Genomic DNA, 42954 nt, shown 5'->3' with positions numbered 1-42954 from the left:
GTTGAAAAGTTAAACTTTAAAGTGTAAGTTTGGAAAATATTGTTGTTGGCTTAAGGATAGCGTATTTATATCACACTAACCATAGTATGCTTTTAAAATAGATTGTTGCAAATATATGCAACTACAAATGATATTTACCTTTGTATTTCACACTACATAAAGTAGAAGTTTATGTAAGATACTGCATTGACAGACTAAGAATCTAGGGATACAAACTCTGTTCATGTTGTAAGATTCTAATAACTCTAGAATCTTGCATATATGTATCCCATAAGGCTTTACGCTCAATTGAGAGATTTTCGCAATGTTTTTTATCTGGGGCTAGGGCATTTTTTGCTACTCTCTTTTCTGCTTGGGTGAGTTCTGGGATATACCTATAAAATCTCGCACAAGCACAACTTTTTGCTACAAAATCAACAAGCTGTGTGGGATATGAAAATACGCTTAATCGCTCTTCTTGTGGTCTCACTCTCACACCATTGGAATCTTGTATAAAAATCGTCCTATATGTGTAAATATAGGGTTTGCATATTTCTTCTTTTGGGGTTAATGCAATCTCTAAAGATTGTGTATCCCATGTAAATTTCAATGTTTGAAATGGGGTTATTTTATCATATTGGGCTTGTAAGTCGATACTTGTCGTCTGCATGTCTTTTAATACATAGCTATAATCTTTGATAATGTCAAAATGTGTGAAAATCTCTGTCTTTTTATCCGCTATTATCGCAAAAAAGGCTTCTTGTATATTCATATCTGGGTAGAAATAAGTATCTTTTATCTTTGTCGCACTGCAATCTGGCAATATGCACGAAAAAGATTCTAGAATCTGCATGATATCTTTATCATTTTTATATGTATGTCTTAGTCTTACAAAGGTTTTATCTATAATCTTTGCTTCTTTTATGCTGCTTTTTTTACCCTTATTTTGCCTTGTCAAATAGGCATTATAAAGGGCTGTATAATCATTTACTTCTTTTGGAATCTCTTTTAAAGTTAGCGAATTAGAATCTAGCTTTTCGGTAGTATATGCTAAATTACTGCTAGTCTGCATAAATATATTTGAATCTTTTTTATCATCACAACCCAAAATGAGAAAAGATAGGATAAAAAGACATATGAGATGAATATATAACATTATAAAGATTCTATTCTTATCATATAAGGCTTTTTGCTGACTTCTTTTAGGTTTTCTAATGATTCTAAAGCTTTTTTTATCTGCACTTCAGCGCATGTATGTGTGGCAAGTAAAAGCAGGGCTGAATGTGTGTCAAGGTCTTTTGGCTTTCTTTGGATAAGCGATTGTATAGAAATATTATGTGTGGCTAAGACTTCTGCAATATGTGCCAATACGCCGGGCTTATCATCGACTTGCAATCGCACATAATAGCGGCTTATAATCTTATCTTTTGGTAGTAGCACCATGTTTTGCTCTAAGCTATGCTGAAAGTCTGCGACATAGCCTAGCATAGGTGCGGTTTTACTACGCACAATCTCTATAATATCACTCACAACAGAGCTTGCCGTCTCACTCCCACCAGCACCCGCACCATAATACACGCTTTCACCGACTTTATCGCCTATTACACTGATTGCATTCATTGCACCATCAGTTTTTGCAAGCATAGAATCTTTTGGTATCATACATAAATGCACGCGTAATTCAAGCGCATTTTCCTGCTTTTTAGCAATGCCTAGCAGCTTTACGCTATAATCATGCTCGCATGCAAAGCGGATATCCTCAAGACTAATATCTTCAATCCCCTCAACGATAATATCCTCCATCTTCGCATGGATACCATAGGCAAGTGAAGCAAGTATTAATAGCTTGTGTGCGCTATCACTGCCATTAATATCAAGCGTGGGATCGGCTTCTGCATAGCCTAGATTCTGTGCTTGTTTCAAAGCAGTAGCAAAATCTGTGTTGTTATTACTCATTTGCGTTAGGATATAGTTGCTTGTGCCATTCATAATGCCGCGGATACTTAAGATATGATTCGCGCATAAGCCATCACGCAAAGCCTTGATAATGGGTATGCCACCGCACACACTCGCTTCAAAACCAATGGAAGATTCACTCCCTTTTAGCTCTAGCTCATGCCTATGATATGCAAGCATGGCTTTATTTGCAGTAACAAAGCCTTTTTTATTTGCTAAGGCTTTAAGGGCGATTTTATAAGGCAGCTCCACACCGCCCATAAGCTCGACGATAATATCAATCTCTGGATCATTTAGCGCGTCATCGATATTTGTGCTTAGGGGGATATTGACATTTTTATTGTGAATATTTCTTGCGATACCAATCTTTGGGATAATAAAAGCCCCTGTTCTTGCCTGTATGATATCTCTATTTTGCTGCAAAATCTCAATAACGCTACTCCCCACAACCCCAACGCCAATAATTGCTACATTTATAGTTTTCATAATATACCTTGAATGCTTTTCTTTTCAGTGCGATATTATAACAGCAAAATGATGATTTGGGAAAATTAGGTAAAATGAGATAGGATGAGTTTCCAAAATAGATTCTATGCTAATAGTTTTACTATGGGTCCGTAAAATCACATTCCACAAGCATTACTCATCTGGTGCAAAGAAGTCTTTGATTGTCTCATCTGTCATCTCAACCCCACGCATATATGTGTCATAATCCTTAATAGTGTGCCCTATGTCCAATACCCTAAAGCCTTTTAAAAACATTTCATAAGCAAGTACTTTTCCTGCCGGACCAAGTGCAAACAATAATACCTCATCCCCACTCACTTTATCATTAAGTTCTTTCCTTAGCCTATCAATATCTCCATATGCGTGTTTTGTGGGACCATAAATGTATTCAACTTGAGACCCTTCTAAAATATTGAATTTTATATCTACAAGGATTTTATCACCACAAACGAGCATTATTTTCTTATTACTAAAGATTTGTTTAAACATGTCGTAATGTTTCTGTGTCTCTTCCTTGCGGTTTGAGTCCCAAGCATATACTTGTGAAATACCACCACATGCATACTCTTTTCCGGGTATCGTGCGTTTCATAATAAGATTGTAATTTTCAACTACCCAAGAGTAATCGTATTCTAGCGCAATGTTGTTCGCATCTGGTGAGGGCGAATGAAAATGTCCGCCACTAAGCCCTATTAGCAAATTCTCATAATCAGATAAAATAATCTCCGATAACTTATCAGCTAATTCTTTATTGTATTCTTGGAAAGGAATGCCCCCCCCCCCCATGATAATATACTCACCATCCCCAAAACGAATAATACTTTTATTCGTATTTACCAATTCTTTCATGGTGTCAGCAGCGCTTTTTACTCGCGGTGGTTTCAATATATCAAAGTCATTTTTTATCTCATTTCGAAGTTTGGCTGCAAAGTTAATCCTATGTTTCATATATACCAAAGAATTATTATTGATATCCTTTAAATTATACCTTGCAAGATAAATGATATTTTGTAAAAATCGTTTTAATGAGTATTTCATTATTATCCTTTATTTTGAAGAAATTTTTATCCAATCATCACAGATAATATTGTCATTGTCTAAAAGCCATGGAGTTGGGGCTATGACGATATTATTTGCATCATTATTTAAGTATGCACTCCAAAAACTATACGAGCTATTCGCCAGTATAGCATGTTTGCAATAACACATGAGAAACATGTCTTCATGCTGATTGTCTTGAGTAATTGTTTTTTCACTAAGATTTGCCGAATTGTTTTCATTTAATCCAAGATTTTTTTGAAATTGCTCAGTAAATGACATGTCGGTTGCACCAAATATAAAAAATTTTGGTTCTTCCACACGATCCATAATATATTGTATTGCTCTTTTGTAATAGTCCATACCGAGTTCCCAACCTATTTTGCAATAATCGCCTCTGCGAATATGGATAAAAATGCTATTTTTTGCCTGCAATATTAACTCCAATCGTTGCTTACCAAAATTACTAAAGTTATTAGAATCATAATAAAAAATACTTTTTAATTCTTGCTCAAGTCCCTTTAAATATTTTGCGTTTTGAAAAAATCCACTGAAATATGTAAAATCATTTGGCAAAAGATACTCATCATGAAAATCAAAAGATTGACTATATGCAATATTATGTTTTTTCAAACCAAACATCTTTCTTAAAAGACCGGGTAGCTTCGAAACTCTAGCTTTTGCCTTTTCTATCTGTGTGTTTGTGGCATATTCTAAATCAACATTAAAAATATCTAAGCTAAATTGTGTGGAATTATCTTGTGTATCATACCAAGTTTTATCAAGCAAAACTGGCACTTGTAGGTGTTTTTGCAATGCTTTTGCAAAGGCGTATTGAAACATTTGATTGCCTAATCCACAGGTAAGCTCTACAATCTTATAATCACCCATTAATACCTCTAATTTTGTATATTGACAACTTTTAAACCAAATAATATTGCAATGCCATGTATTTGAAATTGTGGTATTATCATAGCATAAAAATTTATGCAAAAGTATAAGAAAGGTGCGAAATAGTAAGTCATTCTTAGATTGTCATCACTCTAGCAAAGGCAATGGCGTTTTTGTGTCGCTTATATTGTGTTTTTGTAGTAATAAGTCAAGCTCGTTTATATAAAGCATTTCATAATCATTTAATAATATTTCTTTATATTCTTTTAAGACTTGATAGGTTGCTTGCTTTGGGTGTCCTATCGCGATGACATAGCCTTGTTTATCTGCTATTCTTAATGCTGTATTCAGTTGTTTAGTAATGGAGGCAATATTTGTTTCATTATCTAAAAACACATTGCGTGCGATATGGATTTTATGTTGTTCTTTTAAAAGTTTTCCAGCAACACTTTTTGAAGTCGTTAGGGAATCTACAAAGCTAATTTTATGTCTAGCAAGGACTTGCAATAATTTCTGCATATCTTCCCTGCTTTCTGTGTAGCGGCTGCCTGTATGATTATTAATATAGGCTAATTTTGGAAAATCTTTTTTAATTTGTGCGATGTGAGATTCTATTGTTTGGAGGCTATCGCCTATGCGTAAATTTATAACGCCTTGTTGCTCAAAATTATGTGCTTCAAGTGGCAAATGTATCATGTAAAATTCAAGTGTTTTTGCAATATCTGGGTTATTTTTGCTGAAGAATTGCTTTGGAAAAAGCGATAGCGTTAGCTTTAAATGTAATGATTGAAAGTTTTTTATATCTTTTTTGTTTGCTAGGTCATCAATGATTATTACAACCTTTGGCTTTTTGTAGAATCTTTGTGGGTTTTTGGTATATGTTGTGGTTGTTTTGTCGCTATTTTTTATGGAGTTTGGAAACTTATCATTTCTGCAAGGGTGGGTAATATATTCTTTATTGCTAGTAACAGGTGAAATATCGTTTTTAGAATTTGTGTTAGATTGTTTGCTATACTCAAAATGGCAATTATTAGAATCTATTTGTGCTGATATGTGGTTACTCTCATTATTAAAGCTTGCTGAATCTAGCTGTTTTGAATCTTTAGGGTTTTTGCTTGCTGTTGTAGATTCTATATGTGTTTGGATATGTATGGGTGGGGCTTCGTTTATTTGTAAGTGTTGCATAGTTTGCGAGTCTAGAGACAAAGGATTAATATCTTTGTTTTTAGAATCTTTTTCAATGTAATACCATGAAAAGACACTGAGTATAAAGGCTGTGATAATAAACACGAGATATATGATAATAGATTTTTTCTTATGTGATTGCATATCGTTCATAAATTAAGACTTGTTGGGCTGTAACACATGGTTATAGCTATTGTGGTTTTTTATCATCTTTTTGTTTGGTTAGTCTTAACTCTGTTACACCCCTTTTATACATAAGAATAATGCGTGCAAAAAAGGCAATGAGTAAAGTGGCAAGCAATAATTTTAGTATAAGCTCACTTTGATTTAAAAAAGATTCTGAATCTGGACTTGCCATAACTTTTGGCTCTTCATTGAAAATCTTTGCAATGTTTGGTGCATAAAATAAACCAAATAAAAACATAAGGATAGCATTTAGCACATTGCACGCCCATACAAAAAAGGTGCTTTTTTGGAATCTATAGCTCATCGTTTCGTAAAATAGCATAAAAATAGCCGCAAACACAAGCATATATCCAACCTGCAAAAGTATGGGCGCAAGAATAATGCCTTGATCATATTTTGTGATAAGCGTGGTGCTAAAATCATTATTTCTAAACACTATATCTATACTCATGATAATAGATTCTGAAATATTTGTAACAATAATGCCACCTATGCAAACCCCAACAAGAAGCAGATAAAACCCAGCTAAAATCTTTGCAATCATATAAATCCTAAACTAAATCACCATAATAATGCCATGCTGTTTTGTCAAACCATCAAAATACGCAAGCCTCTCAGAATCATCTTTTACTTCAATCGAGCAATTAAGTGCGACATATTTACCATGACTTGAGATATGCTCCACAGGGGCAATATCTGCCTTACCCATAAAGACTTTTTCAATCGCTTCTAGCACAATTTCTTTACTAAAACCTATCACACGATAACGCCATATACATGGATAATCAATCTGTGGTTTTATGTCAATATTTATTGGGCTATGTTGATGATTCATATTATTCCTTTTGTAATCTTCAAGTTATAAAGTTATTCTTTAATATCGACTTAAAATGCATACTAAACCAAGCTTTAGTTCCTAAAGATTCTATACTAACTTATTCTGGCTCTATAGAATCTAAAACCCTATCATATTGAGTGCGTAAGCATGAAATATCTTTTTTAGATTCTGTGTTAGTGCCTACTTACGCTCAACATGACGATTATTAGAATCTAGGATTTTATCATTTATCAAGCTCATAAGCTGCATGGAGTGTTCTCACACTTAATTCCGCATATTTTAAGTCAATTAGCATTGAGATTTTAATCTCACTTGTGCTAATCATGCGGATATTGATATTATCATTTGCCATTGCTTCAAATGCCTTTGCTGCGACACCGCTATGGCTTTTCATACCAACACCTACAATTGATACAATGGCTACTTCATGGTCATAGTCGATTAAATCCGCATTGACTTTAAAGGCTTCTAGTGTCAATTTTGCTTTATCAAGCTCATTTTTTGGCACTGTGAAATCAAGATTAGTTTTACTATCTCTACCTATGGTTTGGACTATCATATCTACATTTACATTTGCTGAAGCAAGTTTGCTAAAAAGCTCTGCGGCAATGCCGGGCTTATCTTTAATGCCAATTAAACTCACTCGTGCTTGATTCTTATCTAGTGCTATACCGCTAACAATAGGTTTTTCCATAATGTTTTCCTCCGTTGTAATAAGTGTGCCTTTATCATCGCTAAAACTACTTTTTGCATAAAGTGGGACACTCCACTTTTTTGCAAGCTCTACTGAACGATTAAGCAAGACTTTCGCTCCCATACTAGCAAGCTCTAGCATTTCATCATAGCTTATTCGCTCAATCTTTTTTGCTTTTTCTTCTATGCGTGGATCTGTCGTATAGATTCCATCTACATCGCTATAAATCTCGCATAAATCCGCATGTAACGCACCAGCAAGGGCTACGGCGGATAAATCGCTACCACCACGACCAAGTGTAGTAATCTCGCCTTTATCACTTAATCCTTGAAAGCCCGTTACAACAACGATATATCCATCTTGTAAATGCTGTTTAATATTTGCAGTATTAATATCTTTAATGCGTGCTTTTGTGTGATTAGAATCTGTGATGATTCCAGCCTGTCTGCCATTAAATGCGATTGATTTATAACCCATAGCATTTAAGGCAATGCTAAGCAGAGCAGCACTGATTTGCTCACCACTGCTTAAAGCCATATCCAAATCTCTCTCATTTGGTATCGGGCTAAAAGATTTACCATAGCCTAGTATCTCATCTGTTACACCACTCATAGCAGACACGACTACAACAAGATTATTGCCTTCTGCGCTTTTGCTTACGCGGTTTGCTACATTTTGTATCCGCTCTGTGCTGCCCATGCTTGTGCCGCCATATTTTTGAACTATTAGCATTAAATATAACCTTCCTTTTTAAAATAGTCTAGCACTTGCGTATAAATATGCTTTTTAAACTTTGTAACCTTTTGTAGCAATGAAGCTAAATCCATAAACGCATATTGTGAAAACTCTGGCTCTTGTGTCTGCAAATTAATCTCTGCAAAGGGCTTTAATTTCACAAGAAAATATTTTTGCTTCTGTCCTGCATAGGGTTTCATTTTTTCTATAACCATAGGTGGAAAGTCATAGGTTAGCCATGTGGGATACTCTGCTAATACTTCTATATCATCTGTGCCTATCTCTTCTTTTAATTCCCTAAATAACGCATCTTTTGGACTTTCGCCCAAATCTATGCCACCTTGTGGAAACTGCCATACATTCTTTAAATCACTTCTTTCAGCGACAAAAAACTCACAAATGCGTGGATATTGCGATGACACAATGATAGCGGCGACATTTAGTCTGTATTGTTTATTTGTATCTGCCCTATCCATTCTAGCTTTTCCCTTTTCTATATAAATCATGCAATATTTAATATTAAAAATGTGAATCTAAGTGTCCATTCTGCTTAAAATCAAATAATTATGTATCAAAAATCCCTATAATGATAGCATTTTCAAAACAAATATTGGTAATTATTAGCATACATGTTGTAGAATTTCGCTTTATTTTTTGAAAATGAAATCTCTAAGGAATTATTTTTGCATTGACTTTACACTCTCAAAGTATTAATTTACACTCTAAACTAAACATTTAAAGGAATATATGTGATGAAAAAGTTTATTCTTGCTTGTAGTATTTCCATTTCTACAATGCAGGTTTTTACAGCACAAATGTTTGCAGATACTCTTAGTAGCATTGACTTTTTAGAATATAGTATGCACACACCAAATACAAATAAGTATTTTAATCGCTTTGATACGACTACAATCAATGCTTTTAATATATCTATCGAATACATTGCGACTTTAGAATCTGAAGGGCAACTCATCGATGTAGATACAACAAAGTGGAAATATCTTACGCGTCAGTTTGACAATGGCTACGAGTTTATCCCTATCTTGCGTAAAATGTTAGCTGATGCAGATGTGCCACAGGAATTTTTATTTCTTGCTATGGCAGAATCTGAGTTTAAATCACAAGCCCTAAGCTCCAAAAAAGCCGCTGGTATATGGCAGCTTATGCCAGCCACAGCAAAAGAGCTAGGACTAATCATAGATGAATATATAGATGAAAGGCAAGATCCTATAAAAAGCACACAAGCAGCTATTAAATACTTACAATATCTTCATAAAGCAACGGGCAAATGGTATCTTGCTGCAATGGCATATAATTGCGGTTTAGGGCGATTAAATCGTGCGATAAGAGAAGCAGAAAGCGATAGTATAGAAGTGTTACTTGATGAAGAAAAGCAATATCTACCACTTGAAACACGCAATTATTTGCGTAAAATTATGTCTATGTCTCTTACATTCTCAAACGCACATGAGTTAAAACAAGCTGATAAAGAATATATGCTTAATCGCGGAGCGGGTGATTCTCTTGTGATTGTGAATGTAAAAGCTGGAAATTCACTTGCAAATATCGCAAAGGGTGCAAATATGAAAGTTGATGATTTATGGTATTATAATCGCCATTTTAAATATGATTTTGTGCCATTTTCACAAAAGGAATATCAAGTATATTTGCCTTATGAAAAATTAAGCTATTTTAAACAGCATTTTAAAAATGCACTTGATACGCGACCGCGTTTTATAACGTATAAGGTGAAAAAAGGCGATAATCTCTCAAGTATTGCAAGGAAACATAATACAAGCGTTGATAGAATAAGACAATTAAATGGATTAAAATCAAATGCACTCATGGTGAATCAAATGCTAAAACTTCCCGCACTAAACACACAACAAAGCATTCAAAAGGGAAGCACGACAGCAGTAAATACCAAGCAGATGAAAACCAAAAAAATCACTAGGAGCTAAATTGCATTTTTTACACAAACATATTTGTATAGCAACGACATTGGGCAGTATTGTTTTATTCAACGCATGTGCCCCAGAGAGTAAGTATAATGGTGGCAATGGTGCATTGCGTAGTTATGAATCAATGGATGCTTATGGCAATAACACCATTAAATATAGGCAAGACTACACACAGCCTACACAATCAAGCTTTAGTAGCACCCTTGTAGCAAACGATAGAGACAATATTAGACAAACACCGCAAAATAATAGAGCCACACAGCAGCACACCACAAGCAAAAAAGGCACAAAATCCACACAAACAAATCAAGCAAATACACATTATGAACCGCCCGTAAAAGGCGATGGGAGCTTTACGCCTACACAATCGCTTTTAGGTGGAATGCGAGATAGTGAAGCAATACAAAGGGCTACTATGCGACCCTACACCGTGCGGGGTAAGACTTACCGCCCACACCCTGTAAAAGTCGGTGATACATTTGATGGTATAGCAAGTTGGTATGGACCAGATTTTCACGCTAAGGCTACTTCAAATGGCGAAACCTACAACATGCACGCACACACCGCAGCCCATAAAACTTTCCCTATGAATACAATCGTTAAAGTCTATAATAAAGACAATGGCAAAACCACTGTGGTGAGAATAAATGATAGGGGACCATTTGTTGAAGGACGCATTATTGACTTATCAAATGTCGCAGCACATGATATTGCTATGGTTGGCAAAGGTATTGCGAATGTGCGAGTTGAGGTAGTAGGCTTTGGTGGAGATTTAGTCCATAATACACCACCAAAAGATTCCAAACCGCAAACAGCACCTAAACAGACCACGCGACAACAAGTAAAACATACAGAATCTAGCCCACAGCCACCAAAAGAACAATACACTGCACCACAACAGCAAAATACAATCTTAAAGCCAAGACAAAATACGCAAGTAACACATACAGAATCTATACCGCAAGAACCAACCACGCACGCAAAATCTACAAGCACAAACCAAACAAACAATACCACACAAACCCATAATAACACCCAAAGCACAGATACTTACACTATGCCTACACAAGATTCTAAAACACAAAGCATAAACTCACAAAATACACCCGCAAATACGCCACAAATAGAATCAAGCTATACAAATCAAACAAGCAGTGTAGCAAATAGTCCAAAAGTAGAAAACAAAGAAATAGATTCCACGCCCTTTGAAATCAGTGAAGAAGAATTACCAGAATTTGAAGATACAACACAAAGTAAAACTAAAGAAGCAAAACATGAAACAAAGCCAAAGCCACAACCAACAAAAGATGAAACTCTAGATTCTGCTTTTGTCGGCATTACCCCAAAACATATTGATAATACAGAATCTATAAAAGACATAGATGAAGCTATGCAAAGGCTAAAAGATTCCACAGAGAATCTTGCTAAAAAAGCACAAAATGAGATAAAAAACCAAGCAAAAGAAAACACGCAAAACACACAACAAACATCACAAAATAAAACAGATTCTAAAGTGGAAAATACAGAATCTAAACAGCCTAGCCACACAGATTCTAAACAATTAGATTCCAATAATACTGCAACAAATGATATTAATAAAGGCAATTTTATGATTTCACTCAATGTTTTTAGTGATGAAAATAGAGCTAAATCATTCAAAGATGATAATCAAAGCATAGTAAAAGACACGAATTATTCAATCGATATTGTGCCAACTGATAAGGGCTATCGTGTCGCTTTGCGTGGATTTAAAACCTATGATGAAGCAAAAGCCTTTATCGCAAAGTATGATATCAAAGGTTATGTTGCACAAGAGAGTAAATAAGATTCTAAAACAAATAAAAAAGGATTCTAGTGAATAATGCTTATTACAATATGCTAATCATATCTGGACCATCTGGGGCTGGAAAAAGCACATTAACAAAGGTTTTGCAGGCAGAAATACCAAACTTCTATTTCTCTATATCCACTACCACAAGGAAGCCAAGGGAAAATGAGATACACGGCAGAGAGTATTACTTCAGCACAAAGGAAGCCTTTAAAGAAGGTATTAGTAAGGGTGAGTTTTTAGAATATGAAGAGGTGCATGATAACTTCTATGGCACAAGCATAAAACCGATAGAAAAAGCCATAAAAGAAGACAAATTTATTCTCTTTGATGTCGATGTAAGGGGGCATAATAGCATTAAAAAATACTATCCACTTGCAAAATCTGTATTTATCACGCCCAAAAATCTACATGTTTTACAAGATAGGCTTTGCAAAAGGGGGACTGATAGCGATGAAGTGATACAAAAACGACTTTTTAATGCGAAAGAAGAGTTAAAATACGCAAATACTTTTGACTATTTGCTAATTAATGATAATATGACAAATTCTAAAAAGGCTATTTTACATATCGCAAAGAGTCTTATGTTTGCAAACCATGAGACAAAGATACAAGCCTTATTAGCACAATATGCTTTATAGCTAAAGCAATAGTAAAAGGTTGAAGACATAAAGGAGAAATAATGGGAAGCATGAGTATATGGCATTGGCTTGTAGTGTTGCTTGTAATTGTTTTATTATTTGGTGCGAAGAAGATTCCAGAACTAGCAAAAGGGCTTGGCAGCGGTATCAAAACCTTTAAAAAAGAAATGGAAGACGATGATGACAAAAAGGTAGAACAAACTAGTAGCGAAGCTAAACCGCAACAAAAGAGTGAAAAAAAGCCAGAGGTTATAGAAGCCCAAGTTATAGAATCTAGTCCAACTATCCAGCAAAAGCAAACCGAGAAAATATAAACGGAAAGCTATAATGTATTACAAGGTAAAAGAATTTCTAACAGAAGCTACGAAAGCCTATCTCTCATCAATAGATCGCACAGATATCGTAGTCCAGCAAGGCACAAACAACGCCTTAAATCAAAGAAAAACTTCATCAAAGCATAATGCAAATATCAGTCAAGATTCCATGATAGAATCTAAAACAGAATCTAAGAAAGATTCTAACAGCTCACAAGAAAAAATAAATCTAATCATCGCATTAGAACACCCAAAAGATAAACGACACGGACACTTTGCAACACCGCTTTGCTTTACACTCACAAAGATTTTACGCACAAATCCAAAAGTATTAGCACAGAGTTTGCAAGACTTTTTTATGCAATATGATTTAGATTCTAATAGCACTAAACCTTTTAAGAAAATGTTTTCATCTATAGAGGCTCTAAATGGCTATTTGAATCTCACTCTCACGCATAGTTTCCTTACATATATGTTAGAAGTAGCATTACAATCACCAAAAGACTTTGCAAAAGGTGAGTGCAAAAATACAAAGATTCTACTTGAATATGTAAGTGCAAATCCAACAGGACCACTTCACATAGGACATGCACGCGGGGCGATCTTTGGGAGTGTCCTGCAACGCATAGGAAAGCGACTAGGCTATGATATAAAGGGTGAATATTATGTCAATGATGCAGGTAGTCAAATCGATATGTTAGCCCTATCTGTCTATAATAGTGCGGCAAAGATTCTAAACTTAGAATCTCTTAGCGGTGAAGTGTATAAGGGAGAATATATTGATTCTGTCGCACAGGACGCGATTAAGCATTTTGGAGAGAGTTTTTTTCGCACAGCAGATTCACAAAAAACAGATATTTTACAAAAGATAGGACTATACGCAAAAGACATGATGCTAGAAGTAATTAAAGAGAATCTAGCTTCTTTATCCATTGACTTTGATTATTTTGTGAGTGAAAAAGAGCTATACACAAGATTTGATGACACGATGAAAACCCTAGAAACACATAATGCCCTTTTACACCAAGATGGTGCAATATGGCTACAATCAACACTCAAGGGCGATGAAAAAGACAGGGTTTTAGTCCGCGATAATGGTATGCCAACCTACATGGCAGGGGATATAATCTATCATAAAGACAAGTTTGATAGAGATTATAATCACTACATTAACATTTGGGGTGCTGACCATCATGGCTATATAGCACGCATTAAAGCAAGTATTGATTTTTTAGGATTTGATTCTAAGAATCTAGAAGTATTACTCGCACAAATGGTAAGCCTTTTAAAAGATGGGCAACCTTATAAAATGAGTAAAAGAGCGGGAAATTTCATTCTCATTCAAGATGTGGTAAATGATATTGGGGCTGATAGCTTAAAGTTTGTATTTTTGAGTAAGAGCCTTGATACGCATTTGGAGTTTGATGTGCAGGATTTAAGTAAAGAAGATTCTTCAAATCCCGTGTTTTATATCAATTATGCAAATGCTAGAATCCATACTTTACTAGAAAAATCTAGCCTATCGCTTGAAGACATAAACAAAACAGACTTAAGCACTTTATTAGATAGTAATGATTCCTTAGGGCAAGATAGCATGCAGCTAATACTGCAAAGTTTAGGGCTTTTTTATGTGCTAAATCAAAGTTATGAAGAGAGAGCATTACAGAAATTATGTGAATATCTAAAGAATCTCGCAAAATCTTTTCACACATTCTACAACGCACATAGAATCTTACAAACCGAGCATGAAGCAGGGATTCTAAAAATATTCTTACTTGTATCTTTAAGCCTTACAACAGGCTTTAATATGCTAGGCATTAATATTAAGACTAAGATGTAAGAAGCAATCATGTCTTGCCATACTTTATGGCATATATCTTATCCGCAATGTTGCGATATACTTTTTTTGTTAGAGCATGTATCATAACTACACGCTTTGTGTGCTGTGTGCTTGTGGCAATAGATTATAAAAACCAAAATATTACCCCCTTTATATCTTAAAAATCACGATTTTTAGTTATACTTTAGATTCCAAATGATAATAGGTGAGGAATATATGAAAAAGGTTAGTGTTAATATCTTTGCTTTCTTAATGGCATTGCTTTTAATCGCTTGTGCCGGGCAGTCTAGCGTAGATAAAGACGATGATAAAGAAGGTGTAGTAGAAGAAATTGCCGCTTTACATGCAGAGATGAATAAACTACATGGTAAAACTTCAGGCTATTATGCGAATGTTGCCATAGCAGACGAAGAGTATGATAAGGCTTATGGACTTCATTATAAGGAATGCAAACTTGGCTCAGTCATTGAATGCTTAAATGCCTATTATATTGGGGAAGAAAGGGCATTAAGTAACTATGATAGTGCGGAGTTTGCAGAAGATCTTACAAAAAGCATTGTAAAGAATGGAAAAGCGTGTAAAAAAGGTGAGAGTTTAGGCTGTGTGAATCTCTTTTTTGCATTTGAAGCCTTAGATGATAACAACGAGTTTTTAAAGCAAATTATCGCACCATCTCTAAAACATTATAATGATGAAATGATCGCAGATAAAGCATTAAATCTTACAAAAAAAGAGTGTGAGAGAGATGATGCGACCTCATGCTTTTTTCATGCGCGCATGTTGCGTATAATAGACCATTATGCTGATGTTGATTATTTTGTAACAAAGGGGCTTGACTTAGGCTATGCCATTGCGCCTTTTGTGAGACTACCTATGCAATCACCCCAAACTATCGATTATTTTAAACGCTCTTGTGCGTTAAATGAAGCTATGTCATGTCGCTATGTTGCATACTGGTTTGATAAATATGAAAATAATAAAAACTTAGCAAAAAGCTTCTATCAAAAATCATGCAAGCTAGGCTTACAAGTCGCTTGTGATGAAATGGGTAAAACTTCTAAGGCAGCACAGCAAGTAGATGAAGTCGGTGCTCCTGTTATCAAACGCAGATAATTACTAGGGAATAAATTCTTAGCCAAATGGTTGAGTGCAGGCTTACGGGGTGCAGAAAATGGAATTAAAATCTTGTCATTTTGATTTATAGGCAAAATATCTTTTTAGATTTCATACTAGGTGTTTCGCCCAAGGTCTAAACATGACAGCGGTTGTTTTAGATTTTAAATCTATAAAGTCAAGGAATAGTTATGCGTTTTATCTTTGTTGCCACTTTATTTTTTTGTCATATTGTAATGCTAGGTTGTGTGAAAAATACCACACTAGATTCTCAAGAAACTACAAGTAAAACAGAAAAAGATTCTAAAGCTGACCCAAACACAGAAGATTCCAAAAGCAATGTAAATAAAGATAAAAAACAAGATACAAAAACACAAGATACAAGCCTAGAATCTAATCTAAAAGACACAGAAAAAAAGCTAGATTCTAAACTCGATTCTAAACAAAAAGCCACAAAGCCAAAAACTACAAAAAAACTTCACGCACCGCAGACAAAAAACGAGCTAAAAGCCCTTGTGGATAACAACGCCATAAAGCTAGGCGACATTGATACAAGTGCGATTAAGGATATGAGTGCGTTGTTTAAAAACTCAATGCGGAAGGATTTTAGCGGTATAGAATCTTGGAATGTCAAAAATGTTACCAATATGTATGCAATGTTTGATCATGCAAAGTATTTCAACCATGATATTTCTAAATGGAATGTAGCAAATGTTACAAATATGGACTTTATGTTTGCTGATGCCATGCAGTTTAATCAGGATATTTCACGATGGAATGTAGCTAAAGTTGAAAGTATGAATAATATGTTTGCAAGAGCTAAGGCTTTTAATCAACCCCTAAATTCTTGGAATGTGGCAAATGTGCGTTATATGAATGCCATGTTTTTTGAAGCAGAAAGTTTTAATCAGAGTCTAAATAAATGGGATACAAGAAATGTTGAAAGTATGCGTGAAATGTTTTATGGTGCAAAGTCTTTTAATGGTGCTTTAGAATCTCTTAATGTGGCAAATGTCATCAATATGAATGCCATGTTTGCTTTTGCTACTTCTTTTAATCAAAATATTAACGCTTGGAATGTAAGCAAAGTAAAATATATGGAAAATATGTTTGAAAATGCGATAAGCTTTAATCAACCCCTAAATTCTTGGAATGTAGGTAGAGTGGAAAGTATGTTTGCTATGTTTAAAAATGCAAAAGAGTTTAATCAGCCCCTAGAATCATGGAGTGTATCAAAAGTGCGTGAAATGCGATCTATGTTTGAAGGGGCGTTGAAATTTAATCAAAGCTTAAATACATGGAATGTAAGCCATGTAACAAGCATGAGTGCTATGTTTAAAAATGCAAAAGAGTTTAATCAGCCCTTAAATAAATGGAATCTTGCTGATGTGTGGAATACGAGTGAAATGTTTAGAAATGCAACTTCTTTTAATCAGGAGTTAAGATTCTGGCGTATGCACAATGTGAGATATATGGATAGAATGTTTGAAGGTGCTATAAGCTTTAATCAAGACCTAGATTACTGGGAGATAAATGCTAAAAGCAAAATAGATATGTTTAAAGATTCTGGTATGGAAAAGCTCCCTAAGTGGTATAAGTGAACATTTGTGTTGAATTACAAATGTTATTGAAGTGTATTAGAATGTGATGCGTTTTTTCTAATTTTCTAAAATAATCTTAGTTGTTTTTAATTGTTATTGATTGTGCTTCATAATTAAAGCTATTTTCTCTGCTTAAAATCTATATCAAAGCTTAAAGGCATGGATTATACCAACATGCTTCTTGTAAGCCACATACTCACAATCCATTTGCCTCTTCTAGCATAAGTCGCTCTTCATCTTCTTCCTGCATGGCTGCTATCATTTCTGCATAGAGTTTTAGACTCTCAATCGCATCTTCTTCATCAATTTTACCCATAACATAGCCAACATGCAGTAAGACAAAATCGCCGATAGCCACATTATCCTGCATTAAATCAAGGCTTGCTTCACGCTGCACCCCAAGTGTATCAAGTGTTGCCATATTTGTTTCTTTATTTATGCTTATGACTTTAGAGGGGATTGCTAAGCACATATTACTTCCTTGAGACAGAATCTTTCAAAACCATAATGCTAACATAATAAGAATAATATGCCACTTAAAACCATACTAATAGAAACTTTGCCATTAAATAATTCTTGCATTGACAAACTAAAATCCATGTCGCAATGAAATATAGAACTAAAATATTCCCCATAATGAAAGCAAAATATTATGTCATTTGATTTCAAATTATTTATACACAGAATCTCATAAAAATCATATAAATTCACAACTTTGAATCCAATATAATATATGAAAAGTCAAATACTGCTGGTTTAAAGGTCTCTATATTAAGCTCTATTTTCATGTTCTTTTTTTCAAAAACAGATGGGTATCTAAACGCAATGAGATAGCCATTTGATAAATTATTATGCAAGACTAGCAAGTCATCAAACTCTCTAGCTTCTACCGGGCGTATCCACAAGGGCTTTCTGCCAAACATGCTAAGCTGCATAGAATCTGGGACTATAACATATTCATCATCGTTAAATATCTCTAAAAAAAAGTATTCCCTACCATTATAAATGCTGCTATCAAGGCTGTTTAAATGCGTTAATCTCGCGGCAATCTTTAGCTTTTCATCAACACCTGAAAGTAAAACCATGCGACTATTTTGTGCTAGTAGCTCAGTCGGCGTATCTAAAAATTCAGACTTTGAGAAATATGATGAGCAACCAAAACACAACACACAAAACAATAATAAAAGATTCCTAAAAACTATCTGCATACATGGCTTTCATATAAAGATTTACTGCGTATTCTAGCAAATTTGTTATAATACTTAGCTAAATTACACTTTAAGGTAAAACATGAGTATAAGGCATCTCATACAAACCACTGATTTACATGTAGAAGAGATTAAGCATATATTTGAACGCACTGCAGCCATGACTGATAATAGAGAAACGCTAAAAAATAAACGATTTATTACCATATTTTTTGAAAACTCTACCCGCACATTAAGTAGCTTTGCCATAGCGATTAAGAATCTTGGCGGGGAAGTCATAAGCCTTGATGTAGCAAAAAGCTCTACTGCTAAGGGTGAGAGCATGGCAGATACCGCTGCAACGCTAAATGCTATGCAGCCACATGGAATCATAGTGCGACATAAAAGTGCTGGCGCACCAAATTTTCTAGCACATTTTACTTCATGTCCTATCATTAATGGGGGTGATGGCGCACACGCACACCCGACACAAGCCCTGCTTGACCTTTACACAATGGCAAATCATTTTGGCGATAATGATTGTTTGCGTGGGTTATCTGTGCTAAAAGGTAAAAAAGTAGCAATCGTTGGTGATATTAAAAACTCAAGGGTAGCAAATAGCAATATTGAGTTACTCACTCGTTTTGGCATAAATGTCGTGCTAGTAGCCCCACCACATTTTCTATACAAAACACGATTGCAAATCGCACATGACCTAAAAGATGTGATTGATGAAGTAGATATTATCATGGCATTACGCACACAAACAGAGCGGCATAACACGCAAATCTATGGTAGCCTAAAAGATTATGCGAATAGATTCTGTATTACTAAAGACTTGATTGAAGGAAGAGATATTATCGTATTGCACCCCGGACCTGTGCATAGAAACATTGATATTGATGATGATGTATTAGCAAGTCCTTGTTGCAAGGTGCTGACACAAGTGCAAAATGGTGTGAAAATCCGCATGGCTGTCATGGAGTTTTTATGCCATGATACATAGAGATTCTCCAAAATATATCACAAAATAAGACATATTTATAATATGGTTTTTTTGTATGTTATAATCTCAACTATTTTTACTAGATTCTATTAAAGGTTTTTTATGCGTTTTCTTCTAACTTGTTTTATGCTGTGTTTTAGCTATGTGTTGTTTGCGAATGATATTGCTGGTGTGTATGCGATACCTTCAAAAGATGATGAATCTTATGTTGAGATTTTTCAAAAAAATGGCAAATTTTATGGTGTGGGCTTTGCAAATAAAAGTGGCAAAGATTCTGGCAACGATGTGAAAAATCCCGATCCAAAGCTTCGCGATAGAAAAGTCGGTGGAAGTGTCTTTTTATGGAATCTTACATATAATAAAGAGAATAATGAATATCATAATGGCAAACTCTATAACTTTCAAAATGGCACAACCTATCATGTAAGTGCAGAGTGGGATAATGGTAAGCTAAAAGTGCGTGTAAGTAAGGATAAAAAAGGCGTATTTGGCAAAACACTTGTATGGCGAAAAATGAGTGAAAAAGAGATTGCGCCCTATCAAGCAAAAAGACCAAATATAGAGTCTTTACAATTACCAAAATGACAAATATATGAGATTGCAATTTCAAGGATAGAATCTACTTTATGTATGTTTTTTGCAGTATTATAAAAGTTTGGTTTTTTATAGAATACTCATTTGTTTGATATGTAAAATTATGATTCTAAAGTGTGTAAAATCTTATAAGGAATTAAAGGTAAAGAATGCTAACTAAAATATGCAATTATAAAACACACAACCAAAAGGGACTAGAATAATGCAAGATAATGCACAACATGCTTTCCTAAAAACCTTTCAAAATCCAATCAAGCCAATAGCCATACCAGATACAAGCATACTGCAAGATTCAAATACGGATTTAACCCAAAATCCCATACAAAAAGAATCTATTGAAACAATAGATTCCACTAAAACGCAACACCCTACAAAAACTCATATAGAATCTAATACCACAAGCACAGCACAAAGCAATCATGTGATAAAAAAATCATTAAAAGATTCACAGCTTTTTTCCAAAACACAAACAATATTACAACATTTAGCAAATTTAAGTGTTTTTGATAGTGAAACCTTGCAAAAAGGAATGAAAATTGATTTATCTAACAGCAATTCTAAATTTTTTGAGTTATACATTGGGGCAGAGCTTCACTTGGCAACTGCTTATATTTATGTTCTTGATGAACGCACATTTGCAAAGCAAGATTCACCATATTTGCATTTCATTCGATGTGAAGCAATAAAAAGGGTATCACAAGAGTTAATAAAAGTATGTGTGCCGACAAAAAATGCCTTTGATTATCGAGTGCGTTCTAGTGGCGTAGATACAAGGCTTTTTTATGAGCATCCCTTGCGTATTTGCCCTGTATGTATAGCAGAGTTGTGTGAGATTTTAAGCACAAAACATAAACGCACAATCCATACAAATCAAATCAAAGAAGAAGAGATTCTTGGATTGCTTTTTAAAAACAAACTAAAAAATCTTGTAATGTAAAAGGAAAATCATGGTTCCATCACTTATTATGTTGCATCTATACGACAAGATTCCAAATGAAGGCATTACGCTTGTGAAAGGCAAGCTAAAAAAACTTGATAAAGTAGGGCTTGCAAAAATAGTTATAGGTTTGCCCTTACTTAAGCTTTATAATGTGCAAATGGTGTTTTGGGTTGGCAGTGTAATACTTGGCATTTTTGGTGTAGGTCGCTTTATGATTGGAGATCGGGTTATTGGTGCATTGAAAGTTAGCCTTTTGTTTATATCTTATGCATTATTGATGATTAGTGCGGTTTTTACGCATTTATCAGATTTGGCTATTGTTTCGCTGAGTTTACTTATCGCAGGTTATGTGGGCTTAGTGGGTGTAGCGATATGGTGGGGGCTTGATATGTTTCTTATCATACCAAAAGCAAAGAGAGCAAATCTCAACAAAATACTACATTTATTCAATGCTTAGATTATAGATTTGATCTCTTATGAATGGTTGCGGAGTTTATGGTGCAAAATAACAAAAATCTAGTTTCTATGAACGAGATAGCACAACTAAACCCAAAACACATTGAAAAAATAATTCAATTTCATGCCAAACAGCTTAGCGATTTTTTACAAAATATTGCACCAAATGGGGAGACTAAACCCCGCACAAAAGCAATATGTGAAAAATTAGAATCTAGCAGTGCCAAAGAGATATTGCAGCATAAACTCATAGTAGAAAAAAAGCATAACTATATCAAGCAAGACTTAAAGCTAAATGAATCTATGCAGCAAGAAATCGCATATAAATGTGAGCAGATACAACAGCTTGGAATCTTATATACAATGTGTGTTGAGAGTGCGTTATTATCGCATTTATACATGTTTTTGGAGATTTACATACAGGCTATAAGAGAGATAGAATCAAAGCATAATATACTAAGCTTTCAATCCATCGCACATAAAGTTTTTGCTATTGCGACTGATACTTTAATGATAGATGGGGATTTTCAAAGTGATTATTTCTTTTTTAGATTAGATTCTTGCATTAGCCATATACTCTTTGATGAATATCAGGATACAAGCATTATGCAGTATAGAATCTTTGAGCCACTTTTTAATGAAATCCTTGCAGGAAGTGGGACAAAAGATTCTAAAAGTTTGTTTTTTGTGGGAGATTCTAAGCAGAGTTTATATGCCTTTCGTGGTGCAAATATCTCTGTATTTGAGAAGACAAAAAGGCTAGATTCCATGCAGCAAGAAAGTCTAAGTCATAATTATCGCAGTAAAAAAGCAATCATTGATTTTGTAAATGATAAGTTTGCAAATCTCTATAAAGAAGAGTATATAAAACAGCTTTATAGTGAGCATTCACAAGATATAAGCGGTGTGGTGAATGTGAAATTATATGAAGACACTGGTGATAAAGAGATAAATAAAAACGCAGTCTTCACAGATACTCTTACGCAGCTAAATAGGCTTATAGAATCTAATGTGCCAAAAAAAGAGATTGTCATTCTAGCAAGAAAAAGGGATACCCTACATGAATTTAATCTATTCTTAAAAGAGAATGATTCTACTATAAAACTAAACCTTGATAAAAGCGGAAAGCTAATAAATCAGCCAAGCATACAGGCAATATTTTATGTCTTTAAAACACAAGAATATAGAGATGAAATAAAGCTTATAGAATCTAGGTTAGGTATGTTGCAAGATTCTACACAGCAAGTAACTATACAACAAGATTTTAGCCCACAAGATTCTAAGCCAAAAGATTCCACAGAATCACTACAAGAAAAGCTAAGAAAAGCAAAAAATAATTATAAATTCGCACAAAAAAAGCTCAATAAACTCTTAGGAAAAAGCTATTTTGATAATCAATATATCGCTATCCCACAACAAACTTCTACATATTATTCACTTGCAAAATCTATAAAAAGCGTTATGGAATCTTTACGATTCTATAATGATGATTGTATGGAGTTACTAGAAATAGCAAGTGAAAATATTGATATAAAAAATATTGATTCTTTGTTTGAGTTTATAGAAAATAGAGAATCTGTAATCATGCAAGAAGAAGCCATTCATGCGATGAGTGTGCATGGGTCTAAAGGGCTTGGATTTGAGTATGTGATATATTTAGACTACGAGGCACAAAAACAAAATAATAATGAAAAAATACTTTATAGTTATAATGATATTTTCTTAGATTCTATACGCATAGATACTACAACAAAGGCTATGAATATTTATAGAGATAAGACATTGCAAGATTTAGCGGATAAAAAAGAGAGGGAAAACCTGCAACAAGAATATAATAATCTCTATGTAGCATGCACGAGAGCTAAAATTGGGCTTTATATATTTGCAAACAAAGAAAGCTCTATCGCAACACATCTTGCTTTAAAAGATAATGAAAACTATGGCGAAGAAATACAGACAAAAAGAGATTCTAAACAAACACAAAATAATCTCACAATTATTAGCAAGTTACAAGCTAAAAATACAACACAAGAAGAGTTTTTACAGGAAAAGCAAGATTCTTTCTATCAGCATAATATTTCTATGCAGCATAAGCAAATACTAGGCTTAAGCCTTCATTACTCACTTGAACTCATGCTAGGTTTCGGCATTAAAAATCCTTATGCAATGCTAAATTTTTTATATGGATTCTATCTAGATGAAAGCATGATTGTAGAGATTTTACAAAAGGCAAATAACATATTTAAATCTAGCCTTGAAAAATTGCTATATATGGATAAAAATACGATAAAATGTGAGCTGTCTTTTCTGCAAGAAAATAGCATAAAAAGATTAGATGCCCTTATACAAAATGGAGAGGAATTTTTTGTTATAGAATTTAAAAGTAGTCAAAATATCAGTGAAGCATTGTTGCAAGAGCATACCGCACAATTACAATCTTATATGGAATCTATTGCTACTATCTCTCAAAAGAAGTCCCAAATAAAAGGCTATTTAGTCTATTTGCAAGACAATGTTGCGGTAAAAGAAATCACTCTATAAAATATAGAATCTTTTAATAAAAAATCAATTATAAATTTTACATATCTTTAAGGTAAAACTATGGGGCTAGAGCATAAAAACATACACGCACAAGAGATGCAACAAGACAAAATCGATCATGCAAACAATACGCTAAAAAACTTCATCACACATGAATCATTTGGCGGTGTTTTACTCTTTTTCTGCGTTACTATGGCAATGATTATTGCAAATACAAACTTTGGAATCTTTTATAATGAATTTTTTGGTATGTATTTGGATTTTCATATCGGCGGGACTAGAGTTATACATATCAGTATTTTACATTTTATTAATGATGTGTTAATGTCTTTTTTCTTTCTCATGGTGGGCTTAGAGATGAAGCGAGAAGTGCTTTATGGGGAGTTAGCCGGGTTTCGTGCGGTAAGCTTTTCTGTGTTTGGGGCTATTGGAGGGTTAGTGCTACCTAGTGCGATATATATTTTTTTCAATCTAGGCACACCGAGTGTAAATGGCTTTGGCGTTGCAATGAGTACTGATACCGCCTTTGCCTTGGGTGTTATATTGCTACTTGGCAAAAGGATTCCAAATGTGATTAAAATCTTTCTTGTAACCTTAGCGGTTGCTGATGATTTAGGTGCGATTAGTGTTATTGCTATCTTTTACACTGACCAGATTAACTGGATTTATATCTATATTGCCATTGTGCTACTTGCTGTGTTAATCACCTTTAATTATTTGGATATTAAGTATTTATCGCTTTATTTTGCAGTGGGCTTTTTACTTTGGATCTGCTTTTTTTTAAGTGGGGTGCATGCTACCGTTGGGGCAGTGCTACTTGCTTTTACAATACCGGGGAAGTCTCAAATATCACAGCATAGCTATCTTGGATTAAAAGAGGCTTATAATAAGCTTTATTTTAAAACTAGGGCAGATTTTACCACTTTTACGCCAAGCCACACAGAAGAGAGAAATAGATTTGGGGCGATTTTGTATGGTTTTAAGGACTTTTTTGTAAGTTCATATCAAAATATTAAGAAATTTATGAGTTCAAAAAGTGATATGGAAAGAGAAGTTGATATGCACAAAGAGCATGAAAGAGTGGAGATTCTAGACACAATAGCTAGATATTCAAAATACGCACAAAATCCACTCGTGCGGATTGAATATATCTTGCAACCTTTAAATGCGTATTTCATCGTGCCTTTATTTGCCTTTGCAAATGCGGGAGTTTCTATTGATTCTAGTCTTAATTTTAGCGTTGATGGAATCTTTTGGGGTATTATTCTAGGTTTAGTGCTTGGTAAGCCCTTAGGCATTTTAGGCTTTACATGGCTTAGTGAGAAACTTCGCCTTGCAAAGCGACCAGAGGGCTTAACAAATACGCAAATCTTTTCTGTTGGTGCATTAGCAGGCATAGGCTTTACCATGTCTATGTTTGTAGCAAATCTTGCGTATAGCTCAAATATGAGTGTAGATTTAGCAAAAATCTCTGTGCTAATTGCCTCTGGCATTGCCGCTATTATCGGCGTAGTAAGCCTTTATTTCAATACAAAAGATTCTAGTGAAGAAGATATTCGTATTGAAGATTAGTGAGTGTGAAAAAATGTAGTGCTGCATGTTCTAGCCTGAAGTGAGCATAGTCATTGCGATATAAATGTTTTATGCTATAATGTAGCTTTCATAACTTCAAAATATCTGTTAATTACAATAAAATCAAAGGAATTTTTATGTTAATACGGCTTGTTGGCGGACTTGGTAATCAAATGTTTATTTATGCTTTTGCAAAGGCTATGAGTTTAAAGGGCTATCCTATTTTGCTTGATGCAACATATTTTAATGAGAATTTACATAAAGATGCTTTTAGTCAAGATTCTACAAATAGTGCAATGACTAATGGGGGGGGGGGGCAAGACCTACGACTTTTTGAGTTAATGTTATATAATATCTCTTTGCCACTATGCTTTGATTACAAAACCTTAGTTAAATATTTTTATTCTAATGACAAATCTTTGAAATACAACTTCCCATTGCAATACATTCGATACGCTACAAGAAGTAAATATCATAAATTATACTGGCTAGCATTAAAACATTATAAATATTTTTACGATGAAGATCCACAAGGCGACAACATTGTAAAAATGTATTTAAATGATAGTTTAGAGAAACACGCTTATCCCTTTGGATACTTTCAAAATCTTATATATTTTGATGACATATATTCTATAATAAGAGAAGAGTTTTGTCTAAAAATACCCTTAAAACCACATAATCAAACGCTAAAAGAAAAGATAGAGAAAACAGAAAATAGTGTATTCTTGCATGTAAGATTGGGGGACTATTTAAAAATGGAAGCAACAAATGGTGATTATGTGCTTTTAGGAAAAACCTACTATCAAAGTGCAATAGAGATTCTAAAAACTAGGCTAGGGCAACCACATATTTTTATTTTTAGTAATGATATAGAATGGTGTGAGAAAAATTTATGCAATTTGCTTGACTTTAAGGGTTGCCATATTGAATTTGTTAAAGCTAATGGCGAAGGCAATGCAGCGGAGGAAATGGAGCTTATGAGAGCTTGCAAACATGCAGTTATTGCTAATTCAACATTTAGCTGGTGGGCTTCTTATCTCATCGATAATCCAGACAAACAAATCATTATGCCAACACAAGTTTTTAATGACACAAGAAGGATTCCAAAATCAAACATGCTTGCTAAAAAAGGCTATATACTCATTGATCCATTTTGGGGGACGCATAGCATTGTGTGAGACAACTTGACAACACCCTCTTTTTATAAGCAATGAACTCCAATGTTTGCCAAAAAAAGCAATTTTAAGCATTAAATATATCTTATAGCCATTAAATGTGTATTCACCATATTTTATTTGTGTTTGTAAATGCGGGTATCTCTATTAATTCGAGTCCCATTTGGCTTTTAAATAAAAATCTTTTTATACATGTTGTTTTTGCCTTTTATAATATTAGGGATTTGTAACCACATGGGCTACAAATCCCATCCAAACACCTAATTAACTCTCAATTTGGCACGGATCTTTTTGCCCTACTTGCGTTTTTTTTTTTTTTGTTGTAGAATACGCCCTGATTTTATAGAAAAGGAATGAAATATGAGAAAAATAGCAAGTATAAGTGCAGTATTGTGTAGCATAGCATTTGCGAATAACTCTATGTCAATGCAACAAGATTACATAGACAACCCCTATGACAATATGTCGCAAACTAGCACACACAATCAAGATATGAGAAATGATAATGGCTGGGGGGCGGACTTAGCCCAGAAAAAGAAAGTTACAATGCAAAGAAGAGGGGTTGGTTTATAGGCTTTAATATCCCATTTGCAAGCATTCACTCTCGACTATATGTTGGCAATCTTTTCTCTGTTGCAACACTAGATATAAAAGGCAATATAGTAGGATTTGGACTAAAGGGAGGGTATCAAACCTTTCAAGATAAGATTCCATCACTCTATTTATGGGGCAATAGATTCTATATGAGCTATGACTATATGGGTGCGACACTTAATGGAGATAGCAATCCAAATGCCACAAAGAGTGATAAATCAATTTATGTGCAAAATATTTTATTTCATGTAGATGCTATTATAGATATTCCATTTAATTTTAAAAAGCCAAATTCTGGGTTAAGTGTATCTTTTGGTGTGTTGCTTGGCGGACATTCTCATTATACCGGGATTTCAAAGATGAGTTTCTCTCCCGCATTGGGTTTTGAAGCTGGAGTTGGGGTAAATATTGCTGCAAAGCATAGAATCGAATATACATGGCAGTTTCTATTGCCATATGGCAAGGAAGAAATTGGAAATTATGCAAAACCACTTGTTTCTAACAGCATATATTCCACTGCTGATAGCCTGAAAAACTCAATGTTTTCAAGTGTAAGTTATAGCTATGTGTTTTAATGGTGCAATTTGATTCTATCCATAGTTTAGATAAACACTCATTACAAAATTATTGGCATAGAATCTTGTTTAAGATTCTATATCAACCCCACGCAGAATCTACCTATTATACCCACTCTCATATAGCATAAACATAAATCGCTTGGCAATCATCTCAGCCCTTTCCATAATCATTACAATATGCTCTTCTTTTACATACACAGATTCTAAGCTCTGCTTAAAAAGCTCAAGCCACACAGCAAAAAGCTCTCTAGGAAAAGGGGGCAAGTCAAGATGGGCTTTCAAAGGGTGTCCGCTATAATCACCACTATTTAAAAGCATACCTTGCCAAAATGCCGCAATCTTTGCCTTATGCTTCTCCCACGCCATATCATCACTGCCAATCTTCGCATTAAACACATCACCCAACCCACGCTTATCAAAACGCACCTTGTTATAAAAAATATCCATAAGCCTAATAATAGAATCTTCATTTATCACATCAAATTTTTCCTGCATATTTGCTCCTTTTTTAAAAATTAACTTCACATATAAAATGCCATTTTTGCTAACACCACGATGAAAAATCCAAGCACCAAAGCCACCTTATGAATGCTCTTTGCCAATGGATTTTTTAGCCCCAAAAACTTACACGACAAAGACACAACCACCATACACACAATACACAACGCCAACACAACTTTTAGCATCAATAGCACCTGCAAAGGCGAGTCAAAAAATCCTTGCGTTGTGCCGACATAACGGCTTATCATCGCCCCGCCACTCAGCAGCAGCAAAAGCAGACAAAGGGGCATTACCTTCACACCCCGCTTTGAGATAATGCTAAAGATTTTATCTGCCAACTCATCACCAAGTGCCTTTTTTAGCGGACTAAGCAGCACCACATCAGTGAAAATAAATCCTAAAAATATAATCGCACAAAGCAAATGCAGCGTAAGCATATACGGATAGATTGCTTCCATTTTATTCCTTTCATCAATGATACATAGAATCTCAACGCAATGCTAGACAAAATTACACAAGAAAACATTGATATATGTTAAGATTCTCTATTTTTAAAGGATTATGTATGCAAAAACTTTTTAATATTGTAGAGCAAATGGGCAATAAACGCACATATCAAAACGGCGAGATTTTATTCCTGCAAGGTGCTATGCCTACGCATTTATACCTACTTCTTAGCGGTAAAGTGCGACTTTATAAGACAAAAGAGCATATCTCAAGCACACAGCTAACGCTACATACGCTTTCATCTCCGCAATTCATCGCTGAAATGCCCTTTTTTATGCAAAGCCCCTACCCAGCAAATGCGGAATGTGCCTCAATATGCGAGATTATCACCATAAGCCAAGAGAGTTTCCACACGCATTGTTTGGGGAATAGCGAGATTTGTTTGCTTTTTATCACTTCATTATGTAAAAAGATACAGATTCTAGAATCTCACATTGCCCTGCAAAATCAAAGCTTGCAAGAAAAAGTCCTAAGCTATCTCTCACACAACAAAGACAGCCTCCACACACTCACCCAACGACACATTGCAAACGCCCTAAATATCGCACCAGAATCCCTATCCCGCACCCTAAAAGCCCTAAAAACACAGGGCATACTCACCACGCATAAGGGTAAGGTGAAGTTGCTCTAAATCGCTTTTAGATTCTTTGTCTTATGTATTGTATTTACCCTCTCCGCATTTTTCTATCTTTAGGCTTTATTGCTTATTGTTATAACCCTCTTTTTTCCTTGTCGTGAAAAAAGCTGAAATATCCCCCTAAGTCATAACAGCACCTAAGCAAATATTGCTTTTAATAGCATATCTCGCATTGCTTGGAGATTCTGAATCTGCTTACGATTGTTTTTGTATTTTTTAATGATATTTATGAATGCTTGATTGTTTTGACTTTGAAACTCTAGAGGCGGAATAGTGATTGTAAAATTTTTAATTGCTTCTGTTGATAGATTAACTTGCACTCCACCATTTGCTAAACTTTGAAGTTTTTGAATATTTTCCTGTAAGGATAAATACAAAAATAAAAAATAATTATGCAAAAAATCATCTTTTGATTTTAAGTAGATTCTAGCTACCCTTTGATTTAATACATAATAATTGCTTTTATCAACCATAGCAGGATAACCCAAAATCCCTAAACTATCTTTCATATCTGTCATTGCCAGAACAATATCATCTTCATTCAATACCCATTTTGTCATCTTATCATTGATTTTCACATAGTGTGCCTTTGGAAAATATCGCAATCCCCCACCAGATTCAATATGTCCCATTTTTAAAACTTCATAGGTTTCCATACCCCGTTCCGCATAATCACTATTTTTAAAGGCATAACCATTTTGTATTTCTGCAATTTCGCTTAAAGGTTTTTCTTCCCATTCATCACGCTTTGGATTGTCTATAAAATAATGGCGAAAAAGGGTAAGGGCTAGAGATTCTAAAGTTTTGTTTTGTCTATGGAGTAAATCTATCTTATCATCAAAGCTACTTAGAATCTCTGCTATTTTTTGTTGTATTGTAAGTGGTGGGAGTAAAAAGGTAAAATCACTAAGAATTTTTGTAGTAATAGTGTCAAAAACAGCTCCATACGATTGATGAATAAAATATTTTGTAAAAACTTTAAGACAATAATAAATAAAGTGAGAGTGTGCATTACTGCATATCCTTAAACCATAGCAGGATTGATTAAAAGCCATAGGATAGGGTATCATTGCAATTACACCTACCGTGCCTCTAGCGGAAATAATAATATCATCTCGTTGCAGTAACTTTGTGCTACTTTCTTGCAATCCTAATTGTGTAATAAATTTTTCACTTGCAACAACATATTTTTTACCATTATTAAAATCCGCAACTGATAGCCAAGGGATTTCTCCATTCCAATATTCTGGTATTGATGTTTTTGGTGTTCCGCCACTAACTATCTCCGCAACTTCCCCAAGCCTTACTTCCTGCCATTGCTCTTTATGGAGAGATTGTAGAAAGGATTGTAAAGAGAGAGATTCTAAAGGTAAATCCAAGCTAGATTTTGTATTACAAGATTCCATTATTACACTCCGTTATAAAGTTTTAGATACTTCGCCTAAAGGCTCAGTATGACAAGTGGAAGATTCTAAAGATTTCATTACTCACTCCGCTGTGCTTGTGGATAAAAGATTTCATTATTATACTTTATTATATTTGTTATTTGATACTATTTTCCTTGTCATTTTGAGCGATAGCGAAAAATCTAGATTCCATTGTAGATACTTCGCTACGCTCAGTATGACAATGGGAATCAGTATGACAAGGGGGAGAGTCGGTATGACAAGAATAATCAGTATGGCAGGGGGGGGACAAGGCTTTTGTATGACAAGGTGGAGATTTAAAGGGTTGCATTACATTCCGCCACTTTTATTTCCTACTCAAGCAAGGTAGCCTACTACCCCCTGCTTTTCCCAGCAATGATAAAACGCAAAGCGTTGAGTTTAATAAACCCTGCGGCGTCCTTTTGATTATATACAGAATCTTCCTCAAAAGTGCTGTATGCGGCGTTAAAGAGTGAGTTTTTAGACTCTCTTCCTACGACAATCACATTGCCTTTATACAGCTTTAAAGACACCACACCGCTCACACGCTCTTGTGTCTTATCTATCAAGGCTTGAAGTGCCTCTCGCTCTGGGCTAAACCAATAGCCATTATAGATTAACTCCGCATAGCGAGGCATAATAGAATCTTTTAAGTGCGCTTCCTCTCTATCAAGGCATAAAGATTCTATCGCACGATGAGCCTTTAGATATATCGTGCCACCGGGCGTTTCATAGCAGCCGCGAGACTTCATACCCACATAGCGATTTTCTACCAAATCAAGCCGCCCTATGCCGTGTTTGCCCCCTAGCTCATTGAGCTTCGCCCAGAATCTTGCCGGGCTTAGTCTCTCTCCATTAATCGCTACGCCGTCACCCTTTTCAAACTCCAGCTTGATAGATTGAGCCTCATTTGGTGCGTTCATCGGTGAGACACTCCAACGCCACATATCCTCTTCAGGCTCGGCATTTGGGTCTTCTAGAATCTGCCCTTCATAGCTGATATGAAGCAGGTTTGCGTCCATTGAATAGGGCGATTTATTAGGCTTTTTCTCAATGCTAATACCAGCAAATTCTGCATAGGCTAAAAGCTTTTCACGGCTGTTTAAGTCCCACTCACGCCAAGGGGCGATGACTTTTATATCGGGATTTAACGCATACGCTCCAAGCTCAAATCGCACTTGGTCATTGCCCTTGCCCGTTGCGCCGTGTGCTACTGCGTCCGCTCCAACGGCTTTTGCTATCTCTACAAGCCTTTTTGCTATCAAAGGTCGCGCGATACTTGTGCCTAGCAGATACTCGCCCTCATAAATGGTGTTTGCACGAAACATAGGGAATACAAAATCCTTGATAAACTCTTCTCTCAAGTCCTCAATGAAAATATTCTCACTTTTAATGCCAAGCTTTAATGCCTTAGCCCTTGCGGGTTCTACTTCCTCGCCCTGCCCAATGTCTGCGGTGAAGGTTACCACCTCGCAGTTGTAGTTATCCCCAAGCCACTTTAAAATCACGCTTGTATCAAGCCCACCGCTGTATGCCAAAACGACTTTTTTAATTGCCATGTTACTTTCCTTTAAAAATTGTAAAATTGAGATTCCAAAACGAACTGATATTTTAGCTTTAAATTATGGAATACTAGTTTATTAAATCTCTATATGTTGTCAAAAAACATTCTTGACTATAATAATAGCCTAGTTTTGATTTGCAATAGAGCTAAATCAAGGTTTTTTACATTTTATGTCTAGACATGGCAATCTGTTTATATGATTTAGAGAATATTTGCTACACTCCCATGTGAGAATACTTCAAAGTTAAAGGGATGGTATGCAAATTTATATAAGTGGGATACATACTGATGTTGGTAAAACACATGTGAGTGCTGCTTTTTGTGCGAGTTTTAACTACGCATATTTTAAGCTTATACAAGCAGGCACACCAAGAGATTGTGAAGTTGTGCAGCGTTTTAGCCCGAATACAGAAGTTTTGGGTGAGGGTGTTTGTCTTAAAACACCGGCTTCACCACATATTGCTAAATTGTATGAGAATGCGCAATATAAGGGCTTAGATATTGCATTACCAACAAGGGATAATGTGGTAATTGAGCTTGCAGGTGGATTATTTTCCCCGCTTGATGAGTATAGTTGTATGTTAGATTATATGCAAAATCACAAGCGACCAACGATTTTAGTTGGTAAATATTATCTTGGGGCAATAAATCATATTATATTAAGCATTAATGCCTTGAAACAGCGTGATATAGAGATTCTCTGCCTTGTTATGAATGGTGTTATTGACTTGAATGTTGATAAGTTTATTTATGAATATACAGGCATTAATATCATACATTTAGACACATTTGATACTACGGACTTCACACAAAGGATTCTAAACTTTAAACATGCTATGCAGCCTTATCTTGTAGGGAATGGTTTGTAGAATTAAGATGGACACATAATTTTGCAAGTCTATATCTTAATATAACAACTCATAACATGCGATTTTGTGTTAGATTGCTTTGATTTATAACACCACATAGAATCCATATCCAAAACCTACGCTTTCATGCTAAAATTACAAAAAATATAGAGGTGTCAATATGTCATTTTTTAAACAAACTTGCAATGAGTTTGAGTCTTATCTGCATGATAATCAACCAGAAATATCAGGCTTTCATCCGCATTTTGAAAAGGCATTTTGGGAGATGGTCCTAAATGGAGGCAAAAGATTCCGCCCTAATTTACTGCTTAGTGTTGTGTGTGCGGAGGCAAAAGAACAAGCAAAAAATGCGTTTGATGTGTGCCTTAGCATTGAGTGTTTGCATACCTACTCACTCATACATGATGACCTGCCTGCTATGGATAATGCGGCGTTGCGGCGAAATCATCCCACGCTTCATTGCAAATACGATGAGGTGAGTGCTATCCTTATAGGTGATGGGCTTAATACTTATAGCTTTTATTTGCTTGCAAACGCACATTTTGCCCCAAGCGTTGTTGCAGAGCTTATCTCATGCTTGGCTGAAAATGGCGGTATTGGCGGTATGGTGCTGGGTCAAGCCCTTGATTGTTATTTCGAGCATACGACCCTGCCGCTTGATAAATTGCAATTCATACATACACATAAAACTGCTAAACTCATCGCTGCAAGTCTAAAGATGGGGGCAATTATTGCGAATTTATCGCTTGATATGCAAAAATTTCTCTATGATTTTGGGCTAGTTTTGGGACTTTATTTTCAAATACGAGATGACATTATAGATTCTATACAAGATGAAAGCATATCAGGCAAAACCGCAAATAATGATACCAATAAGAATAGCTATGTGAATCTTATGGGGCTAAATGGGGCAAAAAACGCCTTGAAAGAACATGGCGATTTATTGCAAAAAGATTTAGAAAAGTTGCAAACATTAGGCTATGATAGATTGTATGCAAATTTAAATGAGCTTTTAGAATCTTATCTAAAGCCGCTTGATTAAAACTTAGCCATAAAAAAGGGCGTGAAATGCATGAGCAATTTAAACAAAATATCGCAAAAATCGATGCACTTGCTATAAACTTTTATGAAAAAGATGTAATCCGTAGCGCATACTATAATCATTTCAATAACATTCCCATAGCAAATCATGCTTTATCGCTATTAAAGCAGCATGGCATTACTTTTTTTAATGGTGAAATGCGTATTAATAATGATAGAGAAGAGCGTAAAAAGCTGTATAAAAGGCGGGAAAATAGGACAATAAATATTGACACTAGCAATACTTATCAAAATAGCTTTTTAGATAAAAATAAGTCAAATGCTAATGTTTTAGAAAAAATGTTAGCAGAAGCAGAAGTAACGCATAATGAAACTAAAAAGTTAATTGAAGATTGCATAAGGCTTACAAATGAGTGTTTTACTAAAGGCGAGAGATCATATAGCATGACACTAAATATGATTGAAACGCTAGATTCACACACGCAGACAAGTATGCAGGCATTATCTAACTTCGTGCAACCTTTTTTGAATCTTTTCACAGGATTACAACCGCAAGCCCAGAAAGAAATCCTAGAAAAAAGTAATGTTCTTATAGCAAAAATAACACAAGCAAAGGATACAAGTGCTGCTTTATGTATCAAGCTATCCACAATAAAAGCCCATAAAGACATGCCAAAAGAAAAAGATTTTATACAATACTTAGAAAACACGATAGATAAATTTGATAAATATGTGGAATGAAATGCTGTGTAGCATTGGGTTTAGAATCTAGAATTTGCTTTTGATTAAATGTCGATAAGCAATGGATAAAACATAGATTCTAAATCTCACAAATACAAACCAACTAGTCCTAAAAGACATATTTATATCATTTTGCTACAATGCCGCTTTTATTTTAGATTCACATAAGGTTTTAATATGTCAAAGCAAATACGACACTTTAGCATACTTTTTCTTTTCCTTGTAGCCCTAGACCAAGCTATAAAATACACAATGATTTATATCGCACAGCCACAAAGTTTGCATGATTTTGTAATGATTGCTGATATGCCTGTAATTTCTATCGCCCTTGTCTTTAACACAGGCGTTGCTTTCTCATTTTTTACATGGCTTGGGGAATGGCTAAAATACATACAAGTAGGTCTTATAGCCCTTATTGTTGGAATCTTATTCGCACAAAAAGATCTTTTTAAACAGCATTATATCGCTTTTTCGCTTATGCTTGCAGGTGGGACTTCAAATATACTTGATAGATTTTTACATGGCGGTGTTGTGGATTATATCTATTGGCATTATAAGTTTGACTTTCCTATATTTAATTTTGCTGATATTATCATTGATTGCGGTATTGCCCTTTTTATCTTGCAAACCCTGCTTTTACATAAAAAGAAAAAATAGCTACACTCTTCTAAACTTCCTAAACACCCTCGCAAAGCCCATAGCACTCATAAAATACAACGCCGCAACAGCACATATTCCACTTGCCACAAAGCCAATAGATTCTATCCCAAAATGCGTATATGCCAAGCCGCCAATCAACGCCCCACTGCCTATGCCAACATTAAAAATACCTGAAAAAATACTCATTGCTACCGCCGTAGCATTTGGCACAGCGGCAATCACTTGTGATTGAAAAATCACACCAAAAAGCATAAAGCATAGCCCCCATATCGCACAAAGTAGCGTGGTAGCAGCACTTGATTCACTCACAAAATACAATAAAAGCATACTAAAACCCAAACCAAAAAGGCTAAGACGCACAAAGGCTAAATGAAATCTCTCATAGAATCTCGCAAATAGCACACTCCCTACCACACCCATAAGCCCAAACAAACACAAGATAAAAGTAACAGAACTCGCCCTAAACCCCGCCACATTCTCCAAAAATGGCTCAATATAAGTATATGCGCTAAAATGTCCGCTCACAAACACAAGTGTAAGAAAGCAAATCTTCATAAATGCCTTATTTTGCAGAAGTGTAGGAAGCGTTTTTAGCGAAATATTTTGCGTGTTTGGCATAGTAGGAAACACCCGCCAGAAAGCAATGCCAACACACAACGCCACAAGTCCAATACACAAAAAGCTCACCCGCCAATCCACATACAGCCCTATCATACGCCCAAGCGGCAACCCAACAATCATAGCAAGTGAGCTACCTGTAATCACAAAGCCCAATGCACTGCTTTGCTTACCCTTTGGTGCAGCACGCACCGCCATAACAGAAGCGATAGACCAAAAGAGCGCGTGAGATAGGGCTACACCGATGCGAGAGGCTACAAGCATAATGAAATTTTGTGATAAAGCAGAGATGAAATGACTAAGCACAAATACAAAAATAACGCCTAACATAAGGGATTTAAGATTGCTTTGTGCAAAATAGAGCATAAGCGGCAAGGACGCAAGGGCTACCACCCACGCATAGATAGTAAGCATTACTCCAACTTCAGAATCACTCATAGAAAAGTCATTGCCAATCGCACCTAAAAGCCCAATAGGTATAAACTCTGAAGTATTAAAGATAAACGCACCAAAAGTAACACACAAAACAGGTAACCAAGCAAAAATGCTAGATTTATTATGAGACATAATGAACCTTAAGTATAAAATGAAAATGTTTTATAGCATAAAAGTGTGTGCTTTATTGTCATTTTATTGTAAGTTTATAATATAGCAAAACCAAATGTTACGATATAGACATACGAGCGATACAAAGAGATTCTAAAAATACAGGCATAAATCACAAGAACTTAAAAATTTTTACTTACAATACTAAATAGAATCTGTTATGTGGAGATTACATGCAAACACCATTTATCATCGCAGAGCTTAGTGCAAATCATAACCAAAGCCTAGAGGTCGCCCTAAAAAGTGTAGAAGCCATCGCAAAAACAGGTGCAAATGCAATAAAGGTGCAGACCTATAAGCCAAGCTGCCTTACCCTGCCTTATAAAAATGAGTATTTTAGGATTAATGATGGATTATGGAAAGATTCATATTTATGGGAGCTTTATGAAGACGCACAAATGCCATGGGAGTGGCATAAAGAGATATTTGACTTAGCACATACTTTAGGTTTAGAATCTTTTAGCACACCTTTTAGTGTGGAAGGGGTAGAGTTTTTAGAAAATCTAAATTGCCCTATCTATAAAATCGCAAGCTTTGAAGTCATGCACACCCCACTTTTAAAAGCAATAGCAACGACAAAAAAGCCCGTGATTCTTTCACTTGGAATAGCAAATGATGATGAGATAAAACATGCTTTAGAGATTCTAAAAGATAATGAATCTATTACACTTCTTTATTGCATATCCGCATATCCTGCCGCATTGAGTGATGCAAAACTCACAAACATTCAAGCGATAAAAGAGCAATGGAAACACTATAATGTAAAGGTTGGCTTATCTGATCATACACTAGGCATTAGTGTGCCACTGATGGCGACACTCTGTGGTGTGAGTGTGATTGAAAAGCATTTTATTTTAGATAAGAATCTAGGTGGTGTAGATAGTGCATTTAGCCTTGATGTGAATGAATTTAGCCTTATGGTAAATAGCGTGCGTGAAATTTGTGAGTTAGCAAAAGATTTTTATGATAACGATTCTAAAATGTGTGATAAAGAGAGAGGATTACTACCCATTATAGAATCGCATATAGATTCTAAAGAGAAAAAGGGGCGAAACTTTGGGCGTAGCCTTTTTGTCTCAAAAGATGTTAAGGCTGGAGAGATAATAAGCCTTGAGAATATTGCATGTGTGAGACCTTGTTTTGGCATGTCGCCATTAAAGCTAGATTCCATACTTGGCAAAACTTTTAGTAAGGATATACAAGGTGGTATGCCGCTTTTAGAATCTTATATTGAGTAAAAACAAATATGGGTTGTAGGAATGATTCTAAATATCTTGTTATTGAGCGTGATAACATTGAGTACAAAATCCAAAAGAGAGTTTTTGCCCTCACCCTAAAATGATGAGAACTATACTCTAACTTTTTAGCAAAACAAGGAATTACAATGATAGATACTAAACAGACAGATTCTAAACGAGTGATGATATTTAGCGGGGCAGGGCTTAGTGCGGAGAGTGGATTGCGAACATTCCGTGATAATGATGGCTTATGGGAAGAGTTTGACATTATGGAAGTCTGCAGTGCGAGTGGCTTTGCTAAGGATAGGCAGAAAGTGCTAGATTTCTATGATAAAAGACGCATTCAATTAGGAGAAGTTAATCCAAATGCCGCACATAAGATGATAGCAAGGCTCAAAGCAAACTATCCGCAAGAAGTGGTTGTTATCACGCAAAATGTAGATGACTTGTTGGAACGAGCTGGGTGTAAAGATGTCATTCACTTGCACGGATTCTTACCTGAAGTGCGTTGTGAATTGTGTGAGACTATCACAAATATTGGTTATCAAGCTATGCCAAAACTTATATGTGAATCTTGTGGGGAAGAATCTTTGCGGCATAATATTGTAATGTTTAGCGAATATGCCCCAAACTATGTCTTGTTAGCTAGAGAGCTAGAGAGACTAAGTGAGAGTGAGAATAGCTTATTTGTCTGCATTGGCACAAGTGGGGAGGTGCTAAATGTCGCACAATTTAGCCAATACGCAAAAAAGAGTGTGTTAAATAATTTAGAATCTAGCTGGTTTGATGGGTATTTTAGTATATGCTTTATAGAATCTGCTGTAAGTGCTGCTCCAAAGATTGAAAGGCTTGTGGGAGAATTTATAGAATGTTAGAGATTAGATTCTAAATCTAACAATCTCATCATATTAATGCAGTGAGACACCTACTATAAAATCCAAATTTTACACCTTAAATACCGACTCCACAACAAAACAGAGTGTTAGAATTTTTTGCATGAATATAGATCATGTTGTATATTTCTTACATTATCTATAAAATATATAAAATATCATTTAAAAGTCTAAGGTTTTAGACTCTTGTTTTTATACTTTTTATAGTCTTGTAAAAACACAGGCATAGCTATCAAAACACCAGATATGATAATGAGTGTAATGCCGCTTAATGTCATCATATTAGGCAGAGAATCTCCAAGCATTACTCCAAAAATCACACCCCATACAATACGCATATAATCAAGCGGTGATATAAGTCCAGCAGGGGCTAGTATGAAAGCCCTTGTTAGAAACATTTGTCCTAAAGTCCCAAGTATCCCTAAGATAAGGATACCTATCCATTCACGCACATTTGGTATGCTAAAGCCAGATAAATGTGGAATCTCAATAAACATAAACACTCCGCCAACAACAGCCATAGTGATAGCAAAGCCCATAATCATACTTGATTCATTAAAATATTCTTTCAAATCCTTTAAACTCATATAAGCTAATGCCATCATGATTCCATTAATAATACCCGCAATAATATTATCAATCCCTAGACTTTCAGTGCGTATATCACAGATACAAATCACCCCAACAAAGCCTATCATCGTTGCTAATATGATGGGTAATCTCACATGCTCTTTTGTAAAAAGCAGTGTAAATAACACAATATAAATAGGCATAGTCTGTGCAAAGGCTGAAGCCGTGCCAAGCGAGATAGTAGCGATATTATAAAACATAGCAAGCATAGCTAAACCACCTGTAAGAGAACGCATAAGTAATCTAAAATAGCCACCTTTTTTGCGTGGTTTAGAATCTGGCTTAAAAGGTGGGTAAAAACACCACCAAATACCTATACAAATCGCTGTAAAAACATGACGAAAAAATATAAGCTCCATAGAAGACATGGAATCTAAAAGCTTAACACACGCATTCATTAAAGAAAAAGTAAGTGAAGCAGCAAACATGAATAAAATGCCACTCATAGCACTTTGACGCATAATAATCCTTATCTAAACAAAGCCCTAATTATAGCAAATATAGCTAAAGCTTAGATTCTGTCTTTCAATACTTTTAGCTTGTTTCCTACAAGATAACCTCATGGAATTTACATGTATTGCATAAAGCTTGTTAAAATTAGTATGCAAAAAATCTATATGCTGTTAAGAAAGAATACTTATTGCTATAATACAAAAGATTCTAATGTTTAAAATAATAAGGACAGATATGAAACTCATAGGCACAAGCATAATGCTCCCTTGCGATGAGACATGGGAGGTTGTAGAACATGGTGGTATTATCATTGATTCTGGTATGATTAAAGAAGTTGGCGATTTTAATTCATTGAGACAAAAGTATAGTAATTGCGATTTTGTATTTTATAAAAATCATGTTATGCTACCAGCCTTTATTAACTCTCATATACATTTTGAGTTTAGCAAAAATGATACAAGTTTTTGCTATGGGGATTTTGATATATGGCTTGATAGTGTCATGGCAAATCGTGGTGAAGTCCTAAAGCACAATACACAGGCAATGCAGCAGGCTATAAAGACGCAAAAGCGTAGTGGCGTGGGCAGTGTCTGTGCGATCAGTAGCTATGATTTGGATTTAGAGTTATTATTAGATTCTAAACTCAAAGTGATTTATTGCCATGAAGTGTTAGGGGCAATGGAGAGTGATTTCACACAACAAGCCCTAAATATCTCAAATCGCCTTGAAAAGACTTTGTCTTTAAAAAATGCTACATTTACCCCCGCATTAGCCCTGCACGCACCATATTCCATAAATCCAAAAATAGCACATTATGTGGTTGAGCTTGCTATGCGTTATAACCTTTTGCTTTCAACACATTTTTTAGAATCTAGGCAAGAGCTAGAATGGCTAAGTGAGAATACAGGGTATTTTAAGGAATTTTATGCAAAGAATTTTCAGGTAAAAGATGCAAAAGCACATTTTAGCATAGATAGTTTTTTAGATTTACTAAGTGATATAAACACGCTTTTTGTGCATTGCCTTCATACAGATTCTAATCTTAAAGAGAGACTATTAAAGCAAGGCTCTATTATCTCTTGCCCTAGGTCTAATCTCTTATTGCAGGGCAAAATGGGATTAAATCATATCATTGCTACTGATGGTAAAAGCTCGAATGCTGATGTTGATATTTTAGAAGAGATTCGTTACGCACTTTTTGCGACACTTAGTCAAGATAAAGCACAAGATATAGAATCTTTAAGCAAGGATTTAATCTATTCTATCACGCGTAATAGCGCAAAAGCACTAGGCTTAAATAATGGTAGTCTTAAAGCTGGAAAATGTGCTGATATTGTGCTATTTAAATTACCATTTAACCGCCTTGATAATATCGCCCAAAGCTTTATCTTGCATGCAAAACAAGCCGCAAGATTGCTTGTAAATGGGAATGATGTTTTATGATAATGCTTTAATAATGTTGCGTGGTTTATATGTTTATCGTATTGTGTCTTTGAAAAGAGTAGAGAATCTTTTTTAGATTCTATACTTTAAAGATTTTTCGCTACGCTCAAAATGACAAAAAAAGTAGAAACTATTTTAAGCTATGTATATCGATATAGAATCTTATCTTAATAAGTAAGTTTTGCCAATTTATACTGCTTACTACATTCAACGATTTTTCCATGAAACCTTGCCATAATTTGTGCTAATGGCATATCACCATACAAATCACTTGCCCTATAAAGATTCTGTGTTAAAAAGTCTTGCATTGAGTGATAATCATCAAAAAGCAAACCGCAATGCCCAAGTAAGCGTTGTGTATAGCTATCAACCACCATTTCTTCTCTTTTTAACGCATAGTTTAAAATACTTGATGCACTCTCAAGCCCAATGCCTTTTTGAGATAAAAGCCACTCTTTTGTAACATGCAGTGAGAAATTATGAAAAGTTTCAAAATCCTTTATGATATTTTGTGCGAGAGCGATTAAACGCGTTGCTTTTTGCTGATAGAATCCAGAGATTCTAATAAGAGGCATAATATCTTGTGGTAAAAGATTTGCGAGTTGCTTGAGTATTAAATCTTGATAATGCGGCTGGGCGATTTGTGTGAGTTGTGGATTAGGATAATTGCTATATAGCTGTATATCATCATTTGGGTTTTTTGTAAGATTATTATAAAAAAACATGTAGAGGTTGCTAAGGCTAGTAGCAGCATATTCATACTTTGTATTCTGTCCTAAAATAGCAGCAAAGCAAAGGCTTAAATCCATCTCAATCTGTGCTGCTCCATTTATCTCAATGCCATTTTCTACACGCAAAGAAAAAAAGCTAGGCCACCACCAACTTTGCTTATCCCCGACATTATAATGTTGGCGTAAAATCACAAGCAAGTCAAATCCATCATTAATCTCTATATTTTGTAGAAAATGTGGCAGCATAGTATTTCCTTTTCTATTTTTGTGTTTATTATATGAGTATTATACTAAGCTTTGTGTGAGAATGTATATACCAGTTTCTGTGCAATGCAATCTCAATGTGAGTTAAAATGGATGGTTGAATAAAATGTTGTAATACAAGGATATAGAGATTATTTTTATGCTATAATACCCCACATTTCACAAAAAACCACAAATT

General features: G+C 35.0%; 43 protein-coding genes and 1 pseudogene. 26 read left to right on the top strand and 18 right to left on the bottom strand.

What is annotated here, in order from left to right; translation table 11 throughout:
- Positions 1–202 precede the first annotated feature (202 nt).
- The 9 genes from C6H17_RS08685 to C6H17_RS08645 form a co-directional block, all read right to left on the bottom strand.
- On the bottom strand, positions 203–1051 hold the full coding sequence (locus C6H17_RS08685) for a hypothetical protein (RefSeq protein ID WP_223808384.1): 849 nt from the start codon (positions 1049–1051) through the stop codon (positions 203–205).
- Between the two features lie 83 nt (positions 1052–1134).
- Positions 1135–2421 (bottom strand): homoserine dehydrogenase, encoded by a 1287-nt coding sequence (locus tag C6H17_RS08680; RefSeq protein WP_005219735.1) that lies wholly within the window; start codon positions 2419–2421, stop codon positions 1135–1137.
- A gap of 153 nt (positions 2422–2574) precedes the next feature.
- Positions 2575–3480, bottom strand: a complete 906-nt coding sequence (locus C6H17_RS08675) for a GT-D fold domain-containing glycosyltransferase (protein ID WP_104731400.1) — start codon at positions 3478–3480, stop codon at positions 2575–2577.
- Between the two features lie 9 nt (positions 3481–3489).
- Positions 3490–4371 (bottom strand): alpha-1,2-fucosyltransferase, encoded by an 882-nt coding sequence (locus tag C6H17_RS08670; RefSeq protein WP_005219731.1) that lies wholly within the window; start codon positions 4369–4371, stop codon positions 3490–3492.
- A 147-nt stretch (positions 4372–4518) separates the two neighbouring features.
- Positions 4519–5709: a divergent polysaccharide deacetylase family protein gene (locus C6H17_RS08665; protein ID WP_005219729.1), complete on the bottom strand. Its 1191-nt coding sequence runs from the start codon at positions 5707–5709 to the stop codon at positions 4519–4521.
- A gap of 37 nt (positions 5710–5746) precedes the next feature.
- Positions 5747–6286 (bottom strand): hypothetical protein, encoded by a 540-nt coding sequence (locus C6H17_RS08660; protein WP_005219727.1) that lies wholly within the window; start codon positions 6284–6286, stop codon positions 5747–5749.
- A gap of 12 nt (positions 6287–6298) precedes the next feature.
- On the bottom strand, positions 6299–6577 hold the full coding sequence (locus tag C6H17_RS08655; RefSeq protein WP_005219726.1) for a DUF493 domain-containing protein: 279 nt from the start codon (positions 6575–6577) through the stop codon (positions 6299–6301).
- Positions 6578–6803: 226 nt separating this feature from the next.
- Positions 6804–8006 carry an aspartate kinase gene (locus C6H17_RS08650; protein ID WP_005219724.1) on the bottom strand — a complete coding sequence of 401 codons (1203 nt, stop codon included), beginning with the start codon at positions 8004–8006 and terminating at the stop codon, positions 6804–6806.
- Entirely contained in the window at positions 8006–8485 is a 480-nt protein-coding gene (locus C6H17_RS08645) for an RNA pyrophosphohydrolase (protein ID WP_005219722.1), read from the bottom strand. Before C6H17_RS08645 ends, C6H17_RS08650 begins: the two co-directional genes overlap by 1 nt.
- A gap of 276 nt (positions 8486–8761) precedes the next feature.
- Between C6H17_RS08645 and C6H17_RS08640 the strand changes: the two genes are divergently transcribed.
- From C6H17_RS08640 to C6H17_RS08610, 8 genes and pseudogenes are all read left to right on the top strand, one after another.
- Positions 8762–9970, top strand: a complete 1209-nt coding sequence (locus C6H17_RS08640) for a lytic transglycosylase domain-containing protein (protein ID WP_005219717.1) — start codon at positions 8762–8764, stop codon at positions 9968–9970.
- A 226-nt stretch (positions 9971–10196) separates the two neighbouring features.
- A pseudogene (locus C6H17_RS13465) lies at positions 10197–10796 on the top strand (septal ring lytic transglycosylase RlpA family protein); the annotation flags it as partial.
- Positions 10797–11027: 231 nt separating this feature from the next.
- Positions 11028–11795 carry an SPOR domain-containing protein gene (locus C6H17_RS13460; RefSeq protein ID WP_324737746.1) on the top strand — a complete coding sequence of 256 codons (768 nt, stop codon included), beginning with the start codon at positions 11028–11030 and terminating at the stop codon, positions 11793–11795.
- A 29-nt stretch (positions 11796–11824) separates the two neighbouring features.
- Positions 11825–12439, top strand: a complete 615-nt coding sequence (gmk, locus tag C6H17_RS08630) for a guanylate kinase (RefSeq protein ID WP_005219713.1) — start codon at positions 11825–11827, stop codon at positions 12437–12439.
- Positions 12440–12480: 41 nt separating this feature from the next.
- Positions 12481–12753, top strand: coding sequence for a twin-arginine translocase TatA/TatE family subunit (gene tatA / locus C6H17_RS08625; protein WP_005219711.1), 273 nt, complete (start codon positions 12481–12483; stop codon positions 12751–12753).
- Positions 12754–12766: 13 nt separating this feature from the next.
- A complete protein-coding gene (gene argS, locus C6H17_RS08620; RefSeq protein ID WP_020995982.1) occupies positions 12767–14593 on the top strand; it encodes an arginine--tRNA ligase in 1827 nt (608 codons plus the stop codon).
- 216 nt (positions 14594–14809) lie between these two features.
- The gene (locus C6H17_RS08615) at positions 14810–15706 is read left to right on the top strand and encodes a hypothetical protein (protein WP_020995983.1); all 897 of its coding nucleotides are present in this window, start codon (positions 14810–14812) and stop codon (positions 15704–15706) included.
- 191 nt (positions 15707–15897) lie between these two features.
- The gene (locus C6H17_RS08610; protein WP_005219704.1) at positions 15898–17307 is read left to right on the top strand and encodes a BspA family leucine-rich repeat surface protein; all 1410 of its coding nucleotides are present in this window, start codon (positions 15898–15900) and stop codon (positions 17305–17307) included.
- Positions 17308–17503: 196 nt separating this feature from the next.
- Here the strand turns inward: C6H17_RS08610 and C6H17_RS08605 are convergent, their stop codons facing one another.
- Positions 17504–17779, bottom strand: a complete 276-nt coding sequence (locus C6H17_RS08605; RefSeq protein WP_004087484.1) for a HypC/HybG/HupF family hydrogenase formation chaperone — start codon at positions 17777–17779, stop codon at positions 17504–17506.
- 235 nt (positions 17780–18014) lie between these two features.
- Positions 18015–18515 (bottom strand): hypothetical protein, encoded by a 501-nt coding sequence (locus C6H17_RS08600; RefSeq protein ID WP_005219702.1) that lies wholly within the window; start codon positions 18513–18515, stop codon positions 18015–18017.
- Positions 18516–18597: 82 nt separating this feature from the next.
- On the opposite strand from C6H17_RS08600, the gene C6H17_RS08595 reads away from it, so the two are divergent.
- The 9 genes from C6H17_RS08595 (at position 18598) to C6H17_RS12240 (ending at position 27950) form a co-directional block, all read left to right on the top strand.
- Positions 18598–19500 (top strand): aspartate carbamoyltransferase catalytic subunit, encoded by a 903-nt coding sequence (locus C6H17_RS08595; RefSeq protein ID WP_004087492.1) that lies wholly within the window; start codon positions 18598–18600, stop codon positions 19498–19500.
- A 102-nt stretch (positions 19501–19602) separates the two neighbouring features.
- On the top strand, positions 19603–20085 hold the full coding sequence (locus tag C6H17_RS08590) for a DUF2147 domain-containing protein (RefSeq protein ID WP_005219700.1): 483 nt from the start codon (positions 19603–19605) through the stop codon (positions 20083–20085).
- A 211-nt stretch (positions 20086–20296) separates the two neighbouring features.
- On the top strand, positions 20297–21031 hold the full coding sequence (locus C6H17_RS08585; RefSeq protein ID WP_005219698.1) for a hypothetical protein: 735 nt from the start codon (positions 20297–20299) through the stop codon (positions 21029–21031).
- A 10-nt stretch (positions 21032–21041) separates the two neighbouring features.
- Entirely contained in the window at positions 21042–21491 is a 450-nt protein-coding gene (locus tag C6H17_RS08580) for a hypothetical protein (RefSeq protein ID WP_004087495.1), read from the top strand.
- Positions 21492–21529: 38 nt separating this feature from the next.
- The gene (locus tag C6H17_RS08575; protein WP_040463299.1) at positions 21530–24031 is read left to right on the top strand and encodes a UvrD-helicase domain-containing protein; all 2502 of its coding nucleotides are present in this window, start codon (positions 21530–21532) and stop codon (positions 24029–24031) included.
- A 60-nt stretch (positions 24032–24091) separates the two neighbouring features.
- The gene (nhaA, locus tag C6H17_RS08570; protein WP_020995985.1) at positions 24092–25603 is read left to right on the top strand and encodes a Na+/H+ antiporter NhaA; all 1512 of its coding nucleotides are present in this window, start codon (positions 24092–24094) and stop codon (positions 25601–25603) included.
- A 137-nt stretch (positions 25604–25740) separates the two neighbouring features.
- Positions 25741–26784: an alpha-1,2-fucosyltransferase gene (locus C6H17_RS08565; RefSeq protein ID WP_233714109.1), complete on the top strand. Its 1044-nt coding sequence runs from the start codon at positions 25741–25743 to the stop codon at positions 26782–26784.
- Positions 26785–27141: 357 nt separating this feature from the next.
- Complete coding sequence (locus tag C6H17_RS08560; RefSeq protein WP_005219686.1) at positions 27142–27354, top strand: hypothetical protein; 213 nt, start codon at positions 27142–27144, stop codon at positions 27352–27354.
- Complete coding sequence (locus tag C6H17_RS12240; protein WP_148374307.1) at positions 27291–27950, top strand: outer membrane beta-barrel protein; 660 nt, start codon at positions 27291–27293, stop codon at positions 27948–27950. Before C6H17_RS08560 ends, C6H17_RS12240 begins: the two co-directional genes overlap by 64 nt.
- Before the next feature lie 99 nt (positions 27951–28049).
- Here the strand turns inward: C6H17_RS12240 and C6H17_RS08550 are convergent, their stop codons facing one another.
- Both C6H17_RS08550 and C6H17_RS08545 read right to left on the bottom strand, forming a co-directional pair.
- Positions 28050–28448, bottom strand: coding sequence for a group III truncated hemoglobin (locus C6H17_RS08550; RefSeq protein WP_005219682.1), 399 nt, complete (start codon positions 28446–28448; stop codon positions 28050–28052).
- Between the two features lie 26 nt (positions 28449–28474).
- Positions 28475–28912, bottom strand: coding sequence for a hypothetical protein (locus C6H17_RS08545; RefSeq protein WP_005219681.1), 438 nt, complete (start codon positions 28910–28912; stop codon positions 28475–28477).
- Between the two features lie 107 nt (positions 28913–29019).
- On the opposite strand from C6H17_RS08545, the gene C6H17_RS08540 reads away from it, so the two are divergent.
- A complete protein-coding gene (locus C6H17_RS08540) occupies positions 29020–29592 on the top strand; it encodes a Crp/Fnr family transcriptional regulator (protein ID WP_005219678.1) in 573 nt (190 codons plus the stop codon).
- A 143-nt stretch (positions 29593–29735) separates the two neighbouring features.
- Here the strand turns inward: C6H17_RS08540 and C6H17_RS08535 are convergent, their stop codons facing one another.
- Positions 29736–31004 (bottom strand): restriction endonuclease subunit S, encoded by a 1269-nt coding sequence (locus C6H17_RS08535; RefSeq protein WP_020995987.1) that lies wholly within the window; start codon positions 31002–31004, stop codon positions 29736–29738.
- 55 nt (positions 31005–31059) lie between these two features.
- On the opposite strand from C6H17_RS08535, the gene C6H17_RS12235 reads away from it, so the two are divergent.
- Complete coding sequence (locus C6H17_RS12235) at positions 31060–31374, top strand: hypothetical protein (RefSeq protein WP_158655013.1); 315 nt, start codon at positions 31060–31062, stop codon at positions 31372–31374.
- Positions 31375–31378: 4 nt separating this feature from the next.
- On the opposite strand, the gene C6H17_RS08525 is transcribed toward C6H17_RS12235, so the two are convergent.
- Positions 31379–32584: an argininosuccinate synthase gene (locus C6H17_RS08525; RefSeq protein WP_005219676.1), complete on the bottom strand. Its 1206-nt coding sequence runs from the start codon at positions 32582–32584 to the stop codon at positions 31379–31381.
- 262 nt (positions 32585–32846) lie between these two features.
- On the opposite strand from C6H17_RS08525, the gene bioD reads away from it, so the two are divergent.
- From bioD to lspA, 4 genes are all read left to right on the top strand, one after another.
- A complete protein-coding gene (gene bioD, locus C6H17_RS08520; protein WP_005219675.1) occupies positions 32847–33458 on the top strand; it encodes a dethiobiotin synthase in 612 nt (203 codons plus the stop codon).
- 160 nt (positions 33459–33618) lie between these two features.
- Positions 33619–34500 (top strand): polyprenyl synthetase family protein, encoded by an 882-nt coding sequence (locus tag C6H17_RS08515; protein WP_004087522.1) that lies wholly within the window; start codon positions 33619–33621, stop codon positions 34498–34500.
- A gap of 26 nt (positions 34501–34526) precedes the next feature.
- Positions 34527–35240 (top strand): hypothetical protein, encoded by a 714-nt coding sequence (locus C6H17_RS08510; RefSeq protein WP_005219674.1) that lies wholly within the window; start codon positions 34527–34529, stop codon positions 35238–35240.
- 177 nt (positions 35241–35417) lie between these two features.
- A complete protein-coding gene (lspA, locus tag C6H17_RS08505; RefSeq protein WP_020995988.1) occupies positions 35418–35897 on the top strand; it encodes a signal peptidase II in 480 nt (159 codons plus the stop codon).
- Here the strand turns inward: lspA and C6H17_RS08500 are convergent, their stop codons facing one another.
- A complete protein-coding gene (locus C6H17_RS08500) occupies positions 35898–37085 on the bottom strand; it encodes a sugar transporter (RefSeq protein ID WP_005219672.1) in 1188 nt (395 codons plus the stop codon).
- 212 nt (positions 37086–37297) lie between these two features.
- Here C6H17_RS08500 and pseI point away from each other — a divergent pair, with 212 nt between their 5' ends.
- Together pseI and C6H17_RS08490 are read left to right on the top strand one after the other, a co-directional pair.
- Complete coding sequence (pseI, locus tag C6H17_RS08495; protein WP_005219671.1) at positions 37298–38362, top strand: pseudaminic acid synthase; 1065 nt, start codon at positions 37298–37300, stop codon at positions 38360–38362.
- Between the two features lie 146 nt (positions 38363–38508).
- Positions 38509–39237 (top strand): SIR2 family NAD-dependent protein deacylase, encoded by a 729-nt coding sequence (locus C6H17_RS08490; protein WP_020995989.1) that lies wholly within the window; start codon positions 38509–38511, stop codon positions 39235–39237.
- Between the two features lie 188 nt (positions 39238–39425).
- Here C6H17_RS08490 and C6H17_RS08485 read toward each other — a convergent pair whose 3' ends face one another.
- A complete protein-coding gene (locus C6H17_RS08485; protein WP_005219668.1) occupies positions 39426–40346 on the bottom strand; it encodes a DMT family transporter in 921 nt (306 codons plus the stop codon).
- A gap of 202 nt (positions 40347–40548) precedes the next feature.
- On the opposite strand from C6H17_RS08485, the gene mqnF reads away from it, so the two are divergent.
- The gene (mqnF, locus tag C6H17_RS08480; protein WP_005219665.1) at positions 40549–41781 is read left to right on the top strand and encodes an aminofutalosine deaminase family hydrolase; all 1233 of its coding nucleotides are present in this window, start codon (positions 40549–40551) and stop codon (positions 41779–41781) included.
- Positions 41782–41948: 167 nt separating this feature from the next.
- Here the strand turns inward: mqnF and C6H17_RS08475 are convergent, their stop codons facing one another.
- Positions 41949–42758, bottom strand: a complete 810-nt coding sequence (locus C6H17_RS08475; RefSeq protein WP_020995991.1) for a hypothetical protein — start codon at positions 42756–42758, stop codon at positions 41949–41951.
- Positions 42759–42954 lie beyond the last annotated feature (196 nt).

The organism is Helicobacter rappini, from assembly GCF_900198625.1.
In the GTDB taxonomy this organism is placed as follows: Bacteria; Campylobacterota; Campylobacteria; order Campylobacterales; family Helicobacteraceae; genus Helicobacter_A; species Helicobacter_A rappini.
This window is presented reverse-complemented; position numbering and strand designations above follow the sequence as displayed.

What these genes read in the sequence shown, in the direction of transcription:
- C6H17_RS08685 (WP_223808384.1), bottom strand. Translation starts at nt 1,051, where the DNA reads ATGCAGACTAGCAGTAATTTAGCATATACTACCGAAAAGCTAGATTCT.
- C6H17_RS08680 (WP_005219735.1), bottom strand. Translation starts at nt 2,421, where the DNA reads ATGAAAACTATAAATGTAGCAATTATTGGCGTTGGGGTTGTGGGGAGT.
- C6H17_RS08675 (WP_104731400.1), bottom strand. Translation starts at nt 3,480, where the DNA reads ATGAAATACTCATTAAAACGATTTTTACAAAATATCATTTATCTTGCA.
- C6H17_RS08670 (WP_005219731.1), bottom strand. Translation starts at nt 4,371, where the DNA reads ATGGGTGATTATAAGATTGTAGAGCTTACCTGTGGATTAGGCAATCAA.
- C6H17_RS08665 (WP_005219729.1), bottom strand. Translation starts at nt 5,709, where the DNA reads ATGAACGATATGCAATCACATAAGAAAAAATCTATTATCATATATCTC.
- C6H17_RS08660 (WP_005219727.1), bottom strand. Translation starts at nt 6,286, where the DNA reads ATGATTGCAAAGATTTTAGCTGGGTTTTATCTGCTTCTTGTTGGGGTT.
- C6H17_RS08655 (WP_005219726.1), bottom strand. Translation starts at nt 6,577, where the DNA reads ATGAATCATCAACATAGCCCAATAAATATTGACATAAAACCACAGATT.
- C6H17_RS08650 (WP_005219724.1), bottom strand. Translation starts at nt 8,006, where the DNA reads ATGCTAATAGTTCAAAAATATGGCGGCACAAGCATGGGCAGCACAGAG.
- C6H17_RS08645 (WP_005219722.1), bottom strand. Translation starts at nt 8,485, where the DNA reads ATGGATAGGGCAGATACAAATAAACAATACAGACTAAATGTCGCCGCT.
- C6H17_RS08640 (WP_005219717.1), top strand. Translation starts at nt 8,762, where the DNA reads ATGAAAAAGTTTATTCTTGCTTGTAGTATTTCCATTTCTACAATGCAG.
- C6H17_RS13460 (WP_324737746.1), top strand. Translation starts at nt 11,028, where the DNA reads ATGCCTACACAAGATTCTAAAACACAAAGCATAAACTCACAAAATACA.
- tatA (WP_005219711.1), top strand. Translation starts at nt 12,481, where the DNA reads ATGGGAAGCATGAGTATATGGCATTGGCTTGTAGTGTTGCTTGTAATT.
- argS (WP_020995982.1), top strand. Translation starts at nt 12,767, where the DNA reads ATGTATTACAAGGTAAAAGAATTTCTAACAGAAGCTACGAAAGCCTAT.
- C6H17_RS08615 (WP_020995983.1), top strand. Translation starts at nt 14,810, where the DNA reads ATGAAAAAGGTTAGTGTTAATATCTTTGCTTTCTTAATGGCATTGCTT.
- C6H17_RS08610 (WP_005219704.1), top strand. Translation starts at nt 15,898, where the DNA reads ATGCGTTTTATCTTTGTTGCCACTTTATTTTTTTGTCATATTGTAATG.
- C6H17_RS08605 (WP_004087484.1), bottom strand. Translation starts at nt 17,779, where the DNA reads ATGTGCTTAGCAATCCCCTCTAAAGTCATAAGCATAAATAAAGAAACA.
- C6H17_RS08600 (WP_005219702.1), bottom strand. Translation starts at nt 18,515, where the DNA reads ATGCAGATAGTTTTTAGGAATCTTTTATTATTGTTTTGTGTGTTGTGT.
- C6H17_RS08595 (WP_004087492.1), top strand. Translation starts at nt 18,598, where the DNA reads ATGAGTATAAGGCATCTCATACAAACCACTGATTTACATGTAGAAGAG.
- C6H17_RS08590 (WP_005219700.1), top strand. Translation starts at nt 19,603, where the DNA reads ATGCGTTTTCTTCTAACTTGTTTTATGCTGTGTTTTAGCTATGTGTTG.
- C6H17_RS08585 (WP_005219698.1), top strand. Translation starts at nt 20,297, where the DNA reads ATGCAAGATAATGCACAACATGCTTTCCTAAAAACCTTTCAAAATCCA.
- C6H17_RS08580 (WP_004087495.1), top strand. Translation starts at nt 21,042, where the DNA reads ATGGTTCCATCACTTATTATGTTGCATCTATACGACAAGATTCCAAAT.
- C6H17_RS08575 (WP_040463299.1), top strand. Translation starts at nt 21,530, where the DNA reads ATGGTGCAAAATAACAAAAATCTAGTTTCTATGAACGAGATAGCACAA.
- nhaA (WP_020995985.1), top strand. Translation starts at nt 24,092, where the DNA reads ATGGGGCTAGAGCATAAAAACATACACGCACAAGAGATGCAACAAGAC.
- C6H17_RS08565 (WP_233714109.1), top strand. Translation starts at nt 25,741, where the DNA reads ATGTTAATACGGCTTGTTGGCGGACTTGGTAATCAAATGTTTATTTAT.
- C6H17_RS08560 (WP_005219686.1), top strand. Translation starts at nt 27,142, where the DNA reads ATGAGAAAAATAGCAAGTATAAGTGCAGTATTGTGTAGCATAGCATTT.
- C6H17_RS08550 (WP_005219682.1), bottom strand. Translation starts at nt 28,448, where the DNA reads ATGCAGGAAAAATTTGATGTGATAAATGAAGATTCTATTATTAGGCTT.
- C6H17_RS08545 (WP_005219681.1), bottom strand. Translation starts at nt 28,912, where the DNA reads ATGGAAGCAATCTATCCGTATATGCTTACGCTGCATTTGCTTTGTGCG.
- C6H17_RS08540 (WP_005219678.1), top strand. Translation starts at nt 29,020, where the DNA reads ATGCAAAAACTTTTTAATATTGTAGAGCAAATGGGCAATAAACGCACA.
- C6H17_RS08535 (WP_020995987.1), bottom strand. Translation starts at nt 31,004, where the DNA reads ATGGAATCTTGTAATACAAAATCTAGCTTGGATTTACCTTTAGAATCT.
- C6H17_RS08525 (WP_005219676.1), bottom strand. Translation starts at nt 32,584, where the DNA reads ATGGCAATTAAAAAAGTCGTTTTGGCATACAGCGGTGGGCTTGATACA.
- bioD (WP_005219675.1), top strand. Translation starts at nt 32,847, where the DNA reads ATGCAAATTTATATAAGTGGGATACATACTGATGTTGGTAAAACACAT.
- C6H17_RS08515 (WP_004087522.1), top strand. Translation starts at nt 33,619, where the DNA reads ATGTCATTTTTTAAACAAACTTGCAATGAGTTTGAGTCTTATCTGCAT.
- C6H17_RS08510 (WP_005219674.1), top strand. Translation starts at nt 34,527, where the DNA reads ATGCATGAGCAATTTAAACAAAATATCGCAAAAATCGATGCACTTGCT.
- lspA (WP_020995988.1), top strand. Translation starts at nt 35,418, where the DNA reads ATGTCAAAGCAAATACGACACTTTAGCATACTTTTTCTTTTCCTTGTA.
- C6H17_RS08500 (WP_005219672.1), bottom strand. Translation starts at nt 37,085, where the DNA reads ATGTCTCATAATAAATCTAGCATTTTTGCTTGGTTACCTGTTTTGTGT.
- pseI (WP_005219671.1), top strand. Translation starts at nt 37,298, where the DNA reads ATGCAAACACCATTTATCATCGCAGAGCTTAGTGCAAATCATAACCAA.
- C6H17_RS08490 (WP_020995989.1), top strand. Translation starts at nt 38,509, where the DNA reads ATGATAGATACTAAACAGACAGATTCTAAACGAGTGATGATATTTAGC.
- C6H17_RS08485 (WP_005219668.1), bottom strand. Translation starts at nt 40,346, where the DNA reads ATGCGTCAAAGTGCTATGAGTGGCATTTTATTCATGTTTGCTGCTTCA.
- mqnF (WP_005219665.1), top strand. Translation starts at nt 40,549, where the DNA reads ATGTTTAAAATAATAAGGACAGATATGAAACTCATAGGCACAAGCATA.
- C6H17_RS08475 (WP_020995991.1), bottom strand. Translation starts at nt 42,758, where the DNA reads ATGCTGCCACATTTTCTACAAAATATAGAGATTAATGATGGATTTGAC.